45 protein-coding genes (1 of these 45 running past the window's edge) are annotated in these 57,671 nt (G+C 71.5%); 19 read left to right on the plus strand and 26 right to left on the minus strand.

The features are described 5' to 3' along the window. Positions 1-206 precede the first annotated feature (206 nt). The 4 genes from QOZ89_RS31545 to QOZ89_RS31560 form a co-directional block, all read right to left on the minus strand. Entirely contained in the window at positions 207-1,403 is a 1,197-nt protein-coding gene (locus QOZ89_RS31545) for an IS4 family transposase (protein WP_312627305.1), read from the minus strand. A gap of 71 nt (positions 1,404-1,474) precedes the next feature. Continuing rightward, positions 1,475-3,325 carry a dihydroxy-acid dehydratase gene (gene ilvD, locus QOZ89_RS31550; protein WP_071053412.1) on the minus strand — a complete coding sequence of 617 codons (1,851 nt, stop codon included), beginning with the start codon at positions 3,323-3,325 and terminating at the stop codon, positions 1,475-1,477. Positions 3,326-3,811: 486 nt separating this feature from the next. Then, positions 3,812-4,447, minus strand: a complete 636-nt coding sequence (locus QOZ89_RS31555) for a hypothetical protein (protein ID WP_071053411.1) — start codon at positions 4,445-4,447, stop codon at positions 3,812-3,814. A gap of 30 nt (positions 4,448-4,477) precedes the next feature. Beyond that, positions 4,478-4,846 carry an antibiotic biosynthesis monooxygenase family protein gene (locus tag QOZ89_RS31560; RefSeq protein WP_071053410.1) on the minus strand — a complete coding sequence of 123 codons (369 nt, stop codon included), beginning with the start codon at positions 4,844-4,846 and terminating at the stop codon, positions 4,478-4,480. Between the two features lie 136 nt (positions 4,847-4,982). Here QOZ89_RS31560 and QOZ89_RS31565 point away from each other — a divergent pair, with 136 nt between their 5' ends. Continuing rightward, entirely contained in the window at positions 4,983-7,499 is a 2,517-nt protein-coding gene (locus QOZ89_RS31565; RefSeq protein ID WP_312627310.1) for a WD40 repeat domain-containing serine/threonine protein kinase, read from the plus strand. A gap of 23 nt (positions 7,500-7,522) precedes the next feature. Here the strand turns inward: QOZ89_RS31565 and dnaB are convergent, their stop codons facing one another. The 6 genes from dnaB to QOZ89_RS31595 form a co-directional block, all read right to left on the minus strand. Then, positions 7,523-8,881: a replicative DNA helicase gene (dnaB, locus tag QOZ89_RS31570; protein ID WP_071053461.1), complete on the minus strand. Its 1,359-nt coding sequence runs from the start codon at positions 8,879-8,881 to the stop codon at positions 7,523-7,525. An 833-nt stretch (positions 8,882-9,714) separates the two neighbouring features. Further along, complete coding sequence (rplI, locus tag QOZ89_RS31575) at positions 9,715-10,161, minus strand: 50S ribosomal protein L9 (protein ID WP_312627312.1); 447 nt, start codon at positions 10,159-10,161, stop codon at positions 9,715-9,717. Positions 10,162-10,177: 16 nt separating this feature from the next. Next, entirely contained in the window at positions 10,178-10,414 is a 237-nt protein-coding gene (rpsR, locus tag QOZ89_RS31580; protein WP_071053408.1) for a 30S ribosomal protein S18, read from the minus strand. Between the two features lie 193 nt (positions 10,415-10,607). Then, the gene (locus QOZ89_RS31585; protein ID WP_312627315.1) at positions 10,608-11,225 is read right to left on the minus strand and encodes a single-stranded DNA-binding protein; all 618 of its coding nucleotides are present in this window, start codon (positions 11,223-11,225) and stop codon (positions 10,608-10,610) included. Between the two features lie 28 nt (positions 11,226-11,253). Continuing rightward, complete coding sequence (gene rpsF, locus QOZ89_RS31590; RefSeq protein ID WP_274536627.1) at positions 11,254-11,580, minus strand: 30S ribosomal protein S6; 327 nt, start codon at positions 11,578-11,580, stop codon at positions 11,254-11,256. A gap of 198 nt (positions 11,581-11,778) precedes the next feature. Then, a complete protein-coding gene (locus QOZ89_RS31595; RefSeq protein ID WP_071053406.1) occupies positions 11,779-12,084 on the minus strand; it encodes a hypothetical protein in 306 nt (101 codons plus the stop codon). A 193-nt stretch (positions 12,085-12,277) separates the two neighbouring features. Between QOZ89_RS31595 and QOZ89_RS31600 the strand changes: the two genes are divergently transcribed. After that, the gene (locus QOZ89_RS31600; protein WP_071053405.1) at positions 12,278-12,631 is read left to right on the plus strand and encodes a hypothetical protein; all 354 of its coding nucleotides are present in this window, start codon (positions 12,278-12,280) and stop codon (positions 12,629-12,631) included. A gap of 37 nt (positions 12,632-12,668) precedes the next feature. Here the strand turns inward: QOZ89_RS31600 and QOZ89_RS31605 are convergent, their stop codons facing one another. From QOZ89_RS31605 to QOZ89_RS31625, 5 genes are all read right to left on the minus strand, one after another. Continuing rightward, a complete protein-coding gene (locus QOZ89_RS31605; RefSeq protein ID WP_241842333.1) occupies positions 12,669-13,832 on the minus strand; it encodes a hypothetical protein in 1,164 nt (387 codons plus the stop codon). A gap of 23 nt (positions 13,833-13,855) precedes the next feature. After that, positions 13,856-15,892: a glycosyltransferase family 87 protein gene (locus QOZ89_RS31610; protein WP_071053404.1), complete on the minus strand. Its 2,037-nt coding sequence runs from the start codon at positions 15,890-15,892 to the stop codon at positions 13,856-13,858. A 213-nt stretch (positions 15,893-16,105) separates the two neighbouring features. Beyond that, positions 16,106-19,048 carry a transglycosylase domain-containing protein gene (locus QOZ89_RS31615; RefSeq protein WP_312627321.1) on the minus strand — a complete coding sequence of 981 codons (2,943 nt, stop codon included), beginning with the start codon at positions 19,046-19,048 and terminating at the stop codon, positions 16,106-16,108. A 413-nt stretch (positions 19,049-19,461) separates the two neighbouring features. Further along, positions 19,462-20,535, minus strand: a complete 1,074-nt coding sequence (locus tag QOZ89_RS31620; RefSeq protein ID WP_312627323.1) for an inositol-3-phosphate synthase — start codon at positions 20,533-20,535, stop codon at positions 19,462-19,464. A gap of 71 nt (positions 20,536-20,606) precedes the next feature. Further along, on the minus strand, positions 20,607-21,272 hold the full coding sequence (locus tag QOZ89_RS31625) for a PadR family transcriptional regulator (RefSeq protein WP_071053457.1): 666 nt from the start codon (positions 21,270-21,272) through the stop codon (positions 20,607-20,609). 700 nt (positions 21,273-21,972) lie between these two features. Here QOZ89_RS31625 and QOZ89_RS31630 point away from each other — a divergent pair. Then, positions 21,973-22,407, plus strand: coding sequence for a DUF5318 family protein (locus QOZ89_RS31630; protein WP_071053402.1), 435 nt, complete (start codon positions 21,973-21,975; stop codon positions 22,405-22,407). Positions 22,408-22,422: 15 nt separating this feature from the next. On the opposite strand, the gene QOZ89_RS31635 is transcribed toward QOZ89_RS31630, so the two are convergent. Next, on the minus strand, positions 22,423-24,294 hold the full coding sequence (locus QOZ89_RS31635; RefSeq protein ID WP_071053401.1) for a substrate-binding and VWA domain-containing protein: 1,872 nt from the start codon (positions 24,292-24,294) through the stop codon (positions 22,423-22,425). A 395-nt stretch (positions 24,295-24,689) separates the two neighbouring features. Here QOZ89_RS31635 and QOZ89_RS31640 point away from each other — a divergent pair, with 395 nt between their 5' ends. Further along, positions 24,690-26,147 (plus strand): MFS transporter, encoded by a 1,458-nt coding sequence (locus QOZ89_RS31640; RefSeq protein WP_083419872.1) that lies wholly within the window; start codon positions 24,690-24,692, stop codon positions 26,145-26,147. Positions 26,148-26,156: 9 nt separating this feature from the next. Here the strand turns inward: QOZ89_RS31640 and QOZ89_RS31645 are convergent, their stop codons facing one another. Further along, positions 26,157-27,662 (minus strand): CCA tRNA nucleotidyltransferase, encoded by a 1,506-nt coding sequence (locus QOZ89_RS31645; protein WP_071053400.1) that lies wholly within the window; start codon positions 27,660-27,662, stop codon positions 26,157-26,159. Positions 27,663-27,966: 304 nt separating this feature from the next. Between QOZ89_RS31645 and QOZ89_RS31650 the strand changes: the two genes are divergently transcribed. The 10 genes from QOZ89_RS31650 to QOZ89_RS31695 all read left to right on the plus strand — a co-directional run bounded on the left by QOZ89_RS31650 (position 27,967) and on the right by QOZ89_RS31695 (position 41,519). Beyond that, a complete protein-coding gene (locus tag QOZ89_RS31650; protein ID WP_071053399.1) occupies positions 27,967-28,437 on the plus strand; it encodes an NUDIX hydrolase in 471 nt (156 codons plus the stop codon). Between the two features lie 20 nt (positions 28,438-28,457). Beyond that, positions 28,458-31,127 carry a DUF6049 family protein gene (locus tag QOZ89_RS31655; RefSeq protein ID WP_312627387.1) on the plus strand — a complete coding sequence of 890 codons (2,670 nt, stop codon included), beginning with the start codon at positions 28,458-28,460 and terminating at the stop codon, positions 31,125-31,127. Continuing rightward, positions 31,124-33,685 carry a murein biosynthesis integral membrane protein MurJ gene (gene murJ, locus QOZ89_RS31660; protein ID WP_083419870.1) on the plus strand — a complete coding sequence of 854 codons (2,562 nt, stop codon included), beginning with the start codon at positions 31,124-31,126 and terminating at the stop codon, positions 33,683-33,685. The genes QOZ89_RS31655 and murJ overlap by 4 nt, the downstream gene beginning before the upstream one ends. Before the next feature lie 231 nt (positions 33,686-33,916). Further along, positions 33,917-35,767, plus strand: a complete 1,851-nt coding sequence (locus QOZ89_RS31665) for a protein kinase family protein (protein WP_071053397.1) — start codon at positions 33,917-33,919, stop codon at positions 35,765-35,767. A 90-nt stretch (positions 35,768-35,857) separates the two neighbouring features. Beyond that, the gene (gene sigM / locus QOZ89_RS31670) at positions 35,858-36,568 is read left to right on the plus strand and encodes an RNA polymerase sigma factor SigM (protein ID WP_312627329.1); all 711 of its coding nucleotides are present in this window, start codon (positions 35,858-35,860) and stop codon (positions 36,566-36,568) included. Continuing rightward, positions 36,558-37,676: an anti-sigma factor family protein gene (locus tag QOZ89_RS31675; protein ID WP_071053396.1), complete on the plus strand. Its 1,119-nt coding sequence runs from the start codon at positions 36,558-36,560 to the stop codon at positions 37,674-37,676. Before sigM ends, QOZ89_RS31675 begins: the two co-directional genes overlap by 11 nt. 113 nt (positions 37,677-37,789) lie before the next feature. Next, on the plus strand, positions 37,790-38,761 hold the full coding sequence (gene trxB / locus QOZ89_RS31680) for a thioredoxin-disulfide reductase (RefSeq protein WP_071053395.1): 972 nt from the start codon (positions 37,790-37,792) through the stop codon (positions 38,759-38,761). 41 nt (positions 38,762-38,802) lie between these two features. Further along, on the plus strand, positions 38,803-39,129 hold the full coding sequence (gene trxA / locus QOZ89_RS31685) for a thioredoxin (RefSeq protein WP_071053394.1): 327 nt from the start codon (positions 38,803-38,805) through the stop codon (positions 39,127-39,129). A gap of 290 nt (positions 39,130-39,419) precedes the next feature. Further along, on the plus strand, positions 39,420-40,571 hold the full coding sequence (locus QOZ89_RS31690) for an N-acetylmuramoyl-L-alanine amidase (RefSeq protein WP_312627332.1): 1,152 nt from the start codon (positions 39,420-39,422) through the stop codon (positions 40,569-40,571). Between the two features lie 294 nt (positions 40,572-40,865). Further along, entirely contained in the window at positions 40,866-41,519 is a 654-nt protein-coding gene (locus QOZ89_RS31695) for a GNAT family N-acetyltransferase (protein WP_071053392.1), read from the plus strand. A 915-nt stretch (positions 41,520-42,434) separates the two neighbouring features. On the opposite strand, the gene QOZ89_RS31700 is transcribed toward QOZ89_RS31695, so the two are convergent. The 9 genes from QOZ89_RS31700 to rpmH form a co-directional block, all read right to left on the minus strand. After that, positions 42,435-43,373 (minus strand): ParB/RepB/Spo0J family partition protein, encoded by a 939-nt coding sequence (locus QOZ89_RS31700; RefSeq protein ID WP_071053391.1) that lies wholly within the window; start codon positions 43,371-43,373, stop codon positions 42,435-42,437. After that, a complete protein-coding gene (locus QOZ89_RS31705; RefSeq protein WP_312627336.1) occupies positions 43,370-44,197 on the minus strand; it encodes a ParA family protein in 828 nt (275 codons plus the stop codon). Before QOZ89_RS31705 ends, QOZ89_RS31700 begins: the two co-directional genes overlap by 4 nt. Positions 44,198-44,285: 88 nt before the next feature. After that, positions 44,286-45,017 carry a 16S rRNA (guanine(527)-N(7))-methyltransferase RsmG gene (gene rsmG, locus QOZ89_RS31710; RefSeq protein WP_397428879.1) on the minus strand — a complete coding sequence of 244 codons (732 nt, stop codon included), beginning with the start codon at positions 45,015-45,017 and terminating at the stop codon, positions 44,286-44,288. A 152-nt stretch (positions 45,018-45,169) separates the two neighbouring features. Next, complete coding sequence (locus QOZ89_RS31715) at positions 45,170-47,212, minus strand: hypothetical protein (protein WP_312627340.1); 2,043 nt, start codon at positions 47,210-47,212, stop codon at positions 45,170-45,172. Positions 47,213-47,415: 203 nt separating this feature from the next. After that, positions 47,416-47,952 carry a Jag family protein gene (locus QOZ89_RS31720; protein WP_071053388.1) on the minus strand — a complete coding sequence of 179 codons (537 nt, stop codon included), beginning with the start codon at positions 47,950-47,952 and terminating at the stop codon, positions 47,416-47,418. 93 nt (positions 47,953-48,045) lie between these two features. After that, a complete protein-coding gene (gene yidC / locus QOZ89_RS31725; protein ID WP_071053387.1) occupies positions 48,046-49,350 on the minus strand; it encodes a membrane protein insertase YidC in 1,305 nt (434 codons plus the stop codon). Positions 49,351-49,354: 4 nt separating this feature from the next. Then, positions 49,355-49,726 (minus strand): membrane protein insertion efficiency factor YidD, encoded by a 372-nt coding sequence (yidD, locus tag QOZ89_RS31730; protein ID WP_083419864.1) that lies wholly within the window; start codon positions 49,724-49,726, stop codon positions 49,355-49,357. Next, positions 49,723-50,256: a ribonuclease P protein component gene (gene rnpA, locus QOZ89_RS31735; RefSeq protein ID WP_083419863.1), complete on the minus strand. Its 534-nt coding sequence runs from the start codon at positions 50,254-50,256 to the stop codon at positions 49,723-49,725. Before rnpA ends, yidD begins: the two co-directional genes overlap by 4 nt. Positions 50,257-50,290: 34 nt before the next feature. Then, positions 50,291-50,428, minus strand: a complete 138-nt coding sequence (gene rpmH / locus QOZ89_RS31740) for a 50S ribosomal protein L34 (RefSeq protein ID WP_083419862.1) — start codon at positions 50,426-50,428, stop codon at positions 50,291-50,293. Positions 50,429-51,203: 775 nt separating this feature from the next. Between rpmH and dnaA the strand changes: the two genes are divergently transcribed. From dnaA to gyrB, 5 genes are all read left to right on the plus strand, one after another. Continuing rightward, positions 51,204-52,748, plus strand: coding sequence for a chromosomal replication initiator protein DnaA (gene dnaA, locus QOZ89_RS31745; RefSeq protein ID WP_071053386.1), 1,545 nt, complete (start codon positions 51,204-51,206; stop codon positions 52,746-52,748). A gap of 1,096 nt (positions 52,749-53,844) precedes the next feature. Beyond that, positions 53,845-55,011 carry a DNA polymerase III subunit beta gene (gene dnaN, locus QOZ89_RS31750; RefSeq protein ID WP_071053385.1) on the plus strand — a complete coding sequence of 389 codons (1,167 nt, stop codon included), beginning with the start codon at positions 53,845-53,847 and terminating at the stop codon, positions 55,009-55,011. 9 nt (positions 55,012-55,020) lie between these two features. Further along, positions 55,021-56,124 carry a DNA replication/repair protein RecF gene (recF, locus tag QOZ89_RS31755; RefSeq protein ID WP_071053384.1) on the plus strand — a complete coding sequence of 368 codons (1,104 nt, stop codon included), beginning with the start codon at positions 55,021-55,023 and terminating at the stop codon, positions 56,122-56,124. Then, positions 56,114-56,791, plus strand: coding sequence for a DciA family protein (locus QOZ89_RS31760; RefSeq protein ID WP_241842329.1), 678 nt, complete (start codon positions 56,114-56,116; stop codon positions 56,789-56,791). The genes recF and QOZ89_RS31760 overlap by 11 nt, the downstream gene beginning before the upstream one ends. A gap of 312 nt (positions 56,792-57,103) precedes the next feature. Then, a protein-coding gene (gene gyrB / locus QOZ89_RS31765) for a DNA topoisomerase (ATP-hydrolyzing) subunit B (protein WP_071053382.1) crosses the window boundary here: on the plus strand, positions 57,104-57,671 show its 5' portion. Its footprint extends 1,373 nt past the window's final position; 568 of the gene's 1,941 nt are visible here — the first part of the coding sequence; the start codon lies at positions 57,104-57,106; its stop codon lies beyond the right edge, outside the window.

Below are 57,671 nucleotides of genomic sequence, written 5' to 3' on the forward strand. Positions count from 1 at the left end.
CGTTGACTTAAGAACCTGGTAGGGGTGGGACGGCCCGGATGATCTGTACGGTTTCGGCTGGGCGTCGGGTGGGCCGGGGAGGCCGCGGTCGTTGGGGGTTCCACGACAGGAAGCGGGACATCTTCCGTTTGACCTGGCGGACCTCGGCGCGGAGCCGGCGCGGAGGGTTGATCTCTTCCTGAAGCTCACGGGCGAGGTGGGCGAGTTCAGCCGCGAGGCGGTAGGGGGGAAAGGTTCCCCGGGAACGCGGTGACACTGCGCCGGACCGCCCGCAGGGTGGCGGCGAAGGAGAGCCGGTCGGGATCGAGGGGCTCGCCGCGGCCGACGGCCACCGCGTGCATCAGTACCCGCAGACCGGTGTAGACCGCCAGGTGTGCGTAGACCTCCTGGAGCACCAGTGCCGGGCTCTTGCTCGGCAGGACGGTGCCTGCGCCGATCTGGGTGGTCTTCAGCTCGGCCAGACTGTTCTCGACTTCCCACCGCTCGCTGTAGAGCGCGGCGAGCTCGGCGGCGGGGGCCTGGTCGGGGTCGAGCAGCGTCGTGATCAGCCGGTAGCGTTCGGTCCGGCCGGACACGTCCAGGCCGTACTCGATCACTCGAACCCGTGCGTCCTGGGGCGGCCGGACGCGGCGGCCCCGGCCGCCGCGAACCGTGGACAGCCACGAGCCGTCCGCGAGCACGTCTTCCACCGGAAGTTTCCAGGTGCCCGGGACGCGCCACAGCAGGTGGGCGCCGCGGGCCTCCGCCCGCTGCCACAGATGCGCTCCGGGCAGGCCCCGGTCGGCCAGCACCAGCATTCCCGGCCCGAGCGAGGGGGCCAGCCGCTCGACCAGCGCCCGCTCCTGGACCCGGTAGGAGTCGACCACCGCGTCGGTGACCACGTGGGTGCCGGCCTCGATCAGCACTGCGAGCCGCACCAACGGATACCCGGTCGGACCCTTGCCCGGCCGGGGCCGCGGCCGTCCAAGCCCCGCCTCGTTGGCCTCGGTGTCGGCGGCCGGCAGGGTAGTCCCGTCGACGACCATCAGCCGCAGGCCCCGCCAGAACGCCCCCGGGGTCCGTTCGTCGGCCACCGCCGTACCCGCGTGCACCAGCAGGTCACGGAACGGTTCCACGCCCAGCGCGCGGCGTGCCCGGAAGATCGCCGCCTTGTCCGGAACCCGCCACTGGCCCCCGTCGTCCTCGCGACGGGCGGCTTCGGCGAGCGTGCGCAGCACCTCCCGGTACGGCTCCGGGCAGAACAACGCCCGCGCGAGCACGAAGTACGCCGTCAGCCTCGGCGGCAGCAGCCGCACCCGTACCTCACGGTCCCGGGTCTTGGCCAGCACCACGTCCACCAGCTCCGGCGGGAACACCTGAGTGAGATCCCCAAGCGCGAACCGATCAACCAGGTGAGTAGCCACTGGGCATCACCTCTAGTAGCCACTGGACTACTAACCCAGCCTACCTCGGCCCTAAGTCAACGGCATTGCAATTAATAGAGCAGGTTCACGTCCCTCGCGGCGCCGGTGGAGGCTGACGTGGCCATCGCGGCGTAGGCGCGTAGCGCCGCCGAGACCTGCCGTTCCCGGTTCGCCGGGCGGTAGCCGGGGCCGGCCTCGAGGGCCGCGCGGCGGGCGGCCAGCTCCTCGTCCGGGACCATCAGGGCGAGCCGGCGGGTCGGGATGTCGATTTCGATGCGGTCGCCGTCGCGGACGAGGGCGATCGTGCCGCCGTGCGCCGCCTCCGGCGAGACGTGCCCGATCGACAGGCCCGAGCTGCCGCCGGAGAACCGGCCGTCGGTGATCAGTGCGCACTTCGGCCCGAGGCCGCGGCCCTTGAGGAACGCCGTCGGATAGAGCATCTCCTGCATGCCCGGGCCGCCGCGTGGGCCCTCGTACCGGACGACGATGACGTCACCCGGCTTCACCCGGCCGCCGAGGATCGCCTCGACGGCCTCGTCCTGGCTCTCGACGACGACCGCTGGACCGGCGAACGTCCACTGGTCCTCGGGGACGCCCGCAGTCTTCACCACGGCGCCGTCCTCGGCCAGGTTGCCGTGCAGCACGGCCAGGCCGCCCTCGGCGGAGTAGGCGTGCTCGGCCGAGCGGATGCAGCCGTCCTCGGCGTCGGTGTCGAGGGTGTCCCAACGGTTCGTCGAGCCGAACGGCTCGGTGGTGCGCACCCCGCCGGGCGCGGCGTGGAAGAGCTCGACGGCGTCGGGCGAAGGACTGGCGCCGCGGATGTCCCAGCGGTCGAGGAACTCGCGCAGGCTCGCCGAGTGCACACTGTGCACGGCCGGGTCGAGCAGCCCGGCCCGGTCCAGCTCGCCGAGGATCGCGGGGATGCCGCCAGCGCGGTGAACGTCCTCCATGTAGTACTTCGCCGAGCTGGGCGCGACCTTGCAGAGGTTGGGCACCCGCCGGGAGATCTCGTCGATGTCGGCGAGGGTGACCTCGACACCGGCCTCGACCGCGGCGGCGAGCAGGTGCAGCACGGTGTTCGTGGAGCCGCCCATGGCGACGTCGACGGCGAAGGCGTTGCGGAAGGCGGCGGCGCTGGCGATCGAGCGCGGCAGCACGCCCTCGTCGTCCTTCTCGTAGTAGCGGCGGGCGAGATCGACGACGAGCCGGCCGGCCTCGACGAACAGCTCCCGGCGGGCGGCGGCGGTGGCCAGCGTCGAGCCGTTGCCCGGCAGTGACAGGCCGATCGCCTCGGTCAGGCAGTTCATCGAGTTCGCGGTGAACATTCCCGAGCAGGAGCCGCAGGTCGGGCAGGCGGAGCGTTCGATGATGCTGAGGTCGGCGTCGCTGACGCTCGGGTTGACGGCCGCCGTCATCGCGTCGATGAGGTCGAGCCGGGAGCGGACCGTGCCGCCCTGGACGACCGCGTTACCGGACTCCATCGCCCCACCGGAGACGAACACGGTCGGGATGTTGAGCCGCAGCGCCGCGAGCAGCATCCCGGGGGTGATCTTGTCGCAGTTGGAGATGCAGACCAGCGCGTCGGCGCAGTGCGCGTTCACCATGTACTCGACGCTGTCCGCGATGATCTCCCGCGACGGCAGCGAGTACAGCATCCCGCCGTGCCCCATCGCGATCCCGTCGTCCACCGCGATCGTGTTGAACTCACGCCCGACCCCACCGGCCGCCGCGACCGAGTCCGCGACCAGCTTGCCCAGATCCCTCAGGTGCACGTGACCCGGGACGAACTGGGTGAAGCTGTTCGCGATCGCCACGATCGGCTTGCCGAAGTCGTCGTCGGTCATGCCGGTGGCCCGCCACAGGGCGCGGGCACCGGCCATGTTGCGGCCATGGGTGGTCGTACGGGAACGCAGTGCGGGCATCTTGTGACCTCAGGACCTTCGACTGCTGGGGTCCGGGGTGTCCCCCGGAATGACATTGCGGGCCTCCAGGAAAGCGACCGCTGGTTGGTGACCCGGCGGAGCCGCCTCGGGGAGTCCGGGGGTATCCCCCGGAATGACATCGCGGGCCTCCAGGAAAACGACCGCTGGTCGATGACCAGGCGGAGCCGCCTCGGCGTGCGCGACGCGAGCGCGGCGGGGCGGGGTCACGCGGCCAGGTCGCTGCACTCATGGTGGCGCGCGCCGGGCCTGGTTCTTGCCACTGGGTTCGCCAGTGGGCCGCCAGCACGCGCAAGGCGCGCACCCGATTCGGTCCCACGCCCCCTGTCAGCGTATCCGCCGCGGCCGGCGCCATGACCCGGCGCCATGGCCTCAGGACGGGACGAGCGGGGTTGGCGGCGGACCGGTCGACCGGCGTGTCTCCGCGATCTCCGCGTTCCGCGGAACGCGGAGATCGCGGCCCGGCCGTCAGTCGACGGGAGGTGTCGGCGGGAGCGCGGCCGGGCCGGAGGGCGGGACGGCCCAGGGGACGCCGCTGGCGCGGGGTGGGTCGGCCGCGGTGACCTCACCGCTCGGCTGATGGGGCGGGGGTGGCTGGAGGGGGGACTGCCCGGGCTGGGGGGCCGGCGGCAAGTGTCCCGGGTAGCCGGGATGCGGGGGGTAGCCGGGCGGGAGGGGTGGCGGCTGACCGTAGCCGGGATGGCTGTAGCCGGGGTGGCCGTAGCCGGTTCGGCCGACCCCGGGGTAGGTGGGCGCCGGCGGCCCGCCTGGTCGAGGGCCGCGGGGGAAGCGCTTCCGCAGCACATGCTGGACCCACCAGGAGAGCGCCAGCGACGCGAGCATGCCGACGATCGGACCAGCCTGATGGTGGCGCCCGCCGCCGTCCGCGGCGCTGACCTTCGCGCCGACGACGAGCAGGTAGATCGCCGTGATCGCGATGAAGATGTAGCCGCTAACGAAGAAGTGGAAGAACCGCAGGCGCATCCGGGTGAGCAGATCGCGCAGGAACACGGCGGGCAGGACCCAGATGCCGAGCCCGAACACCGCCGCGGTCAGCGGTGAGAAGATCAGGAATCCGAAGAACTGCTTGATGAACTCGCCCATCGCTCCCCCGGGCCGTTGCCGCGTCCGCCGTCAGGCGGTGCCGGTGGACGCGGCCGACGGGATGTCCACGCCGGCCACGTGCTCCACGGTGGGCGTACCGGCGAAGTACGGGCTGATCGCCGCACGCCAGCGACCGTAGCCCACGGAGCCACGGAACCCCTCGGTGTGCGCCTCCAGGCTGTCCCATTCGACGATCAGCACGAACGAGCTCGGCGACTCGATACCCCGACTCATCCGCATCGACCGGCAGCCGGGCGAGGTCGCGATCTCGTGCCGGACCGTGTGGTACGCCGCGATGAAGTCGCTCTCCGTCCCTGGTTTCACGTTAAACCTTGCGATCTCCGTGACCGCGAACTCCGTGTCGCGGGTGCTGCCCGTGGCCGGCCCGGATGCGCTCATGCCGCAAGTCTGGCACTCCCCGCGTCGGTGCCGCCGCCGAGTCAGACATCCCGCGTGCTGTCGAAGCGGGAGAAACGGGGGGGTGGCGCCGAATATCCTCGGAGCCACGGGTTTCCCGGGCGACAGGGGCGTCGGCATGGTGGTCGGAGACGGCGCGGTCGGCGGCGCGGTCGGCGGCGGGATGGAACCCCTCGATGAGGACGACCCGGCACGGCTTGGCCCCTATGTGCTGCTGGGGCGCCTCGGCCAGGGCGGGATGGGCACAGTCTTCCTCGGACGCCGGGCGGGCCCCGACATGGCCGGTGCCAGCGGAACGGGTGTGGATGAGGACGCCCCGGGCCGGAATGGCGTCCGCGAGCCTGACGCGGAGCGGCTCGTCGCCGTCAAGATGATCAGGCCCGACCTGGCGCGCGAGCCGGAGTTCCGGGAGCGGTTCGGGCGGGAGGCCGTCGCGGCCCGGCGGGTCGCGCGTTTCTGCACCGCCGAGGTGTTGGACGTGGACGTCGAGGCGCGTCGGCCCTACCTGGTGACCGAGTACATCGATGGCCGCACGTTGGCCGCGGTCGTCCGTGAGGACGGGCCGCTGCCGAGCGCGGAGGTCGAACGGCTGGCGGTCGCGGTCGCCTCGGCGCTGACAGCGATCCATGCCGCCGGTCTGGTTCATCGTGACCTGAAGCCAGGCAACATCATGTTGTCGCCGTCTGGCGCCCGCGTCATCGACTTCGGCATCGCCCGGGCGCTGGACGCGACAACCACGTTCACGCACGCCGGCATCGGCACGCCCGCGTTCATGGCACCCGAACAGGCGCTCGGCGGCGTGGTCGCCCCGCCGGCCGACATCTATGCCTGGGGTGGCGTCGTGATCTTCGCTGCCACCGGCCGGCTGCCGCACGGCGAGGGCCCCAGCCCGGTGGTCCTCTACCGAGCCGTCAACGAGGAACCCGACCTGACCGGCCTGGACTCGGGCCTGCGCCAGCTCGTCGCCCGGGCGATGGCGAAGGACCCGGCCAGGCGCCCCACCGCCCAGGACCTGCTCCTGCTCCTGGTCGGCGCCACCCAGCTCGACGACGAAGAGCCGAACACCCCCGTCGCCGCGACCGCGAAACCCGATCCGCGGCCCCTTTTGTCTCCCCGGCAGGCGTCGCCATCCGACCCATCCGGGCCGTCCGGGCCGTCCGGGCCGTCCGGGCCGTCCGCCGGCCTGGTCTCCCCGTCCGCGTCATCTCGGCGACCGGCAACGCCATCGGCGATGGAGGAGGCGCTGGCGCTGGCGGCGGACATCGCCCGGGACATCGACGCCGGTCGGGCGACACCGGCGGGGCCTCGGGCGGCCGACGTGTTCCCAGCCGGTCCGAACGCCCACGCCGGCGGCGAGGAGACAACCGCCCGGGCGCTGCCGGCCGATCCCCGCCGGCCCGCGACCCCGGCCCGACCGGCCGTGACGACGGATCCGCCCACCCGGGAGGCGACCACCTTCGTTCCACCCCATCTGGCCGGCGGAACGCGGGCGCCCGACGACACCTACCGGTTCGACGACGGCCGCCCCGCGGCCGGGGGCGTCGCGGACCCGACCGGTCACCGACGGCAGGCCAGGCGGTTCGGCGTGCGCCGCGGCGGCCTGGCCGGGCTCGGACCGGCCGTCGACGCGGCCCCGCTCGGCGGGCCGCTCACCGGCCACACCGGCCAGGTAACGTCGGTCGCGTTCGCCCCCGACGGCCTGGCGCTCGCTACGGCGAGCGCGGACGGCACCACCCGGGTCTGGCGTATCGCCCACGAGGCCGGCCACGCCGCGTCCCAGCTGGGTGAACCGCTGCGCGGCCACGAGGGGCGGGTGCTCGCCGTCGCCTACTCGCCGGGTGGGAGGGCGCTGGCGACCGCTGGCGGCGACCACACGGCGCGGCTCTGGCTGCGGGCGGCCACCGCTCCCGGCGAGGCGGATCCCGCCACCGTCGACGGCCATGGCTACCGCCCGCTCGCCATCGCCCGCGGCCACACCGACCAGGTGACCTCGGTGGCGTTCGCCCCGCGCGGCCGGCTGCTCGCCACCGGCGGCCTCGACGGGACGGTCCGGCTCTGGCAGCTCGACCTCGACGCCGTCGGCCGGGACGCCGTCCGCCCGCTCGGGCGGCCGCTCGCCGGTCACCGGGGCAAGGTCCTCGCCGTCGCGTTCTCGCCGGACGGCCAGATCCTCGCCACCGGCGGGACGGACCACACCGCGCTGCTCTGGGACCTGACGTCGTCGGTCCCCCGCCCGCTCGGCCCGCCGCTCGCCGACCACCGCTGGCACGTGCAGGCGCTCGCCGTCTCACCCGACGGCGACACCCTCGCCGCGGCGGCCGGCTTCGGCACCGTCCGCCTCTGGGATCTGACCGACCCGGCGCGTCCGTCGGGCCTCGCCGAGCTGACCAGCTGGCAGAGCGGCCAGGTCCGGGCGGTTGCCTTCGCCGCCGACGGCCGCACTCTCGCGGCCGCGGCCGGCATCGGCGCCGCCGTCGGCCTGTGGAACGTCGAGGACCCGACGATCCCGGAGCCACTCGGCCAGCTCGCGACCGGCCATGTCGGCACCGTCCGGGCGCTCGCCTTCTCCCCGACCCGCGACATCCTCGCCACCGCCGGCGACACGTCCACCCGCCTCTGGCGCCCCGCGGAGTAGCCCGACCGATTCCGCGAAGGCGGTCAGTTCGCCATGTCGACGAAGCGGGAGTAGTGGCCCTGGAACGCGACCGTGACGGTACCGGTCGGACCGTTACGGTGCTTGGCGATGATCAGATCGGCTTCGCCGGCCCGGGCCGATTCTTTCTCGACGGTGTCCTCGCGGTACAGGAGGATCACGGCGTCGGCGTCCTGCTCCAGGCTGCCGGACTCGCGCAGGTCAGAAACCTGGGGACGCTTGTCGGCGCGCTGTTCGGAGGCGCGGTTGAGCTGTGAGATCGCGACGACAGGGATCTCCAGCTCCTTGGCGAGCAGCTTCAACGAGCGGGAGATCTCGCTGACCTCCTGCTGGCGGCTCTCCACCCTCTTCGGCGACGACATGAGCTGCAGGTAGTCGAGGATGACCAGGCGCAGGTCGTGGCGCTGGCGCAGCCGGCGCGCCTTCGCCCGGATCTCCATCATCGTGAGGTGCGGGCTGTCGTCGATGAACAGCGGTGCCTCGGCGACCTCGCCCATCCGCCGGGCCAGCCGCGCCCAGTCGTCGTCGGTCAGCCGGCCCGTCCGGATGTTCTGCAACGAGACCCGCGCCTCCGCCGACAGCAGCCTCATGGTGATCTCCATCCGACTCATCTCCAGCGAGAAGATGACGGACGCCATTCCGTGCTTGATGGACGCCGCTCGCGCGAAATCGAGGCCCAGGGTCGACTTTCCGACCGCGGGCCGGGCGGCGACGATCCAGAGCTGGCCGCCGTGGAGGCCATTGGTCAGCTCGTCGAGGTCGGTGAAGCCGGTAGGGACGCCCGTGAGGGCGCCCTCATGGCCGGCGATCGCCTCGATCTCCTCGAGGGCCGGGTTGAGCAGGTCACCCAGCGGCGCGTAGTCCTCAGTGCTACGGCGCTCGGTGACCTCGTAGACGGCGGCCTGGGCGCGGTCGACCAGCTCGTCGACATCCTGTGCCGGGCCGTAGGCGAGCTGGACTATTCGCGTGCCGGCCTCGGCGAGCCGGCGCAGCACGGCCTTCTCGGCGACGATCCTCGCGTAGTAGCCCGCGTTCGCGGCGGTCGGCACGCTGGAGATCAGCGTGTGCAGGTAGGCGGGGCCGCCGACGCGGTCCAGCAGGTCACGCCGGCCGAGCTCCGCGGCGACACTGACCGTGTCGGCCGGCTCGCCGCGGCCATAGAGGTCGCCGACGACCTCGAACACCGTGGCGTGCGCCGGCCGGTAGAAGTCGCCGGCGAGCACGACCTCGATGACGTCGGCGACGGCGTCCTTGGACAACATCATGCCGCCGAGCACGCTCTGCTCGGCCAGGATGTCGTGCGGGGGCGTCCGGTCGAACTCGACGGGCTGGCCGCCATTGCGCGAGATGTCAGTGACCGTCACTCGCCTCACCCCCCCGTCCACGATCTTCTCGCACGGCCCGACGGTGCCTCGCACCGCTCCCCGCCGCTCCTTGCCGGTCCGCTCCTTGCCGGTCCAGTCCTTGCCGGTCCAGGCCAGAGCCGTCCTTCGAACATATGTTCGATCAGATGGCTGGCCGGTGTCAAGGAGGAGCGTCGGGATGGCCACGGGCACGTCGAGTAGAGAACGTACGTGCACCTTCCTCGCGCATCGCGCTCGGCACTCCGTGGCGACCCCTGAATGGCTGACTTTAGGGAACGCGGGCACTGTGCGGCAAAAAGTTATCCACAGGGATGTGTGGATAACCTGTGGGCAACTCCGGTACAGCCTGGGGAGGACCTCGGGACGACGGCCGATGAACTGTGGATGGACTAGCCCGGTACCGCCCGGGATCGGCTGTCAGGCTGGGCATCCTTCCGGACGCCCTGTGGACACAAAAAAAGCTCGCCCAAGTCTCCGAATGAAGCCCTCACCAGACAAGCGAGCCCTTACGGGGACCACCGGTGGCCCATGTGGTGCGTCGATTCGGAGGCCCGAGGGAGCCGGCAGTGAGGCCGAGGACGCAGGCAGGCCGGCCCCAGAGACGGCGATGCCCGGTGCCCCGGACTTTCCCGGGACACCGGGCAGGTGTATGGCTATGGTTACTTCTCGCCGCTTACTCGGTTACACCGCGCTTGCGTCGCAGACACCTCGGTCGATGCCTACCGGTACACACCGGCCCGATCCGGCGTTTGCCTACCGGCCGGACCCGAAGATCCAGCCGGGGGTCAGACGAGACCGCGCCGGTCCGGCGACCGTGCGACCGCTTCCGCGAGTCAGGCCGCGGCGACCCTGACGGTCAGCTGGGCGGTCACGTCGGGGTGCAGGTGCACCGCGACGGTGTGCTGACCGACAGCCTTGATCGGCGAGGTCAGCTGGACCTTCCGCTTGTCCAGCGACGGACCGCCCGCCTTCGCCACGGCGTCCGTGACGTCGCCGGCGGTGATCGAGCCGAAGAGCCGGCCCTCCTTGCCCGCCCGGCTCGTCAGCGTCACGGACAGCGCCTTGAGCTGCTCGGCGATCTCCTGCGCGTGCCCCAGATCACGGACCTCCCGGGCCGACCTGGCCCGCTTGATCTGCTCGACCTGGCGCTCGATGCCGCGGGTCGCGATGATCGCGAACTGCTGGGGAACGAGGTAGTTGCGGCCGTAGCCGTCGGCCACCTCGACGATGTCGCCGGGGCTGCCGAGGCCCGGCACCTCCTGGGTGAGAACGAGCTTCATGTCGGCGTCACCCTCCTCAGCGCGCGGTCGAGGTGTAGGGCAGCAGCGCCATCTCGCGGCTGTTCTTCACCGCGATGGCGACGTCCCGCTGGTGCTGGCTGCAGTTGCCGGTGACCCGACGGGCACGGATCTTGCCGCGGTCCGAGATGAACTTGCGCAGCAGCGAGGTGTCCTTGTAGTCGATGTAGTCGGTCTTGTCCTTGCAGAAGACGCAAACCTTCTTCTTCGGCTTGCGCACAGCCGCCTTGGGCATGGTTGTGCACTCCTAGATTTCAGACAAAGTCAGATGAGCGTCCCGGATACCCCTCGAGGGCGCGAAGCGCCATCGAGGTCCGGGCCGGCCCCGGACGGCATCGTGACCCCGAGCAGGCCGCCCAGAGGGCGGCGGGCAGGGTCGGCCGGGTCGGCGCGCAATGGGCGCGAACGCCCGGGCACCACGAACGGGGCTAGAAGGGCGGCTCGTCGGAGTACCCGCCGGCCGGCTGCGACCAGGGGTCGTCGACGGCGCCGCCGGAGTAGCCGCCCCCGGAAGAGGAGGAGCTACCACCACCGCCGCCGCCGCCGCGGTAACCACTGCCACCGCCGGCGCTACCAGCACCGGCACCGGCACCGCTGGCACCGTTACCGCTGGCACCACCGCCACCGCGGTATCCGCTGTCCGGCGGGCCGTCGTAGCCACCGCCGCCGCCACCGCCACCGCGCGCCGCGCGGACGACCTTGGCGGTCGCGTATCGCAGCGACGGGCCGATCTCATCGACGTCGAGCTCGATGACGGTACGTTTGTCGCCCTCGCGGGTCTCGAACGAGCGCTGCTTGAGCCGACCCTGGACGATGACGCGAGCGCCCTTGGTCAGCGACTCCGCGACGTGCTCGGCCGCCTGCCGCCAGATCGAGCAGCGCAGGAACAGCGGTTCGCCGTCCTTCCACTCGTTGGTGGCCCGGTCGAGCGTGCGCGGCGTGGATGCGACCGTGAAGCTCGCGACAGCCGCCCCGTTCGGGGTGAACCGCAGCTCCGGGTCGCTGGTCAGATTGCCGACGACAGTGATGACGGTCTCACCGGCCATGGGATGTGCCCCCTGTCCCGCGGGTGTGTCAGGCGGCCGGCCGACGGGCGGCGCGCGGCTTCTTCGCTTCGGGCAGCCGGATGACCTTGGTGCGGATAACCGACTCGTTGAGCGTGAGCTGACGGTCGAGCTCGGCGACGACGTCCGGCTCGGCGTGCAGATCGATGATGGCGTAGATGCCCTCGTGGCTCTTGCGGATCTCGTAGGAGAGCCGGCGGCGGCCCCAGACGTCGACCTTCTCCACCGCGCCGCCGCCATTGCGGACGACGGAGAGGAACTGGTCGAGGGACGGCGCGACGGTGCGTTCCTCAAGATCTGGATCGAGGATGACCATCAGCTCGTAGTGGCGTGCCAAGGCTGAACCCACCTCCTGTGGACTCGGCGGCCACGGGCTTCGCCCGTGGCAGGAGGGAAAATGATGCGCGTTCCTGGCTCCGCGGCCTACTGCTGCGTCCCGGTACTGAACATCCCTGGTACTGGAACCCGTAGTGGGCCGCGAAGAAGAACGCGCCGACGGCGCCCGCCATATGGCGAGCACCGTGCCGCGTTGAGCTTACTCGACGTGCTCGGCGGCCCCGCCGGACAGGTCGCCACGGCCGGTGGGTTGGCGGTCCGCCACCGGCCCGTGCCACACGGTGCGAGCCCACCCCCAGGCGACCGCGAGCAGGACGACGAGCGCGAGCAGGACGAGCAGGCCGCGCAGGTGCCGTCCGGGAGACGGGTCGACGGCCGCCAGCACAATGACGCACAGCATCGCGGCCGCCGCCCCGCCGGCGAGCGGATAGGCCAACGCGTTCGAGGCCCGTTCGCCGTCGCCGTCGCCGGCCGGGGGGCCTTCTGGGTCGCCGCCTGTACTCATCGTCCCCATCCTGGCGCACTCGCGGCACGATCCGCCTCGTCGTGGCCGTATCGGCGGGGCGCGCCGTCAGACCGATGGCTCCCGGACCACTCGCGTACCTGGCGCTCCCCAAGATGACCGTCACTGTGAGTTACCGTCCGCGCGACACCGGCACGGGCGGCCGGGACGACGCGGGTAAGGGGTGGCTACGGCGGTGGTGACCTCGCACCGGCTGCGGCCGGCACCCGCGCAGGACGAGGCGCCGATGATGCCGCACTCGGCACAGGCCGTGGCCGCGCTGCTCGCCGGGGTCGTCGTAGTCGGGTTCGTCCTGGTGGCCGGTGGCGCACTGGCACCGGCGAACGCGGGCACCGAGGCCTCCGACCAGCTCGCGCGGCGTCCGGCGTCGACGGTGGCCGTACCGCCGCCACCGTCCGCCGCGCCCGCGCCCGCGCCGACCCGCGGGCCGGCGACGCGGCCCCCGCCGCCGGAACGGCTGCCCGCGGTGGCGCCGAGACCGGCTCGTGCAGTGGCTCTCCGGTCCCCGATCGGCCCTGACCTGCCTTGACCGGCCTGACAGGCACACCGCGTGTCGGCATGGGCTGTCAGTCGACCCAGCGCCCCTGGGTGAAGGCGATCACGAAGACGGCCATCACCGGGCCGGACAGCCACAGGTAGGCGGGCGCCGCCCTGGGAAACCGGGCGGCGAGCCGCGCGAGCAGCAGGTAGACCGGGAACGCGACCAACATCGTGCGCACGCCCGAGGCGTAGTAGTTGGTCGCGGCCATCAGGAGCGTCGCCGTGCCGACGAACGTCGCCTCCGCCCATCGGCGGCTGTACAGCAACGCAACCGTGACCACGACGCCCAGGACCACGGCGAGCAGCTCCGCCCGCCAGAACCAGGTGAAGGTCGTCGAGCCGTCCGCCCCGGGGAAGGCCGACCCCCAGGTCGTCCTCCAGCCCGACCATGGCCAGTCGACCCAACGGTGCCAGCCCTCGCGCATCGCGGCCGTGTAGGCGTTCCATTCCCCGGTCTTGCCGTGCAGGTACCAGAGGAAGCCGAACACCGGCAGGGGCGGGAGCGCCAGCGACAGCGCCGGCCACGCGATCACGGGCGCGCCGGCCCGCCGGCGTTCGACGACGTACAGGACGACGAGCCCACACCACAGCGGGATGCCGGTGACCCGGGTCCCGGTGGCGCAGGCGGCGAGGGCACCGGCGAGCCACCACCGTTCGCGCCGGGCCGCGAGCCACGCGGTGCTCGCGAACGCCAGGAACAGCGCCTCGGAGTAGCCGGCGAACAGGAACACGGCGTACGGCGCAAAGATCATCGCCAGCACCGCCGCGCGGCCGGCGGCCGGGCCGCCGTCGTCCGCGGCCAGCCGCCAGATCGCCGCCGCCGCGACCGCTCCGGCCAGGAACACGACGATCAGTCCCGCGATGATCCAGTTCGGCGCGACGAAATGGACCAGCCGGATGGCGAGCGGGAAGGCGGGGAAGTCGACCTCGGTCTTGTCGGAGTAATGCGGCGAGACATAGCCGTAGCGCGCGACCTTGGTGAACAGGCCGACGTCCCAGCGATCCCACAGCTCGGTGAAGCGGGGCACGTTGCCCATCGCGCCCTCGACCGCTACCCGCGCGGCGGCGAGCGACAGCAGCGCGACCGCCACCCGGCTGGCGAGCCACAGTGGCAGCGTCGCCCGTGCCGCCTCCGGCAGCCGAGCCCACAGCCCGCTCGCGGACGACACCAGCCGGGCCGGTGGGCTCACCGGACCCGGCGAGTGCGGGGGCCTCACTGGGGTTCGGGATCAGCCCGGCGCGGCCGGAACAACGCGCCCGGCTCCAGAACGTCGCCGTCGGGCGCGCCGCCGGCGCCGCCACCCCCGTCGGGTCGCCCGCGCTCATCGGTACCCGTCGTGGCGGTACCCATCGCGGCGTCGGCCCAGAGGCCGCCGGATCCGGACGGGCCGTCGATGACCTCACCGACGAGGACTGGCGGCCGGCGGTGCGGGCCGAACACGTCCGCGGCTCCGTCCAGCACGCCACCGGCCGGGTCGTCCACGCCGGAGGCCCGCACGACGTCGAGCTCGGGACGCAGGATCTCGCGGACGATCAGGCCCGCGAGCACCAGCAGCACGAGGTCACGCAGCGCGACCGCGCCGACGAACCAGCCGCGGGAGACCCCGCGCACGCCGTTGGTGTCGTTGTAGATGAAATGCATGAACCGCATGAACAGCAGGTAGACCTCGGCGGCCTGCCAGACCAGGAAGGCACGCCACCTGGGCCTCGCCAACGCGTACAGCGGCAGCAGCCACAGCGTGTACTGCGGCGAGAACACCTTGTTGGTCACCAGGAACGCGACGACGAGCAGGAACAGGACCTGCGGCAGGCGCGGGCGGCGCGGCGCGAACCAGCACAGTCCGGCGATCGCGGCGATCGAGGCGAGCAACGCGACCATGGTGATGGCGTTCAGCACCGACACGGGTATGCCGTGGTCGCGCACCGCCGTCAGCAGGACCGGCGTGGCGACGACGACGACCAGCCAACTGGCGGCGCCCACGGCCAACGTCGTCCCGCGGACGCCGCCGACCACACCCGTCAAGGCGCCACCCATGCCGCCGGCCGGGTCATCCGCCGCGTCGTCGTCCCCGGCCTCGGCCCAGCGCGCACGTACCCACGGGCCGGCGGCGACGGCGGCGAGGCCGAGGGTGGCCAGCACGATGACGATCAGGTGCGGGCCGCCGAACCAGCCCGGGTCGTACGCCCCAGCCAGCCACTGCACGGCGAACGCTAGCGAGTCCCAGTCAGCGGGGCGGTGCTCGTTGAGGTCGAAGAAACGCACCACCGCGTTCTGGGCACCGTCGGCATGCCCGTCGAGCATGCCGAACCAGCCGCCGGAACCCAGCGTCGACAGGATGCCGCCGTGCGACTTCTTGTCGCCGATGAAGTAGCCGGCGACGAGGTAAGTCGGCAGCACGATGGCGACGACGGTCACCGCGGTGGAGGCGACCATACGGCCGAAGGCACGCAGCTGGCCGGTACGCAGGCACAGCACGCCGATCGCGACGAGGAAGAACACCGGGTAGAGCTTGGTGGCCACTCCGAGGCCGAGCAGGATGCCGGCGGCCACCGGCGCCCGCCTGGACCAGGCGTAGACGGCCACGGCCCCGAACGCGACCGCGACGATGTCCCAGTTCGTCAGCAGGTGCAGCACCATCGTGGGCGCGAGCGCGAACAGCGCCGCGTCCCAGATCCGCCGCCTGCCGGCGGTCTTCGCGACGGCGACGACGGCCACGCAGGCGAAGCAGAGGAAGAGCAGCGCGGTCAGGTCGTAGAACAGCGCGGAGCGGGCGTCGATGGTCCAGTGGTCGATGACCTGCTCGCCGTTCTCGGTCCGGTAGACCGGCTTCTGCGGCGGGGCGACCCTGGAGACGGCGGCGACCACTTCCATGGTCGCGCCGATCAGCGGCGGGTACTCGGTCGGGTAGTCCAGGTAGGGGACCTTGCCGTCCTTCAGGCCCTCCTGCGAGTAGAGCGCGACGACGTCCGAGTAGCACATCCGCGTGTACTGGTACTCGTGCGTCCAGTTCCGGGTGTCGCGGCAGGTCGACTTCTGCGCGTAGCCAAGGCCGCAGACGACGATCGTCAGCGCGAGCAGCACCCGCACGGGCGTCCACCAGGTCCGCCGGTCGGGCAGCACGGCGTGCCGCCCCGGCGGCCCGCCGATGAGCTCGCTCGCGCCCCGCGCCACCGGATCCTCGAGGCTCGGGCTCACCGCCTCGTCCGTCGTCTTAGCCCGGTCGGTGACCGGTGCGTCGGGCGTCGTCATACCGGCCGCCTCATCCGCGCCCCGCTGTCATGCGCCCATTGTCATACACGCTCCGGTCCGCCCCGACTCCGACAACGCCGACACGGGAGACGACTCTGATACGAGAGCGGGCGGGCCCGTCCATGTCATCGCTGGACCCGTCGGCCACCGCCTCTGGAGGACCGCCGCCACCGGCTCCCCTGGTCAGCCCGCTGGGGTCCCTGGTCAGGCTCCTCATCCCAGGTTGAGGATGCCGCCCTGTCTACCGGGCGTGGGACTGGGCGATGGGGTCGGGGTCTCGGTCGCGCCGTCGCCACCGCCATTGCCGCTGTCGCCGCCGCTAGTGCCGCCGTTGTTGCGGCCGCGGTTGATGCCGAGCGGGTCCAGCGGGTCGTAGGTAAAGCCGGGCAAACCGGGCATATTGCCGTCGGTCGGCGTGGCCGGCAGGTCGGGCGTCGGGGTCGGCGACGGGGAGGCATTCGTGATCTCGCCGGCGTAGGCCGGCGGGTCGAACTTCTCCAGCGGCTGGCCCTTGAGCGCCGCGTCCATGAAGACCTTCCAGATCTTCGCCGGCCAGTCGCCACCGTAGACACCCTGGCCCGTGATGGCGCCGGCGACGTGCCCGAGCGACTGGTCCGGCAGCGGATGGCCGTCCTTGTCGACCTTGGCGTCTCCACGGAACATGTTCACACAGGCCGCGATGTTGTTCGAGCCCGCCGTGTAGCCGCAGAACCAGGCGGAGCGGTATTCCTGCACGGTGCCGGTCTTGCCGGCGGCCTGCCGGCCGTCGGCGAGCTTCGCGTTCGTCTTGCCGGTGCCGTTCGGGCTCGCGATCACTTGCTCCAGCGCGTACGTCGCGTCCTTGACGACGTGGTCGTCGAGGACGGTCGCCGCGTCCGACTGGCCCTGGTAGATGACGTGGCCGTCATTGTTCAGGACCTTGTCGACGATGTGCGGGGTCGTGCGCACACCACCGCTGGCCAGCGTGCTGTAGACCGAGACCATCTCGGTGGCGCGCACCGAGTCCTGGCCGAGCGTGACACCGGCGACGTTGTCCAGCGAGGACGTGACGCCCAGGCTCTTCGCCATCGCGATGACCTTCGAGACGCCGATGTTCTGGCCGAGCGGCACGTACACCGTGTTCAGCGATGCCGCGGTGGCGGTGGCGAGATCGGTGTACCGGTAGTTGGGATCGCCCTCGTCGTTGTGGACGATGTAGTCACCCTCCGAGGTGGTGCCCTTCAACGTCACCTCGTCCGGCGCCTCATAGACCGATTTCAGGCTCGCGCCGTTACTCAGCGCCGTCACCAGAGTGACGGCCTTGAACGTCGAGCCGGACGGGATCGCCGCCCCAGAGACGTTGTCCAGATACTGCTCCTGGCCGGTCGCCGGATTCTTGCCGTACAGCGAGCCGCCGTACCAGGCCAGTACCTTCCCGGTTCTCGGGTCGACGGCAACCAGGCCTGTCTTCAGGTTCGACAGCTTCGGGTAGACGGGACCGATCACGCTGTTGACCGCGTTGAAGGCCGCGGTCTGGCGGCCGTAGTCGATCGTCGTCGTGATCCGCAGCCCGGCGGTGCTGACCTGGTCCTCGGAGATGCCGTGCGCCTCGAGCTCGCGAATGACCTGGTCCTGGATGTATCTGCCCTGGTCGGAGCTGTTGGAGTTGTTCTTCTTGTCCAGGATGGCGTCGGCGGGGTAGGCGGGCTTCTCCTTCAGCCAGCCCTGGGAGATCATCGTGTTGATGACCTCGTTCCACCGCCGTTTCGCCGCGTCCGGGTTCTTCTTCGGGTCGAGGTTGTTCGGCGAGCGGATGAGGCCGGCGATGACCGCGCCCTCGGCGGCGGTGAGCTGGCTGGCGGGCTTGCCGAAGTAGGCCTGGGAGGCGGCCTCGATGCCGTTCGTCTCCCGCCCGAAGTAGATCGTGTTCAGGTAGAACTCGAGGATCTGGTCCTTGGAGTACTTCTGGTCCAGCTTGACCGCCATCACGATCTCCTTCATCTTGCGGGAGAACGTGCGGTCCTGGGTGAGGAAGGCGTTCTTGACGTACTGCTGGGTGATCGTCGAGCCGCCCTGCTGGACGCCGCCGCCCTTCACGTTGGCGACCAGGGCGCGCGCGATGCCGCGGTACGAGATGCCCGGCTCGTTGTAGAAGTTGTGGTCCTCGGCGGCGAGCACCGCGTGCTGGGCGTCCTTGGAGATCTGCGACAGCGGCACGTTCTGGCGGTCGACCGTGCCGATCCTGGCCAGCTCGTGCTGGCCGTCGGCGTAGTAGATCACCGAGGTCTGGTCGCCAGTCTTGATCTCGTCTGGCAACGGCACCTTGGTCGCCGTATACAGGATCGCGAGCCCCGCGACGAACAGCAGCACGCTGGACAGGAAGCCGAACACCACCAGCCGGCGCAGCCACAGCGGCCGCGCCCGCCACCATTTCGGCCCGTGGCTGCCGATCTTGCGCCCCGGCTTGACACCCTCGGCCGCGGCGGCACGTCTGGGACCGGTGCCGTCCAGGCCATCCGGGCCGGCAGGGCGCCGGCGGCCGCCAGGACCTGTCGAACGGCGCGTTCCCACCTGAGTCGCGCCGTCGGAGGAGACCCTGCGATACGTGGTGGCCTGCTCGTCGCGGTCGCGCAGCTCGATCCGGCTGAGCGCGGCCTGGTCGACGGTGTCGTAGAGGGCATCCCGCTCGGCGGGGTGCGCCGGCCGGCGGCCCCGGTCGGAGATGCCCCGCGTCCGGCCGCCGACGGCCATGGTGGCGGCCCCGCCGGAACCGGTGGCCCCGCCGCGCCCGCGGTTGGCCGTGGCGCGCGGGTGATATGACGGACGGTCCGACGACGGCTCGCCGGCCGAGGGGCGCGCCCCGGTCCGGTCGCCGCGGCCGGCGACGGGGCGGCGGCCGGTGGAGGTGGCGGTGGCGCCGCCGGTCTGGCTCGGGCCGCCGGTCTGGCTCGGGCGTGGCCCGCGGCCGGCGGCCGGCCGCTCGGGCCGGGCTGGTCGGTCGGCGCGCTCGGGCCTGTCCGGCCGCTCGCCGAGGTCCGGCCGGTCATACCGGTCAGGTCGTGGAACCTGAGTACGGTCGTCATAGCCGCGTGGGCCACCGGCGGCATCGCCCGCGGGGCCTCCGGCTGGGGGCGCCGGGCGCCGACGGACCGGTTCCTGATCATTCGGCAGGCTCAAAGCCGTCCCGTCCTTCCCGCACCGCGACCGGGACAAGGTGGGAGGTTCGGTCGCGTTCGGTACATGGCAGTCCAGCGTCTCATGCCGGCCCGACCGCCCCGTCAGGCACCCCTGTCCCGCCCGCTCGCCTCTACCGCGTGTCGTCCCAAGGCCCGGTCATCGCCCCTCCAGGCGGCAGGCCTGGAGCCGAAAACGCAGGCACCCGGCACCGGGCGCCTGCCAGCCAGACGCGCCAAACCGTCGGGAGGTTGCCCAAGGGAGGGTTTCGTCGGTCACGGCGCTGACTCTCGGCGAGACGCGACGAGGGCCGGGCATCCCCCTCCGGATGCCCGGCCCTCGTCGCCGTCCGTCGCGGTTGAAGGCTTGGGCCTTCCAACGCAACGCCTAGGCCGCGGGCGCGGCCGACTACTTACTTACTCCTCGCCGACGATGAAGGCCTCGACCTTGTCCCTGGCGACGCTGTCGCGGTACTGCTCCGGCGGGGACTTCATGAAGTAGCTCGACGCCGACAGGATCGGGCCGCCGACGCCCCGGTCGAGGGCGATCTTCGCGCAGCGGACCGCGTCGATGACGACGCCGGCGCTGTTCGGAGAGTCCCAGACCTCAAGCTTGTACTCCAGGTTCAGCGGCACGTCACCGAACGCGCGGCCCTCGAGCCGGACGTAGGCCCACTTGCGGTCGTCGAGCCAGGCGACGTAGTCCGACGGGCCGATGTGGACGTTGTCCTTGCCGAGGTCGTGCGAGAGCTGGGAGGTGACCGCCTGGGTCTTGGAGATCTTCTTGGACTCCAGCCGCTCGCGCTCAAGCATGTTCTTGAAGTCCATGTTGCCGCCGACGTTGAGCTGCATCGTGCGGTCCAGGATGACGCCCCGGTCCTCGAACAGCTTGGCGAGCACCCGGTGGGTGATGGTGGCGCCGACCTGGGACTTGATGTCGTCACCGACGATCGGCACGCCCGCGGCGCGGAACTTCTCGGCCCACTCGGGGACGCCGGCGATGAAGACGGGAAGGCAGTTGACGAAGCCGACACCCGCGTCGATGGCGCACTGGGCGTAGAACTTCGCCGCGTCCTCGGAGCCGACCGGCAGGTAGCAGACCAGCACGTCCGCCCGGGTCGAGCGCAGGACCTCGACCACGTCCACCGGCTGCTCGTCGGACTCCTCGACGGTCTCCCGGTAGTACTTGCCGAAGCCGTCGTAGGTGTGGCCGCGGAAGACGGTCACGCCGGTCGGCGGGACGTCGGCGATCTTGATCGTGTTGTTCTGGCTGGCGACGATCGCCTCGGCCAGGTCACGGCCGACCTTCTTCGCGTCGATGTCGAACGCGGCGACGAACTCGATGTCGGAGACGTGATAGTCGCCGAGCTTCACGTGCATGAGCCCGGGCACCTGGTCGGTCGGGTCTACGCCGCGGTAGTACTCGACCCCCTGGACGAGAGACGCAGCGCAGTTGCCCACGCCGACGATGGCGACACGTACCGAACCCATGACGGTCTGCTCCTTCTGACTACTCGGGAATATGTGTGCAGGACCGGATGCGCCGCGCCGGTAGGCGAGACTCACCGGGCCCCTGGGACCTCACCGTCGGGGTCCTGGGACGTTGTGGGGGGTGGCGTCAACGGCGGAGCGGACGGCCGAGGTGCCGATGGCAGGGTGGAGTGCCCTGGCCCTGGCAGGTCCAGGTCAGCCATCCCCGGCTGCGCCTGGGCGCGTTCGGTCTCGATCAGCTCGGTGAGCCAGCGAACCTCGCGCTCGACGGACTCCAGCCCGTGGCGCTGTAGCTCGAGCGTGTAGGTGTCGAACCGCTCCCGGGTACGGGCGAGCGCGGAGCGAACCTTCTCGCGCCGCTCCTCGAGCCGGTTCCGCCGGCCCTCGAGGATGCGCAGCCGCACCGCGGCGTCCGTCTTGCCGAAGAAGGCGAAGCGGACACCGAACATCTCGTCTTCCCAGGAGGACGGCCCGCCCTCGCCGAGCAGCTCCGCGAGCCGCTCCTTACCCTCGGCGGTGAGGGTGTAGACGACCCGGCTGCGCCCGCCGATCCGGCTCGCCGCGCCGGCGTCGTCGGAGGTCACGTAGCCCTCGGCCTGCAGCTTGCGCAGGCACGGGTACAGCGAGCCGTAGCTGAAACGGTGGAACGCGCCGAGCACGGCCGCGAGCCGCTTGCGCAGCTCGTAGCCGTGCATCGGGCTCTCAGCGAGGATCCCGAGCACCGCGAGCTCCAACACCGCGCCGCCCTCCCTCCGCGTCACCGCCACTGCCTGACCCGCCATGAGCGGCCCGGACACCCTGCTCGATCTCTCGCCCCGACATCTCGGCCCGACATCTCTGCTCGACATGTCGGCTCAACATGTCGTCCGAACATATCGAGGCGATACATCGACCATAGACGAGTCGGGACGACCATGGCAACAGGGGATGTCTCGTTGGCGTCCGGCCAGAGGCACGCGGGTGACGCGATCCGGCCGCCGGGCGGGCGGCCCGGTCGGGCGCGGCGACCCAAGGTTCCTGGTGGACCGGCCAGGCGGGATGCCTGCCCGCGGATCTCCGGGTCGGCTTCACCGACCCGGAGATCCGCCGATCCGGAGATTCGCGGGCGGCTCCAACGGACGTCCCACGGGCCCGGATGTCCAGCCGCGCGGCGGGCCGCGACGCCGTTCCAGCGACCAGTAAGCGCACCTCAGCCACACCCGGTCACAGCGCATCGGCGCAGCGCCAACCCAGCCACGTCATCAGCCCGGTCCAGGCCCCACCACCGCCATATGCCAGGGCCCAACACCACGCGAGGAGGGCGCCCAGCGCCCGACACGGGGCGAGCGCGCCTAGCGCCTCGCCCCGACACGGGGCGAGCGCGCCCAGCGCCTCGCCCCGACAAGCGCGCATTTCGACTCTGGCGGAGCGCCGGGGGTGCGGGGGTACCGTGACTGCATGGGACCGCGTTCGGTCATCGACTACGCGCTCGTCCGCCGGGCGACGCTGGCCGACCTGCACGCCGGACGGGTCTCCCAGCACGAGGTCTGTGACGCCAACCCGTACCTGCTGCGCGCCGCCCGTCACCACGGTGAGCCGACCAGCAAGAGCTGCCCGGTCTGCCACGCGGGCGACCCTCAGCACCCGAAGCCCGGCGACCCACTCGTGCATGTCACGTACAGCTACGGCGACGAGCTTGGTGCCACCGCCGGACGGGCCTGGGCGTCGAGTGACCTCCCGGAGCTGGCGGCCCGGTTCAGCGATCTACAGATCTACGTCGTCGAGGTGTGCGCCTCGTGCGGCTGGAACCACCTCGTGACGACCTACACCATCGGCACCGGCGGCCCACCGGTCCGGCGCTCCGCCCGCCGCGCCGCGCCGGACGGGAGCTGATGGGCGCGACGGGCGCTAACGGTCCGTGAGGGCGTTGACCATCACCTGGAAGATCGAATTGGGATCCTGGGCCGGGTAGGTCTTGGAGCCGGTCGCCTCGGAGATCTGCCGCAGGGCGCTCTGGTCCGCGTCCGCCCCGTAGCCGATCGTGATGATGTGGACGGGCCTCTTCGGGTCGTACTCGTCCTTCAGGGTCTGGATCAGCTGAGCAAGGGTCAGCGTGCTGGATTTGTCCTCGTTCTGCCCGTCCGTCAGCAGCACCACCTGGTTGGGCTTCTCCGGCTCGTACTGCGCGGACAGCGCTCGAAACGCGGCAAGGGCGGTCGCGTAGAGGCCGGTGCTGCCCTTCGCGCTCATCCCGCTGATCGCCGTGAGGAGCGCCTGCTCACGGGGCACGTCGGCCACCGCGTCGCTCATCAGCCCGACCGGCACCAGCTCGCGGTAGGGCTTGGCGCCGTCGAGGCCCGTCGAGAACTGCCAGAGACCCAGACGACTGTCCTTGGCGAACAGCGGGACCGCCGCGTTCGCCGCCGCTACGGCGATCTGCAGCCGGGTCTTGCCGCCGCTTCCCGGCACCACCAGGTCCATCGAACCGGACGTGTCGAGGACGGCCAGCGTGTTCCCGCGCTGGTGAATGCCCAGGAAGGTGCGCCGCGCGCCGTCGATCGTCTGGCCGTCGAGAGCGGTGCGCGGAGTCGTCCGCAGCGCCGGGACGAGCCCCGCCTTCTCGGTGAGCCTCGAGTTGGTCCGGTCGGGCGAGCGGTAGCCGGCCGCGGCCAGCGTCGCCTGCCCGGACGGTCCGGTGAGGTCGGCGAGGAAGTCCTGGGCCGCGGTCGCGCGATCGGAGCCAGCGGGCAGCGCCAGCGGCTGGTAGGTCGCCTCGTCGACGACGAGGCCGTCGGTCGGGTAGGCGGCGACGAGCGGCACGTCCGCCGGGCCGTGCCCGTACTGCCCGCCGGGGAGGGCGGCCTCGGTCGTGTCGTCGGAGACCACGCCGGTGCCCATGTTCACCTGGTAGACGAGGCTTTCCGGCAGGACGAGCGCGGACATGTGCGCCGGCGCGTCCTTGCCCCAGCCGATGTAGGCGGAGACCAGGTCGGTGTCGGACTCGGCGACCAGGTCGGTGCCACGCTCGAAGGTGAGAATCGCGCCCTTGGTGTTCAGGTCACCGGCGAACTGCGCCGCCGTCAATGCGGACGCCGGCTGGCCGACGTTGCTCGCCACGACGTTGAGAACCGCGGCGAGCCCCGCGGACGACGTCTCCGGACTGGGAATTCCAATCTTGAAGGCACCCCACTCCGGATGCCCGCGATCGGCCCAGAACGACGCCGAGCCTTCGTTGGCCCGCAGGTCGGACCAGCTGAGCTGGCGTCCCGGCCAGCCGAGCGCGGTGGCCATCGGCCGCGGCATCGCGAGCACCACCGGCGAGCTCGCCACCGTCGTCCCATCCGCGCCGAGCATCTTGGCGCTGGCGGCGCCGGTCCTGGCCAGTGCCACCCAGTCGGCCGACTCGGGCACCCACACGTCGGGCGCCGAGCCGTAGGCGGCGTCCGTCCAGCCGGCGGCGATGGCGCTCGCCGTCTGGCCGCTGTCGACGGTCTCCACCTTCACCCGGACACACTTGCCGAGCACCTGGTGCCGCTGGCCGTTGTAGCCGGTGGCGGCCTGGGTCAGCGCCGTGGTCAGGCTCGACCCGGTACGCACCGTGAGCAACATCGTCTGTTGGCAGCCGGCGTCCGACCCGTTGCCGCCCAACAGCCGGGTGCTGGCGACGTAGCCCCCGCCCGCCAACAGCAGCACCACGAGCGCCGGAATCAGGATCTTTGCCCGCCCGGTGGAGCGCTCGCCCGCGCCACGATGACGGGGACGATGACGTGCGTCGGTCATCGGGTCGGACCTCCGCGGGCTACATCGGCTGAGGGTCCACGGTCACCCAGGCTCCGCCACTGTGTGGCGTGACCGCGGCCCACCGGGGACGAGAGGCCGAACATAACGCATAGTGAAGGATCATCGCGAACCTCGCCACACGTTGTGACATAGTTGGGCCATCGTTCCCGCCCGTGGGCCACGTTTCGTGACAGTTTCCTGACGTAGAACGACCGCTAGCCGGCTCATGACGACGCAGGGTGGCGCCGTCGCCCGATCTGTCCACAACGAGCGCGCGGCCAGCGATCTCAGCGGCTCGGATCCCGCCGACCAACGGCGGCCCGGGGCGCTGAACAGGTGCCCAACCAGCACCTCCCGCACGTTTCCGACCCGGATGGCTTCTAGGCTGCTGGGCTATGGCGTGGGCCGGAAAACTGCGGGAGCTGCTGGGCGTGCCCGGGTTCCGGGCGCTGTACGCCGCCCGGCTGACGTCGCAGACCGCGGACGGAATCTTCCAGGCCTGCCTCGTGAGCTACGTCCTGTTCTCGCCGGAGCGGGCGGCGTCTCCGGGGGCCTTGGCCGCCTCGCTGGCGATCGTGGTGCTGCCGTTCAGCGTCATCGGGCCGTTCGCCGGAATCGTGCTCGACAGGGTGTCGCGCCAACGGGTACTGGTCGTGTGCTCCCTGACCAGGGCCGCGCTGCTGGCGATCCTGGTCGTGCTGATCGCCGCGGGCCACACCGGCGCGGACTTCTATGTCGCGGCGCTGGCCGTCGTCAGCGTCAACCGGTTCGTACTCGCCGCGCTCTCCGCCGGCCTGCCGATGGTGATCGATGTCGACCGGCTGATGGGCGCGAACGCGCTGTCGGTCACGTCGGGCACCGTGGTGACGCTGCTCGGCGCGGGCGCCGGAAGCGGGCTGCGCAGCCTCACGGGCGGCCGGGACTCATCCGTCGCGCTGGTAGCCGGCCTCGCGGGCCTCGCCTATCTGGGCGCCGCGACAACGGCCGCGCGGCTCGCGAACCGGCACATGTTCGGGCCGGAAAAGATCATCGGCTGGGCCGGCATCACCACACAGTTCCGCCAGGTGGCCCTCGACCTCGCCGACGGGGCGCGGGTGCTCTGGCGCACCGGGCCCGTCCGGCGGGCACTGGCCGCGCTGACCGCTTCCCGTGCGGCCTACGGGCTGGTGCTCGTCATGACGATCCTGCTGTACCGCAACTACTTCACCGGCCCTGGCGGCGGCCTTGGCGGGCTCGCCGTCACCGTCGCGGCCAGCGGCGTCGGAACGGTGACCGCCGCCGTGGTCACCCCGAGGGTCACCCGCCGGATGCCCAAGGCCCGCTGGATCATGACCGTGCTCGTCTGCGGCGGCGTGGTGGAGATCGTGCTCGGTCTGCCCTTCTCGTCACCGCTGTTTGTCGCCGCCGGCCTGCTGCTCGGCTTCTCCGCGCAGGCGAGCAAGATCTGCGTCGACACGATCGTCCAGGAGGAGGTCGCGGACGCCTACCGCGGCCGCGCGTTCTCTCTCTACGATCTTCTGTTCAACGTCGCCTTCGTGGCCGCGGCCGCCCTGGCCGCCGTCGTGGTCCCGGCGAACGGCCGCTCGTCGCCGACGATCATCGCCGCCGGCCTCGGTTACCTGCTCGCCGGCGTCGTCTACTACCACGCCGCTCGCCGCCATTCGGTCGACATGCGGATCCGAGCCGTCGGCACGCCGGCCGACCTGTCCCTGGACGCGTCCCCGGCCGCCTCGGTGCCGGTCGGACAGGCCGCGGTAGAGCAGACGACGGTGGGGCAGACGGCAGCGAGACCGCCCGCCGCCCGTCCCGCCACCGACGTTCTCGACGGGCCGCTCTCCGGCCGTCAGCAGTAACCCGCCCGGCTACTGGCCCTCGCCCGCGGCCGGCGCGTCGGCGGCGGCCCGGCCCGGAATCTCCAGGCCGCGCACGCTGGCCCAGCGCAGCAGTTCGGCGACGGCCGCGTCGCGGCCGACCATGCCCATGTCGAATCGGAAGTCGAGCATGTGCTGGCGCGCCTCGCCGACGAGCCGGGACGGCCTGATGCCGAGGATCTCCATGATGTCGTCGCCGGAGAGCTCCGGGCGGATCGCGGAGATCTCCTCCTGGGCGGCCAGCGCCGCGACCCGCTCCTCCAGCGAGTCGTAGTGGCGGGCGAGCATCGCCGCCTTGCGCTTGTTGCGGGTCGTGCAGTCCGAGCGCACCAGCTTGTGCAACCGGCGCAGCTGTGGCCCCGCGTCGTGCACGTACCGGCGGACCGCCGAGTCGGTCCACTCGCCCGTGCCGTAGCCGTGGAAACGCAGATGCAGGAACACCAGCAGCGTGATCGCGTCGGTGACGTCCTTGGGGAAGCGCAGCGCGACCAGCCGCTTGCGGGTCATGTCCCGGCCGACCACCTCGTGGTGGTGGAACGAGACGCCGCCACCGGGCGCGTGCCGGCGGGTACGCGGCTTGCCGATGTCGTGCAGCAGCGCGGCCCAGCGCAGCACCTCGTCCGGGCCGTCGTCCTCCAGGTCCATCGCCTGGCGCAGCACGGTCATGGTGTGCGCGTAGACGTCCTTGTGCTGGTGATGCTCGTCGATCTCCATCCGCAGCGCCGGCAGCTCGGGCAGCGTGACGGCGGCTGCACCGACGTCGACCAGCCGCCGCAGGCCGCCGACCGGGTCGGCGGAGATGACCAGCTTGCGCAGCTCGTCCCGGATCCGCTCCGGCGAGACGATCTTCAACCGCTCGGCGCGCGCCGTCATCGCGTCGACCAGCTCGGGGGTGGGGGCCAGGCCGAGCTGCGCCTCGAACCGGATCGCCCGCAGGATCCGCAGCGGGTCGTCGTCGAGGGAGACCTCAGGCGGACCGGGGGTGCGCAGCACCGCGCGGGAGAGGTCGGCCATGCCGCCGAACAGGTCGACGAACTGGTGGTCGGGGACCGACACGGCCATCGCGTTGACGGTGAAGTCGCGCCGGACCAGGTCGCCCTCGAGGCTGTCGCCGTAGGAGACGGTCGGGTTGCGCGAGTCGCGGTCGTAGTTCTCGGCGCGGTAGGTGGTCACCTCGAGGCGGGCGCCGCGGCGGGCGAGGCCCACGGTGCCGAAGGCGATCCCGGCCTCCCAGGTCGCCTCCGCCCAGCCCCGGGTCATCTCCAGGACCCGCTCGGGCCGCGCGTCGGTGGTGAAGTCCAGGTCCGGGGCGCCACCGGTGCTGCCACCCGCGGTCAGGCGGCCGAGCAGGGCGTCGCGGACGGTGCCGCCTACGAGGTGCAGCGCGTGCCCGTGCGCCGCGAAGATCCGCCCGAGCTCGTCGGCGAGCGGCGGTACCTTCAGCATTCCGGCGACCACGCGCTCAGCCGAGTCGCGCGGGTTGTCGAGACTGATCACAGACACCTGACCAGGGTAGCGGCCACTACCGGCACCCCCCAACAGTTTTCCGATCATGGCCAGGACCGGTGCATCACGCGGATCGCGCTGTTCTCACGGGCCCGGCCGGGGCTTTCACCAGGGCCAGCCCGGGCGCCCCACGCCTGCCCTCCGGCGCCAACCCAACCCCCCACCGACCCCGAACCGGCACCAACGCCCGCCATATGCACCAACCCCGCGACCAGGCAGTGCCCACCCCACGCCCCATCCGGACAAGCCGGACAGTCGCCGGGGACGGCTCATCCGATGCTCGTACGATCGTTTTATGCCGGCGTCGTCGTCCCCCCGTGGCCGTCGCCGGCTGCGTCGGGTCGAGGAGACGTCGGCCGGTGGTCTCGTGCTTGACGCCCGCTCCAACTACGCGAAGGCGGCTCTGATCGCCCGGCGGGACCGACGTGGCCGGCTGCTGTGGTCCCTGCCGAAGGGGCATGTCGAGGGCGGCGAGACCAACGAACAGGCCGCGGTCCGTGAGGTCGCCGAGGAGACCGGCGTGACCGGGGAGATCGTGGCGGCGCTGGGCACCATCGACTTCTGGTTCGTCACCGGCCGCTCGCGTGTCCACAAAACCGTGCACCACTACCTGCTGCTGCGCACCGCCGGCGAGCTCTCCGACGCGGACGTCGAGGTCAGCGCCGTCGCCTGGGTCCCCCTCGACCAGGTGGCCGGAAGGCTCGCCTATGCCGACGAACGGCGGCTCCTGCAGGACGTCCCCGCGCTCCTGGCGGCAGGCGCGTGACCCACTCCAGCCCGCGGCGGGTGAGAAGGCCCGCATATCTGGCGGTCGCGGTAGCGCTGACGGCGGCGCTGACTGGACTGCCGTCGGTTCCGTCGTTTGCTTCATCCACAGCATCCACAGGGTTGTCCACAGCCTCATCCACAGGTAGGACAGCCGCGCCGGCCTCCGGTGCCTCGAGTTCTCCCGGTACATCGGGGGCAGGCGCGGCAGCGGGCTCGGCGTCGGCGGCGCCGCGGACCAGCGTCGTCCTGGACAGCTACATGCCGGTCGCCTCTCCGGGGGTGCCGCTCTCGCTGAGCGGGCACGTGGACCTCGCGCCCCCGGATCCCGGGCAGGACCTCGTGGTTGAGGCGCGGGTGGTAACCGGTGGCGTCAAGAACCGCGCCGGGCTCGAACGGGTGCGGGCCAACCCGACGAGCGTCAAATATGACTACCCGCTGAGCAACCCGGTGCCCGTCGAGCCCGACCACACTTTCACGTTCGACGCGCAACCCGAGCTGACCAAGCCCCAGCTGACGATCTATCCGATGCGGATTGCCGTCTACAAGTCGGTGAACGGTCAGCCGGGATCCTTGATCGCCGCCGCCTACACGTTCCTCGTCTGGGCGCCGAAGCCCGCGACGGCGACGGCGACGGCGAACACCGCGCCGACGTACATCACGACCGTGCTGCCGATCGCCGCGCTGCCCAAGCTGCGGTCGGACTGGATGCTGACCGACAACACGCTCGCGGGCGACATCAAGGGGCCCAACGGCCGGCTGTTCAGGCTGCTCGAGGCGGTCAAGCCCACGAGTGGCCAGCAGTCGGCGGTCGCGCTGGCCCTCGACCCGACACTGCTCAGGGCGCTGCAGGTGATGGCCGGTGAGAACGCCGAGGCGAAGGCGGCCACCAAGTGCACGATCGTGCCGGCGCCCTGCTACCGGTTCGCAAGCCCGAAGGGCCCGCAGGAGCGGCCGGCGAACGCGGACACGGACGCGCACACCTTCCTCGAAAAGCTGCGCGCGTTCGCCGATACACCGGGCAACATCGTTTTCGCGCTGCCCTGGGGGGACGCGGATCTCACGGCTTTGCTGCGCGCGGATGAGGGTGGCGATGCCAACTGGGCGGTCAAGACGGGGCAGGTGGTCGTGGCCGACGCCCTTGGCCACAAGAACGCCGATGGCCTCGCGACGGTCGCCTACCCGGGTGACGGGTTCGCCGACAGCGCGACGCTGGCGTTCCTGGCCGACCCGAAGAACGGCATGTCGACGGTCATCCTGGATGACCGGCAGCTGCCGGTGTCCAGCTCAAGCCCAGTCAAGACGCCCACGGCGCTGACGACCCAGCAGACGCCGGCGGGGCCGATCCACGCACTCGCCGCCGATTCGAAGCTCGCCGACCTGGTCGAAGCCCCGAGACCGGACGGAACGGGCCCGGGTGAGTGGCAGACGTATGGCGACGTGCTCGCCGAACTGGCGATGATCACTGTCGAGCGGCAGGTGCTAGGCCGGAAGTCCGCGCTCGCGGTGCTCGCGCTGCCTCGCGACTGGGACCCGCCCGCCGGCTGGGCCAGCCTGCTGCTGGGCAACGACACTTTCGGCTCCCCGTCGAGCGCGGACACCACCTTCCAGCAGCTCTTCCAGCCGGTCGCGCTCCCAGTCGACAAGGCCGGCGCCGCGGACGCGGCGGGCATGGTCGGCGGGCCGACCGGCGCGACCGCAGCCACGACGACCGAGGCCGGGATGGCGCGCGGTGGGCTCGTCTACCCCGAGTTCGCCGCGGCCCGCGAGATCCCGACGTCCTACGTCAAGGCTGTCGAGGAGCTACGCGGCGAGGCGGACCTGCTCGGCCCAGTCCTGTGCTCCAAGAAGGCACCCGAACTGGGCCCGGCCGGGATCACCACGACCCCGCCTGACAAATGCGATCAGTACCAGGCCGTCGTCAAACCGATGAAGGACACGCTGCTGACCGCGTTGTCGGTGCGCTGGCGAGGTGACGACCGCACCGGTGCAGTCCGGCTGAGCCAGGAGGTCGACGGCCGGATCGGCCTGATCCGCGGCAGCATCCGGGTTGTCGCCTCCTCCAAGGTCACCCTGACCAGCCGCGACGGCACGGTGCCGCTGACCGTGAACAACATCAGCGACACCCACGAGGGCAACGCCTTCTCAATGACCGTCGTGCTGCGCCTGTCATCCAACGACAAGACCAGGCTGCGCTCGGCGTCCAAGATTTCTGTCACCGTCCAGCCGCATGGTGTCGCGCAAGAAGCGATCTCTGTCAGCTCCGACTCGGCCGGATCGTTCCCCGTCTACATCCAGGTGCTGACGCCGGACGGCCAGCGGCTGACGACCCCGCCGGCGCCGATCCTGGTGCGCTCCACCGCCTACGGCACGATCGCCACCGCGATCACCTACGTCGCCGTCGGGCTGTTCGCCGCCGCGGTCCTGCTGCGCCTGGTCCGTCGGCGTCGCCGCCGCGGCGCGGGGCCCCACGGCGGCGATGGACCTGGCGAGCCGCTGGCCGGCGGTCCGCCGATCGGTGAGCCGCCGACGATGGCCGACGGCACCCGAACGGACCCGGACGCGGCGCAGGTCACCGACCGTGTGACAACACCTGTGCGCCGGATCCAGGCGAACGCGGCAGGAACACAACGGACCCAGTCCGAACGCGCCTACGCTGGCGGGGTGCCAGCCAACCCGAGCGAGCCGTGAGCCCGGCCGACGGTCCCGACGGCCCCTCCGGGCCGCGGCACCGCCGGGGGACCGGCCCGACCCGCCGGGATGACCTGTACCGCGAGGAGCCCTACCGGGACGACCAGTACCCCGACGCCGAGCACCCGGATGCCGGTTACGGAGACGCCCGCCGCCCCGGCGCGCGGTACCGGGACGACCAATACCGGGACGACCAGTACGGGGACGGGCGCTACCGCGAGGGCCAGCACCAAGGCCGGTACCGGGACGAGCGCCACCCGGACGATGGCTACCGCGGGCCTCGTCGCGCCGACGAGCGGTACCGCGAAGACCCGTACCAGGACGACCGGTATCCGGGCGACGTCCCGGCGGGTCCCACTCGCCGGCTGCCGGCCGCGCCGCGGACGCCTCCACCGTCTGTACCGCCGCCGTCTGTACCGCCACCCCCGCCACCCCCGCCGGCTGTGCAGCCGCGACGGCCCTCGGCGCCTCCCCCGTCTCCCGCGCCGTCGATGCGGCCACGCCGGCCCTCTGTACCCCCGGTACCGCCGCCGGCGCCGTCCAGGCCACCCGTGCCACCCCCCGTGGCGCCCCCGGCGTCACCGCAGGGCCCGACGAGCCGGCTGCCGGGGCCACTGGGCACGCCGCCGCCGGGCACGCCGCGTCCGGCCGAGGCACGCCCGACCACCCCGGTCTCGCGCCGCGACGGGCGGCCGCTCGGCGCGCACCGCTCCGGTGGCCGCCGCGGCACCCCGCCGCCCGAGCCGCCGCGCCAGCCGCGCCAGCGCGGAGACGAACCGGTCCGACCGGCCCGACCTCCCAGGCCGGTGCCGCCGGACCGGCCGGTAGCGCGGACCGACCGCGCCGCCGGCCGGATGGCCGACCAGACGATGGTGGTCCCCCGAACCGGGCGCACGGGCCCGCGCCCCGCGCGGCAGGCCGGGCAGGCGGGGTCCGCCGGGCCGGCGGGCGGTCCGAGGAAGGGCGGGCTCGGCCGGGCCAGCGGGGTGATGGCGCTCGGCACGATCGCCTCGCGCGCGACCGGCTTCCTGCGCACCGTCGCGGTCGCGGTCGCGCTCGGTACCGGCGCGGTCGGTGAGGCCTACAACGTCGCGAACACGATTCCGAACATCGTCTACGACCTGCTGATCGGCGGCATCCTGACCAGCGTCGTCGTGCCGGTGCTGGTCCGGGCGTCCAAGGAGGACCCGGACGGCGGCGACCGGTTCGCCTCGTCGCTGCTGACGCTGATGATCCTGCTGCTCGGCGGGGCCGCCGTCATCGGCATGATCCTGGCGCCCCAGATCGTCGCCCCCTACATCGGCCATCCGGGTCCGGAGCGTGACCTCGGCGTGGAGATGCTGCGCTGGTTCATGCCACAGATCGTCTGTTACGGCATCGGCGCGACGATCGGCGCGATCCTCAACGTGCGCGGCTCGTTCGCGGCGCCGATGTTCACGCCCGTCCTGAACAACCTGGCCGTCATCGCCACGTGCGTGGCCTTCACCTATGTGATCTCCGGGCCGCGCCCGCCACAGATCGACGGCCCGAAGACGATCACCGGCACACAGACCGCGGTGCTCGCGGGCGGCACGACGCTCGGCGTCGTACTGATGACGATCGCGCTGCTGCCATCCCTGCGCAAGGTCGGTTTCCGCTACCGCCCGCGGCTGGACCTGTCCCACCCCGGACTGCGCAACGCGCTGCGGCTCGCCGGCTGGACGGTCCTGTGGGTGATCGTCAGCCAGCTCGGCTACGTGGTCATCACCCGGCTGTCGACCGCCGTCACCGCCAACGTCATCTACGCCTACGGCTACCAGCTCTTCCAGCTCCCGTACGCGATCATCGGCGTGTCTGTGATCACCGCGCTGCTGCCGCGGATGAGCGCGCACGCCGCCGACGGGAAGCGCGCCCTGGTGCTTGACGACCTGTCGACGGCGACCCGGCTGAGCCTCACCGCGATCGTGCCGGCGGCGCTGTTCCTGCTGGCGCTGGGCCGCCCCATCGCCGTGGCCGTGTTCAACCACGGCGCCGTCGAGCACGACTCGGCGGTCGCCATTGGCGACACACTCTCGGCCTTCGCCGTGGCATTGGTGCCGTTCTCGGTGTTCCAGCTGCACCTGCGGGTCTTCTACGCCCATCAGGACAGCCGAACGCCATCGCTGGTGAACATCGGTGTGGTGGCGGTGAACGTGCTGGCGGCGGTGGCGCTGAGCCATCTCCTGCCGCCGGAGCACCGGGCGATCGCGCTGGCGCTCGCCTTCAACGTTGGCTACCTGGCCGGGCTGTGCGTGACGGTCGCGCTGCTGCGCCGCCGGCTCGGCGGGATGGACGGCGATCGAGTGATCGCGACGCTGGCCCGGATCAGCGTCGCCGCCGGCATCGGGGCGGCGGTGGCCAGCGCCGTCGCCCACGGGGTGCGCGACGTTCTTGGCGACGGGCTCCTCGGCTCCTTCACGGCGGTGTTCGCCGGCGCGCTGGTCGGTCTGCCCCTGTTCGTCGGGACGGTCACGCGGATGGGCATCCCCGAGGTCAGGGCGCTGACCCGCATGGTCTCCCGACGTTTCCGCCGGGGCTGAGAGAAACCATCGGGGCGATCCCCGTAAACTAATCTAGGAACATCGCCAAACGGCCAGCAAGAGCCATCGCGGGTGCGCCAGACTCAGGTCGAGTGGCGCCAAGGCGAGCGGCGCGGGAGGACGAGGCCATCGGGTGCGCCATCAGGAGGCGCTGCCCGCGGGCGCCGGCCGCCGCTGGCCGGGCGAGCACAGTGGCGACGGTGCCACGGATCCGGGGACGACGGAGGCGTTGTGGTCGAGGCAGGCAACCGGCCGCAGTCCGCGGACGTCGACAACGACGTGACAGTCAACGCCTCATCCGGCGCGGGCGCGGCCGACGGCGGCACCCTGCTCGCGGAGTCCGTCCTCGACCGCCGCTACCGCCTCATCGGTGTACTGAGCTCCCGCGGTCCGGTCACGCTTTGGCGTGGCGACGACACGGTGCTGACCCGGCCGGTCGCGGTCCGCGTCGTCGAGCACGTGGACGACGACCCCGCGCGCCACGAGGCCGCCCAGTCGCTGCTGTCGGCCGCGGTGAACTCCGGTCGACTGGTCCATCCGGGTGCCGCGTCCACCTACGACGCGACCGTGACGACCACCGACAACGGCCAGGTCTCCTACGTCATCACCGAATGGGTCGACGGCCGCACGTTGCGGCAGCTTGCCCAGGAAGGCCCGCTGCGGCCGGAGCAGGCCTCGGCCGTCGTCCTCGGCGCCGCGCGCGTGATCGCCGCCGCGCACGAGCGCGGGCTGCGCCACGGTGGGCTGCGTCCCGGCGATGTGATCGTCTCCAGCCATGGCACGGTCAAGGTCATCGACCTCGAGGTCGGTGCCGTGCTGGCGACCATCGACGGAACGGGGCCGACCGAGAGCGAGGACCGCGCCGGCACCGAGGCCGCCGACGTGCGCGCGCTCGGAGGGCTGCTCTACGCCGCCCTGACGGGCTCCTGGCCGCTGTCCGGGGACACCGGCCTGCCGCCGGCCTCCTACGGCACGTACGGCCGCCTTCAGAGCCCACGCCAGCTCAACCACGCGGTCCCGCGCGACCTGGACGCGATCACCATGGCCGCGCTCAGCGGCGACGAGTCAGCCGGCGAGCCGATCACCACGGCCACCGACCTGATCGCCGAGCTGGAGGCGGTCACCCCGGTCGAGGCGCTGCACGACACCGGCCTGATGACGTTCGGCGACGAGCCGCCGGGCACCGAGGCGATGATGCCGGGCTACGGCGGCCCGGACGGCTACGGTCCCGACACCGCGAGCCTGCCGTCGACGGCGGGATTCGCGACGCCGGGCCGGGACGACTACGGCCGCGGTGGCTATGACGACGGTGGCTACCGAGGCGGGCGTTACCAGGACGACTACGACGACGGCTACGACCGCGGTCGGCGCGGCGGCGGCTACGACGACAACGGCTATCCGCCGCAGCAGCGCGGCTACCCGCCGGCTGGAACCGGCGGCCAGCGGCCACGTTCGGGCCAGGCCCCGGTCAACCGACAGCAGCCCCGACGACGCGCGCTACCGATCATCATCGCGATCGTGGTGGTCGCGATTCTTACCGCCGGGATCGTGCTCGCCCTCCAGCTCGGCGGCGGCGATGGCGACAACACGGCCGACGGCCCGATCTCGTCCCCGACGGCGACGGCAGGGTCTGCCCTCACGCCGGCGGGAGTCATTTCCTACGACCCGCTGACCGGTGATCCGGACAAGAAAGAGAATGAGGACACGGTCGGCAACGCCATCGACGGCAACCCATCGACCCAGTGGACGACCCAGAGTTATAAGTCCGCCGCCTTCGGTGGTCTCAAGTCCGGGGTCGGTTTCAGGGTCTCGTTCGCGGAGCCTGTGCATCCGAGTTCGGTTGTGGTGACCGTCGGCTCGCTGGGGCCGGTCACGTTCGAACTGCGCGCCGGCGACACGGAGAGCCTGGACGTCAACAACGCGTACCCGGTGGTCGGTCAGCAGGTCACCGGGCAGGCCAACGAGGACGTGCCCGTCCAGATCCCGGCCGGCACGTCGGCCAAGTACTGGGTGCTCTGGATCACCCAGCTGCCCCCGGACGGGTTCAAGGCCTCGATCGCCGACATCAAGTTCCTGTCCTGACCTGGGTGTCGGCGAGCACCGTCCCGGCCACATGCGATGCCTGACCAGACCGGCGAATCCGTACCAGGCAGCTCTCCCGACAGATCCAGCGTGTCCGGCGGGGCTCAGAGCACGGCGGCCGCGTCGGAGCCGCCCCCGGACGAACGGGCCGACCACGCCGAACCGGCTGAACTGGCCGACTCGGCGTGGTTGTCCGACCCGGACGCGGAGCTGCTGCGCAGGCATGTCGACGGCGACCCGGCGGCGTTCGCCGAACTGTTCCGAGCCAACGCCGACCGTTTGTGGACGGTCGCCTACCGGCTGCTGCACGACGCCGAGGACGCGGCCGACGCGGTCCAGGAGGCGATGCTCTCCGCCCACCGCCGCGCGGCCGGGTTCCGCGGCGAGTCGACGGTGCGCACCTGGCTGCACCGGATCACGGTGAACGCCGCGCTGGACCGCCTGCGGCGCAGGGCCGCCCGCCCGATGACCGTGCCGATGCCCACCAGCCCGGACGGGGTCGAGCACGAGCCCGCCGACCCGCGCGACGCGCACGCCGAGGGTGAGCTTCGCCGCGACATCGAGAGCGCTCTGGCCAGGCTGCCAGCGACGCTGCGGGCCGCCGTCGTGCTCGTCGACATCGAGGGAATGCCCGTGGCGCAGGCCGCGGCGGCGCTAGGCGTACCGGTCGGGACGGTCAAGAGCCGGGCCGCGCGCGGCCGGGCGCGGCTCGCGGAACAGCTGGGCTATCTCCGTCCGGGGAACCACCAGGCCGTCCGCTCCGTCTTGGAGAGGGGGGAGGTGATGGGCGGTGGGGCCTGACGCGCGCGGCGAGCCGATGCCGCGCCATCCCGACGGCGAGCTGCTGGACGCGTACGCGGACGGCGAGCGCACGCCGGCCTCCGTCGACCGTCATGTCCGGGCCTGCGCCGACTGCCAGCGGGCCGTGGTCGCGCTGCGCAACGTACGCGTCGAGCTGTCCCGGCTCGCGCCCATCACCATGCCGCCGGACGTCGCCCGCCGCATCCAGGCGACCCTGTCGGCGGCCCCGACGCCAGCGGCCCCGCGGCCCGACCGCGCCGGTCCGGACGACAGCCGTGACCGCCACGCCGGACGACGCGCGCCCGGCCGGGTGCGGCGGCCACCGACCCACAGCGCAGCTGCCAGGCAGCTCACGGCCCCGCCTGCCCGGTCGCAAGTTCTTCCCCGGTCCGTCCGGCCCGAGCGGCTCGCGCTGCTGGCCGCCTGTCTGCTGGTCGTGGTCGCCGGAGCTGGGCTGTTCGTCGTCTGGGGGCACGACAGCGCGTCCTCCGACCGCTACGCGGCCTCGAGCGCCGACATGTCCGCTGCCGACAGCGCGGCCGGCGCCGGCGCCGCCACCCCGGCGAGCGGCGAGCGCGCCCTCGCGCCGACGGCGCAGGCACTTTTCGCCGACAACCTGATAGATGTGGCCGACAGCGGTGCCGTCCTGGGTCCGGACGCCGTGGCCCAGCACGCCAAGGACCTGCTCGCCGGCCGCATACCGGTCGCCGGCCACACCAGCCTGGATATGACCGTGGTGGCCGACGGCACGGCCACCGGCGGCACGGCCGCATGGCAGGCGGTCGTCACCCCTGATCTGCTCGGCTGCTACGAGAAGCTCGCCACCAGCGTCGGTGCGGTGCTGGCGATCGACCGAGTCAGCTACCGTGGCCGCGATGCCGTGCTGGTCGTGTTGGACATTCAGGATGTACCGGACACATCGGGCACACCGAGCGTCCCCGCGACGTCGGGTATGGGGCCCGCGGCCCAGGGCGGTGCGGTGGCCGCGGCGCCAGGCGCGGTGCCGCCCAGCCGGGACCGGGTCCAGCTGACCGTCGTCGACCTCGGCTGCGACGTCAGCCACCTGGCCGGCTCCACCTGGTATGCCGCCACCGCCACCAGGGCCTGAGACGATACGGACACTGAGGTCGCCCTCCATCTGGCGGTACAGGCAGGAATCTCTGGTAACCCGGCGCGGTTAGCGTGACAGCGGCTTCGGCCGCGATGTGAAGGGAGCAGCGCGTGACAGCGCAGGACAGCGGAGTCCGGAACGTCATCATCATCGGCTCCGGGCCGGCGGGCTACACGGCCGCCATCTACACAGCGCGCGCCAACCTCCGACCGCTGGTGTTCGAAGGCGCCGTCTCAGCGGGTGGCGCGCTGATGACCACCACCGAGGTCGAGAACTTCCCAGGATTTCCCGAGGGCATCCAAGGCCCCGAGCTCATGGACGACCTGCGCAAGCAGGCGGAACGCTTCGGGGCAGAGCTGGTCCCCGACGATGTGACGGAGGTTGACCTCACCGTCACCCCGAAGGTCGTGAAGGTCGGTGAGGAGGTCCACTACGCGAAGGTGGTCATCATCGCCACCGGCTCGGCCTACCGGAAGCTCGACGTCCCGGAAGAGGACAGGCTGCTCGGCCGAGGTGTCTCCGCCTGCGCGACGTGTGACGGCTTCTTCTTCCGCGACCAGGACATCGCGGTGGTCGGCGGCGGCGACTCGGCGATGGAGGAGGCCACCTTCCTTACCCGGTTCGCGAACTCCGTGACGGTCGTTCACCGCCGGGACAAGCTGCGCGCCAGCGCCATCATGGCCGACCGCGCGCGCGCGAACCCAAAGATCAAGTTCCGCTGGAACGCGGTGGTGACCGGGCTGGAGGGCGACCACAAGCTCTCCGGCGTCCGGCTGCGCGACACGGTGACCGGCGCGGACGACAAGCTGGACGTGACGGGCATGTTCGTCGCGATCGGGCACATACCGCGCTCGGAGCTGTTCCGCGGCCAGGTGACGCTCGACGATGACGGCTACGTCCTCGTCGACGCCCCGTCGACGAGGACGAACCTGGACGGCGTCTTCGCCGCCGGCGACGTGGTCGACCACATCTACCGGCAGGCGATCACCGCCGCCGGCACGGGCTGCGCCGCCGCGCTCGACGCCGAGCGCTGGATCGCCGACCACGAGACCGGCGACAGCTCGACCGTGCCGGCCGCCTGAGACGACACCACCCCCCACACACAACCCCCGAGGAGAGACCGATGGCAGGAGCCACCACCCCGGTGACGGACAAGACGTTCGCCGCCGAGGTGCTCAAGAGTGACAAGCCCGTGCTGGTGGACTTCTGGGCCGAGTGGTGCGGGCCATGCAAGATGGTCGCCCCCGTCCTGGAGGAGATCGCGGCGGCCCACGGCGACTCGCTGCGGGTCGTCAAGCTCAACATCGACGAGAACCCACAGACGGCGCGCGCTTACCAGATCATGTCGATCCCGACAATGGCCGTGTTCGTCGACGGTGCGATCGCGAAGAGCATCGTCGGCGCGAAGCCGAAGCGTGCTCTTCTGAACGACCTCGCCGAGTACATCTGATCTCGCACCGCTGCATGGCCTCCGTGCCGGTCCCGGCTACCAGGCCCCCTCGGCCCGTCGACGTCACCCCTCGTGGAGGCGCCGACGGGCCGAGCCCGTTTGCGGCCGCTCCGTCCGGCGATCGAACCGCCGCCCAGCGGAACTGCCGGCCGATCCATGCCCAGAACGGACCGCGGCGGTGGGGTCGGGTGGACTCAGGACGAGCGGGAGCTAGCAGGCGAGAGGAACTAGCGGGACGGTCACACCCGCGACCCCCGGCAGGCCAGCCGCATCGCCTACGCTGGTGACCCGTGAAGCTGCTCCGGCTCGGTGACCGCGGTCCGGGCGTGGCCGATGTGCGCGCGGCCCTGACCCATCTGTCTTTCCTACCGGCGGCCCCTCGGCAGCCCAGTGGGGAGGGCTCGGAGAGACCTGGCGCAGATCTGTTCGACGAGAGCCTGGACCGCGCTGTGCGCGCGTTTCAGCAGAGCCGCGGACTGTCTGTCGACGGGATCATCGGGCCGGACACCACACGTGCGCTCGACGAGGCACGTCACCGGCTGGGTGACAGGCTGCTCTACTACGTGGCCAGCCGGCCGTTCGTCGGCGACGACGTCGCCGCGCTGCAGACGCGGCTGTCGAGCATGGGCTTCGACATCGGCCGTAGCGATGGCATCTTCGGCCCGCGCACGGAAGCAGCCGTCCGCGACTTCCAACGCAACCGTGGCCTCGAGCCGGACGGGCGCTGTGGCCCCCAGACCCTCAGCGAACTCAAGCGGTTGGAACGTACGGTCACTGGCGGCCGCCCGGACGTGCTGCGCGAGTCGACGCGGCTGCTTGTCCGGGGGCCCTCGCTGCTCGGAACGGTCGTCGCCATCGATGCCGGCCATGGGGGCGAGGACGCCGGCGCCGTCGTCCACGGGCTGAACGAGCGGGACGTGATGGCGGACCTCGCCGGCCGGCTGGAGGCCCGGCTGCGGTCGTCTGGCTTGGAGACCTTCCGGGTGCACGCCGACGACGAAGCGCCGGACGACGCCGAGCGGGCCAGGCGGGCCAACGAGCGCGGCGCCGACGTGCTCATCTCGCTGCATGCCGACGCCAGCGACTCATCCAAGGCCGAAGGTGTCTCCTGCTACTACTTCGGTAACGCCCATGGCTCGTCCGCGGTGGGCGAGCGCCTCGCGATGCTCATCCAGAAAGAGCTCGTCTCCCGCACCGACATGCTCGACTGCTGGACGCATCCCAAGACCTGGGAGCTGCTGCGCCGGACCGCGATGCCGGCGGTACGGATCGAGGTCGGCTACCTCACGAATCCCCGCGACGCCGCCACTCTCGGCTCGGCGGATTACCGCGCGACAATCGCCGAGGCCGTCCTCACCGCCATCCAGCGGCTGTATCTGCCGCCAGAGCAGGACGCGCCGACAGGTCAGCTCCGGGTTCCCCGGGTCGCCACCGGCCCCTGAGTTCACGCCGCCTGTTTCACGTGAAACAGGCGGCGATTTCACCGCTCCGGCGCCAGCGCGATCGGGACGTCCGGACGACGCCGCGTCCCGGAGGCTCCTTGGGCCGAGGAGCCTGGCTCCGAGGCGTGTCATCCCGGCTGAACGATTCGGCCATCACGCCCTATCCGCGTTTCACGTGAAACGCGGATAGGGCGTGGAGCGCCTCGCCCACCGCCGCCCCGTCAGGAAGATTCCTGGCACGGCGCCTAGGCTAGAGCCAGCTACCTGGATCCCTCGACGTGCGGAGCGCCACCCATGAGTCGTCGCGTCGCGAACATAACGCTCGACAACATCGACGACCTGCCCCAGCGGTGTCGCCGGTGTGTGTTCTGGGAGCTCGACCCGGTTGCCCGCAGCCGGGCCGAGGAGGCCGGCGGCACCGATCTGGAGAAGGAAGCCTGGGTCTCCTCGGCGCTGCTGGAATGGGGAAGCTGCGGGAAAGTCATCTACGTCGACAACGTACCCGCGGGCTTCGCCATGTACGCGCCGCCTGCCTACGTGCCCCGTTCGATCGCCTTCCCGACCAGCCCCGTCAGCTCCGACGCCGTTCTCCTGATGACGGCGAAAATCGTCGACGAGTTCGCCGGGCAAGGGCTTGGGCGCGTTCTCATCCAGGCAATGGCGAAGGACGTCATCCGACGCGGTTACCGGGCGATCGAGGCGTTCGGCGACCTCCGCCAGGACGAGGGCACCCGCTGCGTCGTACCGGCCGACTACCTACTGGCGGTGGGGTTCAAGACCGTCCGGCCGCACCGCCGCTGGCCACGGCTACGGCTGGAGGTGAAGAACGCCGTCACGTGGCGCGAGGACGTCGAGGTCGCCCTGGAGCGCCTCCTGGGCTCGATGACCCCGGAGGGCATCCTCCGCCCCATCGGCGGCACGCCCTCCCCGACCCCCGCGCCGGCGTAGGCCTGTATTTCTGGTTCGCTCCGGAACAAGCTCCGGGCCGGGCGGGAAGGTGTTGCCGGTTCGGCCCGGAACAAGCCTGGGGTTGGCCGGGAAGGTTGACATGGTTCGCTCCGTGCGGGCACGGCGCTACGGCCCCTTACTCGCTTCGCTCCCAAGGGACCTCCGCGCCGTGTCCTCCTCCGCGAACGTGCGCTACGGCGACCTCCGCTGCGGCCCAACCCACTTCGCTTCGCTCGTGGGCCGGGCCTCCGCGGAGGCACGCCTCCGCGCCAGCGCGGTTGCGACCCGCTTGACGGTTGCGAGACCAGGTCCGGCCCCTGGTGCGGGGGCTCACTTCGCTGCGCCCTGGGGCGGCCTTCGCACCTGATCGGTGTACGAAACGCGATCAGTACAGTCCAGATTCCACGAGCGAAGCGATGTGGTTCCCGCAAAGGGACCGGCCCGGATCGGGCTGGTCTTGGACTAGTGCCGTTCAAGCGGCAAGCGACCGAGCTGGCGCGGAGGCGCACTTCCGCAGAGACCCGGCCACGAGCGAAGCGAAGTGCCCCCGCGACCGGGATTGTCTTCGGTTTCGTGACGTACAGCGGAACGCAACCGAGCTGGGCGCGGAGGCGCGCCTCGCGGAGGCCCTCCTACGAGCGAAGCGATGTAGGGGGGCCGCAGCGAGGTCGCCGCAGCGCCCGTGAGCGCAGGAGGACGGCGCGCGGAGGTCCCTTGCGAGCCGCCAGGCGAGCAAGGGGCCGGAGCGCGCCGCCCGGACGGAGCGAACCGGCAACAACCTTCCCGCCCGACCCCGTCCGACCCCGACCCCGACCATCCCGCCAACCCATCCCGCCTGAGCGCGAAGCAAGGGACGGGGCCGGAGCGCGCCGCCCGCACGGAGCGAACCAGCAACACAGCGAACCAGAAATACAGTTACTCCGTCGGAACCATGGCGGCGACGATGCGCTCCAGGTCCTCGAGGCTGGCGAACTCGACGGTGATCTTGCCCCGGTTGCGGCCCATATCGACCTTTACCTTGGTGTCCAGCCGGTCGGCCAGGCGCTCGGCCACCTGCGAGAGCGCTGGGGGGGCTTGGCGCGGTGCCCGGGGCGCCCGCTTGCGCGGGCCCTCGTCGCCGAGGGCCACGATCTCCTCGACCGCCCGCACGGAGAGCCCCTCCGCGACGATTCGGGTGGCGAGCCGGTCCTGGGCGGCCGGATCGCTGAGCGCGAGCAGTGCCCGGGCGTGGCCCGCGGACAGCACGCCGGCCGCGACCCGCCGCTGGACCGCCGGCGGCAGGCCGAGCAGCCGGATCGTGTTCGTGACGTGCGACCGGGACCGACCAAGCTTCGTGGCCAGCTGGTCGTGGGTGGCGCCGAACTCCCGCAGCAGCTGCTCATAGGCGGCCGCCTCCTCCAGCGCGTTGAGCTGCTGGCGGTGCAGGTTCTCCAGGAGCGCGTCGCGCAGCATCGCCTCGTCGGCGGTGTCCCGGATGATGGCTGGTATCTCGGTGAGGCCCGCGAGCTTGGACGCGCGCCAGCGGCGTTCGCCCATGACCAGCTCGTACTGGTCCGGCAGCACCTCGCGGACCACGATCGGCTGCAGCAGCCCGACCTCGCGCAGGCTCGCGGAGAGCTCCTCGAGCGCCTCCTCGTCGAAGTTCGTCCGGGGCTGGCGCGGGTTCGGCGTCACCGAGTCCACCGGAACCTCCCGGAAGACCGCGCCGTGGACAGGCACCGGATCGGCACCGATCCGGGAGCCGTTCGCGCCGCCGTTGCCCGAGTAGCTGTCGTAGCGGCCCTCCGGCGCGGTCGGGATGAGCGCGCCGAGCCCCTTGCCGAGCCCACCGACCCGCCGGGCCGGCGGGCTCACCGGTTCACCGTTCCGTGCGGCGCCTCGACGCCGCGCTCGGCGAGTTCGCGGGCCGCCGCGAGGTAGGAGAGCGACCCGCGGGAGACCGGGTCGTATGTCAGCGCCGACTGGCCATAACTGGGGGCCTCGGCGAGCCGGACGTTGCGAGGGATGGTGGTGCCCAGCACCCGGTCACCGAAGTGCTCCTTGACCTCCTGCACGACCTGGTCGGCCAGGCGCGTCCGGGAGTCGTACATGGTGAGCAGGATCGTGGTGAGCCGCAGATCCTGGTTCAGGTGGGCCTGCACCAGGTCCACATTGCGCAGCAGCTGGCCGAGTCCCTCGAGCGCGTAGTACTCGCACTGGATCGGGATGAGCAGTTCCTTGGCCGCGACGAGCGCGTTCACGGTCAGCAGGCCCAGCGACGGTGGGCAGTCGATGAAGACATAGTCGACCTCGAGGGTCAGCGACGCGATCGCCCGGCGCAGCCGGCCCTCCCTGGCCACCATCGAGACCAGCTCGATCTCGGCGCCGGCGAGGTCGATCGTCGCGGGGGCGACGAAGAGGCCCTCCGCCTCGCCCGACTTCGCGATCACCTCGTCCAGTGGTCGATCGCCTAGCAGCACTTCGTAGATGGACGGTACCCCGGAGCGGTGTTCCACGCCGAGCGCCGTCGAGGCATTGCCCTGCGGGTCGAGGTCGATGACCAGCACGCTGACGCCGTGCATGGCCAGGGCCGCCGCCAGATTGACGGTCGTCGTGGTCTTGCCGACGCCGCCTTTCTGGTTGGCGACCGCGAAGATTCGCTGTCGGGTCGGTCGTGGGAAGGGTCGTCGCCGTTCCATAGTCAGTGCTTCCACCGCCGCTGCCGCCGCCGCTCCGATCGGGGTCGATGGGTCCAGAGGGTCCAGCCCCAGCCCCGCCGACGCTGTTTCACGTGGAACACGTCCGTCCGCGTGCCCGCCGTTGCTCTCGTGTCGTCTGTCCCCGTTGCTGTTCACGCTGCCTGCCATCGTGCCGATCTCCGACGCCGGGTCGCCCCGCCCCATCGGTCGCTCGTTTCGCAGAGACCAGGCGAGTGGGTTCAGCTAGCCGATCTTTTCCACACATCAGGACCCGTAGATCCCGCCATCCCTGCGAACGCAGGCCGTCTCGCGCCTCGGCAAGCTCCTCGTCGACTCGCGAACCGCGCATGGCAAGCATGACACCCCCCGGCCGAACGACCGGAAGCAGCATGCCGCCCAACCGTTCTAATGGCGCCACCGCTCGCGCAACGGCTACATCCCACCGTAGCCCGTCTTTCCCGACACCGACATCCGGTGCGCGCCCGCGTAGCACGGACATCCGGTCCGCGCCGTCCAAGGCGGCGACCACCTCCCGCAGGAAGACCGTCCGGCGCTCCATCGGCTCGAGGAACACCACCCGGAGATCCGGCCGGACCAGCGCCAGCGGCACCCCGGGGAGCCCAGCGCCACTACCGACATCGACCACGGTCACGCCCACTGGAACGACCTCGGCGAGCACCGCGCAGTTGAGCAGGTGCCGGTCCCACAGCCGGTCGGTCTCACGCGGGCCGATCAGCCCACGCTCGACGCCCACCGTGGAGAGCAACTCGACATACCGAACCGCGCGATCGAGCGACTCGCCGAACACTTCGGCCGCCATCGGCGGAGGGGCCACGACCTCGCTCACCGGGCCGCCGCGCAGGGGAGCCAGAACTTGGACAGGGACCAGGACAGAGGACAGGCCGCCAGGCAGCCACGCAAACGCCGCACCCACCAAGCATCCACGACGCGCCCGGCTCTCGTCGCGAATGGTCAGTGGCAGCGCATGAGTGTCGTGAGCGTTCCGGTCAACGGGAAGACCCGAGCCTCATTCGGGCACCAGCCGGCGCGGTGGAGGTCGACCAGGTCCGCGCGAGTGGCCGCCACATCCGGCTCGAAGACGAAGAGCAGGATGCGTCGCGGACCGGGCGAGCGGGCCGCGACGTCACGGGCGACCTCCCCCTCACCGGGCTGGGAGAAGAACAGCGTGTCCGCTCGGGGTATTCGGGCGGCCTCGTCCTCGGTGGATCGAGCGGGGAGAGCGGCCGGGCGGCGGGGAGCGTCGTCGCTGGCCTCCATGGCGTAGATCCAGCCGGGGCGCATCAGCCGACCCCCCACGACCATGAGGTCGCCTGGTCGGTAGAGCCGGCGGGCCGCGATCGCGGCGTCGACGGTGAGGTCCAGGCCGCGCAGCCGGTCACGCTGCTCGTAGAGCCGGCCGTCACGAGCCGCCGAGGACACCTGGGCCCCCATTCCGGCGGCGCCGAGCGCCATGACAACCACGACCCCCGCCGCGCGGCTGAGCAGCCTCCGGCCGGGCGCGGCCTCGCCCCTGTCGGCGCCGGGATCCGCCGAGATCCGGGCTTCGCGCCCGTCACCCGCCGGGAGAGCGCCTCGGTCGGCAGCCAGGTCTACCTGGGTAGGGATCTGTCGTGTCAGGGAATGGACGTCCCTCACCGAGATTGTCACTGATGGTGACTTTCCAACTACGTGTCGGCTGGGGGTAAGGGTACCGGTCCTGACGATCTTCAACAGGCGGCGAATCAGGTCCGTGGCACCCGCGACGACCACGAGAACGATCAGTGGGACCAGGAAGAGGTTGGTCCGGGTGGGGCCGAAGGGCCAGAACCGGACCGCGCTCGCGGTGAGCATCGCGAGCTGCGCGCCGCCGAGCGCGGCGAGCACCTGCCGGCCGTCGTGCCGCCGGGCGAGTAGCACGACGCCTGCCAGCCCGCAGAGGACGACGACCGGGGCGAGCAGCCAGAGCGACACCCAGGTCCCGTCGGTCGGCGGGTGCAGCAGGCTGGGGTCGTAGCGGTCGATCCCGGGCGGCGTGCCGGTCACGAAGTCACGCAGTTGCCTGCCGATGAAGGAAAGACCGCCGCCCAGCCCCCGCCCGGCGAGAAACTGCGCGTCCCAGTAGTGCCCCAGCCGCTGACTGGACTGATGCCCGACGAAGAACAACGTGTTCGCCCCGGTGAGCGCCAAGGCGGGCAATGCCTCCAGCGCCCGCCACCCGCCCGCCGCGAGAGTGCCGCCGGCATCCGTCCGAGGAGCCCGGCGAGCGCGGACCATCGCGGTCACGACGTCGGCCGCCGCGAGCGGAGCGATGACAAAGACGGCTGGGACGGAGAGCAGGCTCACGAGGCCGGCAGCCGTCCGCCGGGCCAGCCGCCCGCGGTCCAGACCACCGCCGCCCCGCCCGTCCGCGACACCGCCGGGCCCGGCGCCACGGGTGGTCCCGCGCTCGTCGCCTATCCACAGCAGGACCGCGACGACGGCGGCGAGCATCTCGACGGTGTAGGGCTTGAGCTGGGTGCCGAGGTCGAGAAGCGTGCTGTTCAGGCAGATCCACAGGGCGGCGAACGCCGCCGGCACCGGGCCGGCGAACCGGGCCGTGAGCAGCACGATCCCGATGCCCAGCAGGGGCAACGCGACGAACCCCGGCAGGCGCAGCACCCACGCATGCCAGCCGAGCAGGTCACCGCCGAGGCGCTCTACGACCACCCAGCCGACGGCCGACGGGGTGTTGGCCCGCGCCAGTTCCGACCAGAACGACCCGAGTGGCTCGCTGACGAAATGGCCCCGCCAGATCTCGTCGTACCAGAACGGCCGCCGCAGGTAGGCCCGCAGCACGACGTCCAGAGCGACCAGCGCCAGGCCGACCCCGCCGGCCCACAAGAGGTCGCTTCTCCCAGTACGGGCGACGCGGGCCGTCCAACGACGGCGCGCGCCGTCCGATGCACGGACGGCGCGCGCGGAGTCGCCGGGCTCGGCCCGCGTCCCCGCCGCGTCGGCCAGGGGAGCGGGCGCCATATCAGTGATCCCCGAACAACGGCCGCCGGACGCACGAAGAAAGATCATTATCGCGCACCCTTTGGCCTCTAGTGATCCCCGAACAACGGCCGCCGGACGCACGAAGAAAGATCATTATCGCGCACCCTTTGGCCTCTAGTGATCCCCGAACAACGGCCGCCGGACGCACGAAGAAAGATCATTATCGCGCACCCTTTGACCCGTTAGACGGGCATGACGACGACGCAGCGGTCGGGCTCCTCGCCCTCGGACTCGCTGCGCACGCCGTCGACGCTGGCGATGACGTCGTGGATGACCTTGCGCTCGAACGGGGTCATCGGCGCGAGCTTCTCCTTCTTGGTCCCGCCGGCAACCCGCCTGGCCACCTCCGCCGCGAGCTCGCGCAGCTCGGCGCGGCGGCGGGCGCGATGGCCGCCGACGTCGAGCATCAGCCGGCTGCGCTCGCCCGTCTTCTGCAGCACGGCGAGCCGGGTCAGCTCCTGCAGGGCCTCCAGGGTCTCCCCACTCGGGCCGATCAACTTCTCGAGGCCGTCGCCGACTACCGCGACGACCGCGCGGCTGCCCTCGACGTCCAGGTCCAGGTCGCCATCCATGTCGACGATGTCGAGCAGACCCTCGATGTAGTCGGCGGCGATCTCGCCTTCCTGCTCCAGGGCAGTCAGCCGCTCCTGCGTGCTCGTCGACTCGTCTGCCTGCGACAGGCCCTCATCGACGTGGGCGGCGAGGTCGGAACCGCTCATCAGCGCAACTCCATGGGTAGGTGGGCCGCCATCGGCGGCGGTCCCTCGTTCAGGACACACCAGGCCGGCCGCCGGGGGAGGAACCACGATCGCTCACCGCCGTCCGCCGGGACGCTTCCCCTTGCCGCCACTCTTGCGTTTCGCGGCCGGGCGTGACCCGCCGACATGCCGGGTGACGCCAGCCGGGACGGGGGCCGGTGCGGCGGCGGCGCTCGCCGATGGCGAGGCCTCCGGGCCGGTGGTGCCCGCGTCCTTCGCGGCGGCATCCTTCGCGCCGGCATCCTTCGCGCCGGCGGACGGCTGCGCTGCCCGGTTCGACGCGCCACCGCGCGGCGACCTGGTGCCAGCCGGAGCGGAGCCACTCTTGGCGGCGGTGGCGCCGTTCGCGGGTGTCGCGTTCCGCTTCGTTCCCGCGCCGTTCGCGGTAGCCGGCGGCGTCGCCTTGGTCATGGAGGTCTGCCGGGTGCCGGCGGCGGTGCCCTTGCCCTTGGCGCGGGCGCCCGGAGCCGGCTTGGCGCCCGGAGCCGGCCGCGACGGGGCCGGGCGGTCACCCGCGGCGGCGGCGGCGGTCGCCGGACGCGCGCCGGGCTGCCGGCCGGAGGCGTCCGGGGTCATCGGCGGCATCCGCTTGATGACATAGAACTGCTGGGCCATGCTCCACAGGTTGGTGGTGAGCCAGTAGATCAGGACGGCGATCGGGAACCGGAAGCCGAAGATGGCCAGCATGACCGGCGAGCCGTAGAGCAGGACCTTCTGGACCATCGCCTGCTGCGGGTCGACCGGCCCGGTGCGGGACATGATCTGGCGCTGGGTGAAGAACGTCGTCGCGCCCATCAGCACGATGAGGACGACAGCGACGATCTTGACGTTCGTGCCGTTCGCGTGCAGGAAGTCCAGCAGGCTCTGCTTCGACGTGAACGAGGTCGCGAGCGAGATGCCGAACACCTTGGCCGAGGCGATCTGCTCGACCTGATCGGCGCTCAGGCCCACGCGCGGCCGCCAGATGAGCGCGCCGCCATCGCCCTCGTTCATCGGCGACAGGTGGGTGAAGACGTGGAACAGGGCGAGGAAGAGCGGGATCTGCAGGAAGATCGGCAGACAGCCGAGCAGCGGGTTCCCGTGCTCCTTCTGCAGCTCCATCATCTTCTGCTGCATGACCTGCTTGTCATGCCCGTACTTCTCCCGGATCTCCTTGATCCGGGGTTGCATCAGCTGCATCGTCCGCTGCGACTTCACCTGCTTGACGAACAGCGGGAAGATCAGGATGCGGACGCAGACGACCAGGAGGACGACGGAGAACGCCCAGGCGAAGAAGCTGTCCTGGCCGAAGATCGGCCCGAAGCCCTTGTGGAAGAAGACAATCGCGTTCGCCGCGAGATGGTAAAGCGGATCCAGCACCGGTCTAACTCCTCCAGGCCCCTCGGGCGGACTGTACAGGTACTGGGTCGTACCCACCGCGGGATAGCGGCTGGCAGCGCATCAGGCGCCAGCAGGCAAGCAGGCCGCCGCGTACCCCACCATGCATACGAACGGCGGACAGCGCGTAGGCGCTGCACGACGGCTCAAATCGACAGGCGCCGGCCGACCGGGGCGACCAGACGAGCTGGTAGCCGCGGACAAGGGCGGCGAGCAGCCACGCGAACGGGCCGCGGACGGCGCCGGAACGGTCACGCGCGACTCGCGGCAGCCGCCGGCTGACGGCGGCGGACGCGAGCATGAGATCGAGGAGCGTGAACACCCCGAGCACGCACAGCGCGCAGGCGGGGCCACTCATCGCCGGCTCCGTCGCCGCTCGTCCGAGCCCGCCGGCGGGCTCACGGCTGTGTCATCCGGGACGCCGACGGTCGCGCCAGGCTTGGCCATGGCGGCGCGGCCTTCGGCCGGACTACCTGACTGGCCCGCGACCGGGCGCGGCTTCGCCGTCGTCGCGCGAGCCCGGGCCGAACGGTCCTGGCCGGACCGGGTCCGGCCAGCACGCATCGCCGCGAGGCCGCGGTCCAACGCGCTGCCCAGTTCGGCCGAGCTGGCCTCGGCCGAGGCCGGCAGCGCGCGGATGACCAGCAGGGTGCCTGGCGGCACCGAGGCGAGCCGGGAACGGGTCTGTTCCCGCAGGCGACGACGGACCTGGTTACGGGTCACCGCCGTACCGACCTTGCGGCTCACCACAAAACCGGCCCTGGCCGGGCCGGAGTCACGGGTGCTGAGAGCGTGAACGATCAGCGGCGAACAGCTGAGCCGGCGGCCTTCCCGCCCAATTCGGGCGTGCTCCTCCCGGGAGCTCACACGCGAACGGACGGGAAGCATCGGAGCCGGTAACCGAGCGCCGGCGAGGTCCGCCTCAGGCGGACAGTTCGCGGCGACCTTTGCGGCGACGGTCGGAGATGATGGCGCGGCCGGCACGGGTACGCATCCGCAGCCGGAACCCGTGGGTGCGGGACCGCCGACGGTTGTTCGGCTGGAAGGTGCGCTTGCTCACGTGACGACTCCGGGTAACAGGCGGTCAGGGACGCGACAGGCAGACGCTGTCCGTACTTAGGCTACGCCAGTGGCGTCCCCAGTTCGACGCACGCATCGATGTAGAGGGCGCCACACGCCCGATGGACGTACTCGAGGTACCCCTCGAGCGATCCGGTGGACGCGCGCTGGCCCAGCTAGGGACGAAACCGCTGGCGACGCTCCAGCTTACACAGCCGCCAGCATCCCCTTTGCCGACCGCCCCTGCCGTCCCCCTTGTCATCATCCGCCCGCATGCGATCCGCCCACCGCCTCCGGCGCCTCCTCTTCGCCCTCGGCTCTTCCACGCCAGCGCTCATCGCCATCGCCGGTGACTCCGACCACCACCGACGTGCCTCCCCCGCTCCAGGCCCTGCGCGGGGCCCCACCAGCCGATCCGACTGCCACCAACCACCGACGTGCCTTCCGCCCTAGCCCCTCCGCGGGGTCCCCGCCGACTGGCTGCCAAGTGGGATCCGCGCCGAACGCGCAGATTGGCGTCAAGGTCCCATCTAGCCAGTCGGTGGGGAAGGTGCAGTCGGTGGGATAGGGGCTGCCGTGCCGGCGGCACGCCGGATGCGGTGTCATGTCCGTACACAGGTTGTGGACGACGATGTGGAGAACCCGGCGCGGCGCGTCGTGGTCCCGCCTGAGTCCCACCGAGTCCACTCGTCGTGCGCTGGCCGAGGGGAGCGCGACCCGCGTCGCGCTCCCGAACGCCGCGTCCGCCGACCTGGCCAACCCGCCAAGGAGCACCCGTGACCGACCGCGAACCGCCCTCCGTCACGGGTTCTCAGCGCCAGCTGCCGCTGGGGGACGACCCTGACCTGCACGCGGTCTGGCGGCAGGCGGTGGCCGGGGTGGCCGACGGGACTCTGTCCGCGCAGCAGCGGGCCTGGCTGCGCCTGACCAGGCCACTCGGCCTGGTCCAGGACACCGCGCTGCTCGCGGCCCCGAACGAGTTCACCAAGGATCTGCTCGACTCCCGGCTGCGCCCGTTCCTGGCCACCGCGCTGACCGCCGCGTACGGCCGGGAGATCCGGGTCGCCGTCACTGTCGAGCACCTGCCCGATCCCGAGCCGATGACCGGCCCGATGGTGCTGCCGTCGCCGCCGGTGGCGGTCGCGCGCGACCGCGAGGACCCGAGCCACGATGGCGCCGGCCGCGGGGGCGGAGCCCAGGACCGGTTCCTCGACGCGTCGCCGCCGCCGATCCAGCGGGTCGCCGCCGGGCTCGGCCGCGACCCGGAGCCGCGGCCGTCCGAACCGGCCCGGCTCAACCCCCGGTACGTCTTCGAGACGTTCGTCATCGGGGACAGCAACCGGTTCCCGCACGCCGCCGCGGTGGCGGTCGCCGAGGCGCCGGCGAAGGCCTACAACCCGCTGTTCATCTACGGAGACTCGGGGCTGGGCAAGACCCACCTGCTGCACGCCATCGGCCACTACACGCTGAAGCTCTACCCGGACTCCCAGGTCAAGTACGTCAGCACCGAGGAGTTCACCAACGACTTCATCAACTCGATCCGGGACGACCGGCAGCAGGCCTTCCAGCGGCGCTACCGGGACATCGACGTGCTGCTGGTCGACGACATCCAGTTCCTGGAGAACAAGGAGCGGACGCAGGAGGAGTTCTTCCACACCTTCAACGTCCTGCACGACACTGAGAAGCAGCTGGTCATCTCCTCGGACCGCTCGCCCAAGCAGCTCTCCGCACTCGAGGACCGGCTGCGCAGCCGGTTCGAGTGGGGGCTGATCACCGACGTCACGCCGCCGGACCTCGAGACCAGGATCGCGATCCTGTCGAAGAAGGCGGCCACCGAGCGGCTGCCGGTCCCACCGGACGTGCTCGAGTACATCGCCACCCACATAGAGCGCAACATCCGCGAGCTCGAGGGCGCGCTCATACGGGTGGCCGCGTTCGCCAGCCTGAACAAGTCCCACGTCGACCGCACGCTGGCCGAGATCGTGCTGCGCGACCTCATTCCGGACGCGACCAGCAGCGAGATCACCGCGACCTCGATCATGAACGCGACCGCGGCGTACTTCGGGGTCTCGATGGAGGACCTGTGCGGGACGTCACGCAGCCGGGTGCTGGTGACCGCCCGCCAGATCGCGATGTACCTGTGCCGTGAGCTGACGGACCTGTCGCTGCCGAAGATCGGCCAGCAGTTCGGCGGACGTGACCACACCACGGTCATGCACGCCGACCGCAAGATCCGCGGCCTGATGGCGGAGCGCCGCGCCATCTACAACCAGGTCACCGAGCTGACCAACCGCATCCGCGCCGAGACCCGCCACCTCTGACCCTCACCGCGTACACCCCGACTCGGGGGCCACAGTGGAGGGCCCTAAGCGCCCGACAGGCATCCCAAGGCCACGGGCCTTGGCCTGGCTATCCAGTGGCGGGGCCGAATATGACTAGTCCGCTCTGATTCCGATTGACTAGTCCACCCAGGTCGGATGGGCGCCGTACTCATTACTTCTCCCAGCGATCCGTCGAACGAGGCACTTCTCCCGCAACCGGCCCACACCGTGTGGAACAAACCGCCGAGCGCTCTCAGCTGCCACGAGACCACTTGGGTGGTATTCACCCACAGCTTGTGGACAAGCCTGTGGACGAGTTGAGGGGGACCTGCGGACAACCGGGCCGTGAGGCTGTGGAGAACTGGGGGGCAGCCTGGGGACGACGTGGGGGCAACCGGTGGATGAACGGTGCATGGCGCCTGGGGACAAGACGGCCCTGTGGACGACGACCGGGTTGACCCACAGCTCCACCCACATGCTCTCCACCGGGCTCCGGGGGCTCTGACCTGCGCAAACGCTGGTTATCCCCAGTTTCCACAGCCCCTACTACTACGACGATCATTTAAATTTTCAGAGAGATCAAAGTCTGAAGAGCTAGGGCCTGGGGATGAAGCGCTCGGTGCCTCGCCCCGCTCGAACACCGGCTGCCACCCAGGCGCAGCGGCAATGCCCACACGGCGGGGCCACTCTGGTTCCGAAGCGGACGAGGCCGCTGCTGCCAGCACCGACTGTGGGACGCTTACCCCCCAACGGCGAGTCCCACACGCCTTTCGACGAGGACACAGCGGAGGTACCGGCCGGGCGTCCGTCGTTGGCCCTTCACCGCTGGCTGAGGTGTTTCATGTCGGTGCCCATGCCGGTCGTGCCCCGGTGAGACTGGAGCCGGGCTGGCGAGGTGGCGGGCCTGACGGCCGCGGCGTCTGGTTGCGGACGCTTCCTGCCCGGACCGGAGGTGGCCGTGCCCTCCGCCAGGCCGGCCGCCGCTAGTGGTTGCTCTGTGTGATCGTCTGCTTGCATGAATGGCTGGACCGCTCGCAGAGCTGTCGGAGGGCTCTGCGATGCTGGTTCGGTTCGTCGCCGCCAGAGGGAGGCAGGCATGAGGTTCCGGGTTGAACGGGACGAGTTCACCGAGGCGGTTGCCTGGACCGCGCGCAGCCTGCCGAGTCGCACGGCTACCGCGGCCCAGCAGCAGGTGCTTACCGGCCTGCTCCTTGACGCGAGCGGGCCGGGCCTGGTGGTTGCCGCCTTCGACTACGAGGTGGCCGCACAGGCGAAGCTGGAGGCGACGATCTCCGAGGAGGGCCGGGCGCTCGCGCCCGGCAAGATGCTCGCGGAGATCACCAAGCAGCTGCCCGCCGCGCCGGTCGAGGTGTGGACCGAGGGCAACGGCCTGGTGATCGCCTGCGGCAACGCCCGCTTCACCCTGCGGACCATGCCCGTCGAGGAGTACCCGGCGCTGCCTCCGCTGCCGCCGATCACCGGCTACATCGAGGGCGGCGCGTTCGGCGCCGCGGTCTCCCAGGTGGCGGTCGCCGCCGGCAGGGACGACACGTTGCCGGTGCTCACCGGAGTGCGGCTGGAGATCGAGGGCGATGTCCTGACGCTCGCCGCCACCGACCGCTACCGGCTCGCGGTGCGCACCCTCAAGTGGCGCCCGGAAAGCCCCGACGCGGCTGGTGTCGCGCTCATCCCGGCACGCACGCTGCTCGACACGGCCCGGTCGCTGTCCGGCGGCTCGGTCGAGGTGGCGATCGCGCTCGGCACCGGCCCTTCCGGCGAGGCGCTGGCCGGTTTCGCCGGTAACGGCCGGCAGACCACCACCCGGCTGGTGGACGGTCAGTTCCCGCCCTACCGCAAACTGCTGCCCGACTCGTGCCCGCTGATCGCCTCGGTGGAGAAGGCCCCGCTGCTGGAGGCGGTCAAGCGGGTCGCGCTGGTGGCACCGAAGACCGCGCCGGTGAAGCTCGCGTTCACCGAGGACCACCTGGAGCTGGAGGCCGGCAGCAACGGCGGCGAGGCCCAGGCGTCCGAGACGCTGCCCTCGACCTACTCCGGCCCGGACCTGGCGGTCGCGTTCAACCCGGCCTACCTGCAGGACGCGCTGAACGCGATCGACTCCGATCAGGTCGAGTTCGGCTTCGCCAGCGCCGATGACGCCGAGGTCGCGGCGAAGAAGCCGGCGATCCTCACCGGCAAGGGCGCCGGCGGCGAGGAGGCCCCCGACTACCGCTACCTGCTCATGCCGATCCAGCTGAACGGCTGACCGGGTGACGTGCATGTCACGCACCTGCAACTGGTCGACTTCCGGTCCTACCCGTCGCTTGAGCTGACCCTCCCGCCCGGGGTGGTCACGTTCGTGGGATCCAACGGCCAGGGCAAGACGAACCTGCTCGAGGCGGTCGGCTACCTGGCGACTTTGGGCAGCCACCGGGTCTCAGGCGACGTGCCGCTGATCCGGGAGGGCGCCGAGCGCGCCGTGATCCGTTCCCGGGTCGTGCGCGGTGAACGGGCGGCGCTGGCCGAGATCGAGATCGTCCCCGGCCGGGCAAACCGGGTCCGGCTGAACCGTCGCCAGCTCCCCCGGCCCCGTGATCTGCTCGGTCTGCTGTCGGTCGTGCTGTTCGCGCCGGAGGACCTGTCGATGGTCAAGGGCGACCCGGCCGAACGGCGCCGCTTCCTCGACGAGCTACTGGTCGCGCGCGCTCCCCGGCTGGCCGGGGTGATCGCCGACTACGAGCGGGTGCTGCGTCAGCGGACCACGCTGCTGCGGGCCAGGGGCGACCTGCGCACCCTGGACTCCTGGGACGAGTCGCTGGTCCGGCACGGTGCCGAGCTGCTCGCCGCCCGGCTCGCGCTCGTCGACGACCTGCGCCCCCAGATCGCCGCGGCCTACGCGGCGGTGGCGGGAGCCGAGACGTCGACGCCCGTCGGCGTCGACTACCGGTGCTCGGTGCCGCTGCCCGAGGGCGCCGACCGGGAGGCGATCGCGGACGCGATGCTCGCCGAGCTGGCCACCCTGCGGCCGCGGGAGGTCGAGCGCGGCGTGACTCTGGCCGGCCCGCACCGCGACGAGCTGGTCCTGTCGGTGGGCGGCCGCCCGGCCCGGGGCTACGCGAGCCACGGCGAGTCGTGGTCGCTCGCCATCGCGCTGCGGCTGGCCGCCTTCGAGCTGCTGGGCGCCGACGACCGCGGCCCGGTGCTGCTGCTCGACGACGTCTTCGCCGAGCTCGACACGCACCGCCGCCGCCGGCTCGCGGAGCTGGTCGCGCCGGCCGAGCAGGTGCTGATCACCGCGGCCGTCGACGCGGACGTGCCAGCGGAGCTGGGGGGGCCACGGTTCACCGTGCGGACGGGGGAGGTCAGCCTTGCCGACTGAGCCGGGCGAACAGCCAGGAGATCCAGCGACGGCCGGCCGGCCCGGGCCGGCGGAATCGACCGGCGCGGCCGCGCCCAGGGGGGCCGATCTGGCTCGCCAGGTGCTTGCCGCCGCGAAAGCGGATGCCAGGGCCCGTGCCCGGCCGGGTGGCCGCGCGGGCGGGCAAGCGGGCCGGAACCCGGACGGGGACGCCGGCGGCGCGCACCCCTCGCGGCCCGGCCCCGGTCCCGGGGGGCCGGACGGTGACGACGACCGGGACCCACCGCGCCGGCCGAGGCTGCCGGGAATCGCCGCGCCGGGGCGGGAGTGGCGCGAGCCCGCCTCCCTCGGCACCGCCGTCGCGCGGATGCTCGCGGCGCGCGGCTGGCATGCGAAGGCGGCCGACTCGACGGTGCTGGCCCGGTGGGACGCCATCGTCGGCCCGGACATCAGCGCGCACGCCACCCCGGTCTCGCTGCGCGACGGCGTGCTGGAGCTCGCCGCGGAGTCGACCGCCTGGGCGACCCAGCTGCGTTTCCTGGCCGGCCGCATCCTCGGCGAGCTGCGCCGTGAGCTCGGCCCGGACGTCGTCACCCGGATCAACGTGCGCGGGCCGTCGGCGCCGTCGTGGCGGCATGGGCCCGCCCAGATGCCCGGCGGCCGAGGTCCTCGCGACACCTACGGGTAACGGCCAGGCCGGCCGTTACCGGAGGCGTCGCTCGCACCGATCTCCTCGGTTGTCTCGCATCGTGACGGTGTGATCCGGCGGTGTGCCGACGGGCGAGCGGTTGGCCCGCGGCCAGGCTCCGAGAGCGGGAACCGGCGTGGATCGGCGCCACAGCGCGCGGGGCACCCCTCGCGTAGGGGGGGTTCGGCCAGGCCTCCCTCGGGTCGCTACGCGGACGTCAGGCGTCACCCTGCGTCTGTTGTGGCGGGTTGCCAGGTAGACTGATGAGGACTTCGGCCCATAACGAGGGGCCTTGACGAGGGGACCCAGTGCGTGGCGTACGACGCTAGTTCGATCAAGGTTCTCGAGGGTCTCGACGCGGTCCGCAAGCGGCCAGGCATGTACATCGGGTCCACCGGGGAGCGTGGCCTCCACCACCTCGTCTACGAGGTCGTGGACAACTCCGTCGACGAGGCGCTCGCCGGGTACTGCGACACCATCAAGGTGACGCTGCTCGCGGACGGTGGCGTGCGCGTCGTCGACAACGGTCGCGGCATCCCGGTCGGCATACATCCCACCGAGAAGAGGCCCACTGTCGAGGTCGTGCTCACGAAGCTGCACGCCGGCGGCAAGTTCGACGGCGAGTCCTACGCCGTCTCGGGCGGCCTGCACGGCGTCGGCATCAGCGTCGTCAACGCGCTGTCGACCAGGCTCGATGTCGCGATCAAGGTCGACGGCTTCGCCTGGGCCCAGACGTACACCGCGCAGCGTCCCGGCCCGCTGGAGAAGGGCGCGCCGCTGAAGCGGAGCGAGCGCACCGGCACGACGGTCACCTTCTGGGCCGACTCGGGGATCTTCGAGACTCTCGAGTACAAGTACGAGACCCTCTACCGGCGCCTGC

The organism is Pseudofrankia coriaricola (assembly GCF_032027725.1).
In the GTDB taxonomy this organism is placed as follows: domain Bacteria; phylum Actinomycetota; class Actinomycetes; order Frankiales; family Frankiaceae; genus Pseudofrankia.

Bases quoted from the DNA above. Each gene is read 5' to 3' on its own strand.
- ilvD (WP_071053412.1), bottom strand. From the start codon at position 3,325: ATGCCCGCACTGCGTTCCCGTACGACCACCCATGGCCGCAACATGGCC.
- QOZ89_RS31555 (WP_071053411.1), bottom strand. From the start codon at position 4,447: ATGGGCGAGTTCATCAAGCAGTTCTTCGGATTCCTGATCTTCTCACCG.
- QOZ89_RS31560 (WP_071053410.1), bottom strand. From the start codon at position 4,846: ATGAGCGCATCCGGGCCGGCCACGGGCAGCACCCGCGACACGGAGTTC.
- QOZ89_RS31565 (WP_312627310.1), top strand. From the start codon at position 4,983: ATGGTGGTCGGAGACGGCGCGGTCGGCGGCGCGGTCGGCGGCGGGATG.
- rplI (WP_312627312.1), bottom strand. From the start codon at position 10,161: ATGAAGCTCGTTCTCACCCAGGAGGTGCCGGGCCTCGGCAGCCCCGGC.
- rpsR (WP_071053408.1), bottom strand. From the start codon at position 10,414: ATGCCCAAGGCGGCTGTGCGCAAGCCGAAGAAGAAGGTTTGCGTCTTC.
- QOZ89_RS31585 (WP_312627315.1), bottom strand. From the start codon at position 11,225: ATGGCCGGTGAGACCGTCATCACTGTCGTCGGCAATCTGACCAGCGAC.
- QOZ89_RS31595 (WP_071053406.1), bottom strand. From the start codon at position 12,084: ATGAGTACAGGCGGCGACCCAGAAGGCCCCCCGGCCGGCGACGGCGAC.
- QOZ89_RS31610 (WP_071053404.1), bottom strand. From the start codon at position 15,892: ATGACGACGCCCGACGCACCGGTCACCGACCGGGCTAAGACGACGGAC.
- QOZ89_RS31620 (WP_312627323.1), bottom strand. From the start codon at position 20,535: ATGGGTTCGGTACGTGTCGCCATCGTCGGCGTGGGCAACTGCGCTGCG.
- QOZ89_RS31630 (WP_071053402.1), top strand. From the start codon at position 21,973: ATGGGACCGCGTTCGGTCATCGACTACGCGCTCGTCCGCCGGGCGACG.
- QOZ89_RS31635 (WP_071053401.1), bottom strand. From the start codon at position 24,294: ATGACCGACGCACGTCATCGTCCCCGTCATCGTGGCGCGGGCGAGCGC.
- QOZ89_RS31640 (WP_083419872.1), top strand. From the start codon at position 24,690: ATGGCGTGGGCCGGAAAACTGCGGGAGCTGCTGGGCGTGCCCGGGTTC.
- QOZ89_RS31650 (WP_071053399.1), top strand. From the start codon at position 27,967: ATGCCGGCGTCGTCGTCCCCCCGTGGCCGTCGCCGGCTGCGTCGGGTC.
- trxA (WP_071053394.1), top strand. From the start codon at position 38,803: ATGGCAGGAGCCACCACCCCGGTGACGGACAAGACGTTCGCCGCCGAG.
- QOZ89_RS31695 (WP_071053392.1), top strand. From the start codon at position 40,866: ATGAGTCGTCGCGTCGCGAACATAACGCTCGACAACATCGACGACCTG.
- QOZ89_RS31705 (WP_312627336.1), bottom strand. From the start codon at position 44,197: ATGGAACGGCGACGACCCTTCCCACGACCGACCCGACAGCGAATCTTC.
- rsmG (WP_397428879.1), bottom strand. From the start codon at position 45,017: ATGGCGGCCGAAGTGTTCGGCGAGTCGCTCGATCGCGCGGTTCGGTAT.
- QOZ89_RS31715 (WP_312627340.1), bottom strand. From the start codon at position 47,212: ATGGCGCCCGCTCCCCTGGCCGACGCGGCGGGGACGCGGGCCGAGCCC.
- QOZ89_RS31720 (WP_071053388.1), bottom strand. From the start codon at position 47,952: ATGAGCGGTTCCGACCTCGCCGCCCACGTCGATGAGGGCCTGTCGCAG.
- yidD (WP_083419864.1), bottom strand. From the start codon at position 49,726: ATGAGTGGCCCCGCCTGCGCGCTGTGCGTGCTCGGGGTGTTCACGCTC.
- rnpA (WP_083419863.1), bottom strand. From the start codon at position 50,256: ATGCTTCCCGTCCGTTCGCGTGTGAGCTCCCGGGAGGAGCACGCCCGA.
- dnaN (WP_071053385.1), top strand. From the start codon at position 53,845: ATGAGGTTCCGGGTTGAACGGGACGAGTTCACCGAGGCGGTTGCCTGG.